This window comes from Streptomyces sp. (genome assembly GCF_019510245.1).
In the GTDB taxonomy this organism is placed as follows: domain Bacteria; phylum Actinomycetota; class Actinomycetes; order Streptomycetales; family Streptomycetaceae; genus Streptomyces.
This window is the reverse complement of record NZ_JAEKKT010000145.1, coordinates 1-57,671: the sequence shown is the minus strand read 5'-3', so window position 1 is coordinate 57,671 and position 57,671 is coordinate 1. Positions and strand designations below refer to the sequence as shown.

The 57,671-nt window shown below is 70.9% G+C and carries 42 protein-coding genes, 1 tRNA gene and 3 pseudogenes; 18 read left to right on the top strand and 28 right to left on the bottom strand.

Going from position 1 to position 57,671, the window contains the following annotated elements:
- Positions 1-34: 34 nt before the first annotated feature.
- From tmk to bldG, 8 genes are all read right to left on the bottom strand, one after another.
- Positions 35-3,310 carry a dTMP kinase gene (gene tmk / locus JF597_RS25160; RefSeq protein WP_293998976.1) on the bottom strand — a complete coding sequence of 1,092 codons (3,276 nt, stop codon included), beginning with the start codon at positions 3,308-3,310 and terminating at the stop codon, positions 35-37.
- A gap of 189 nt (positions 3,311-3,499) precedes the next feature.
- A complete protein-coding gene (topA, locus tag JF597_RS25155; protein ID WP_293998973.1) occupies positions 3,500-6,334 on the bottom strand; it encodes a type I DNA topoisomerase in 2,835 nt (944 codons plus the stop codon).
- Between the two features lie 256 nt (positions 6,335-6,590).
- The gene (locus JF597_RS25150) at positions 6,591-6,788 is read right to left on the bottom strand and encodes a hypothetical protein (protein ID WP_293998970.1); all 198 of its coding nucleotides are present in this window, start codon (positions 6,786-6,788) and stop codon (positions 6,591-6,593) included.
- A 317-nt stretch (positions 6,789-7,105) separates the two neighbouring features.
- Complete coding sequence (locus tag JF597_RS25145) at positions 7,106-8,635, bottom strand: class I SAM-dependent methyltransferase (RefSeq protein ID WP_293998967.1); 1,530 nt, start codon at positions 8,633-8,635, stop codon at positions 7,106-7,108.
- 203 nt (positions 8,636-8,838) lie between these two features.
- Positions 8,839-9,483, bottom strand: a complete 645-nt coding sequence (locus JF597_RS25140) for a small secreted protein (RefSeq protein ID WP_293998964.1) — start codon at positions 9,481-9,483, stop codon at positions 8,839-8,841.
- Between the two features lie 280 nt (positions 9,484-9,763).
- The gene (locus JF597_RS25135) at positions 9,764-12,175 is read right to left on the bottom strand and encodes a sodium-translocating pyrophosphatase (protein ID WP_293998961.1); all 2,412 of its coding nucleotides are present in this window, start codon (positions 12,173-12,175) and stop codon (positions 9,764-9,766) included.
- A gap of 349 nt (positions 12,176-12,524) precedes the next feature.
- The gene (locus JF597_RS25130; protein ID WP_293998958.1) at positions 12,525-12,959 is read right to left on the bottom strand and encodes an ATP-binding protein; all 435 of its coding nucleotides are present in this window, start codon (positions 12,957-12,959) and stop codon (positions 12,525-12,527) included.
- 249 nt (positions 12,960-13,208) lie between these two features.
- Entirely contained in the window at positions 13,209-13,550 is a 342-nt protein-coding gene (bldG, locus tag JF597_RS25125) for an anti-sigma factor antagonist BldG (RefSeq protein ID WP_010986038.1), read from the bottom strand.
- 162 nt (positions 13,551-13,712) lie between these two features.
- Here bldG and JF597_RS25120 point away from each other — a divergent pair, with 162 nt between their 5' ends.
- On the top strand, positions 13,713-16,085 hold the full coding sequence (locus JF597_RS25120) for a DEAD/DEAH box helicase (protein WP_293998904.1): 2,373 nt from the start codon (positions 13,713-13,715) through the stop codon (positions 16,083-16,085).
- A 76-nt stretch (positions 16,086-16,161) separates the two neighbouring features.
- On the opposite strand, the gene JF597_RS25115 is transcribed toward JF597_RS25120, so the two are convergent.
- The 7 genes from JF597_RS25115 to ssd form a co-directional block, all read right to left on the bottom strand.
- Positions 16,162-16,539 (bottom strand): Rv3654c family TadE-like protein, encoded by a 378-nt coding sequence (locus tag JF597_RS25115; protein ID WP_293998986.1) that lies wholly within the window; start codon positions 16,537-16,539, stop codon positions 16,162-16,164.
- Positions 16,540-16,568: 29 nt separating this feature from the next.
- Positions 16,569-16,883: a TadE family type IV pilus minor pilin gene (locus JF597_RS25110; RefSeq protein ID WP_293998902.1), complete on the bottom strand. Its 315-nt coding sequence runs from the start codon at positions 16,881-16,883 to the stop codon at positions 16,569-16,571.
- A gap of 28 nt (positions 16,884-16,911) precedes the next feature.
- Positions 16,912-17,100, bottom strand: a complete 189-nt coding sequence (locus JF597_RS25105; protein ID WP_293998900.1) for a DUF4244 domain-containing protein — start codon at positions 17,098-17,100, stop codon at positions 16,912-16,914.
- A gap of 85 nt (positions 17,101-17,185) precedes the next feature.
- Positions 17,186-17,974, bottom strand: a complete 789-nt coding sequence (locus tag JF597_RS25100) for a type II secretion system F family protein (RefSeq protein ID WP_293998896.1) — start codon at positions 17,972-17,974, stop codon at positions 17,186-17,188.
- Entirely contained in the window at positions 17,971-18,831 is an 861-nt protein-coding gene (locus JF597_RS25095; RefSeq protein ID WP_293998895.1) for a type II secretion system F family protein, read from the bottom strand. The genes JF597_RS25100 and JF597_RS25095 overlap by 4 nt, the downstream gene beginning before the upstream one ends.
- Positions 18,832-18,883: 52 nt before the next feature.
- Complete coding sequence (locus tag JF597_RS25090) at positions 18,884-20,065, bottom strand: TadA family conjugal transfer-associated ATPase (protein WP_293998892.1); 1,182 nt, start codon at positions 20,063-20,065, stop codon at positions 18,884-18,886.
- On the bottom strand, positions 20,062-21,162 hold the full coding sequence (gene ssd, locus JF597_RS25085) for a septum site-determining protein Ssd (protein ID WP_293998889.1): 1,101 nt from the start codon (positions 21,160-21,162) through the stop codon (positions 20,062-20,064). The genes JF597_RS25090 and ssd overlap by 4 nt, the downstream gene beginning before the upstream one ends.
- A 568-nt stretch (positions 21,163-21,730) precedes the next feature.
- Here ssd and JF597_RS25080 point away from each other — a divergent pair.
- Positions 21,731-22,567: an HAD family phosphatase gene (locus JF597_RS25080; RefSeq protein WP_293998886.1), complete on the top strand. Its 837-nt coding sequence runs from the start codon at positions 21,731-21,733 to the stop codon at positions 22,565-22,567.
- Positions 22,568-22,954: 387 nt separating this feature from the next.
- On the opposite strand, the gene JF597_RS25075 is transcribed toward JF597_RS25080, so the two are convergent.
- Positions 22,955-23,779: a Fic family protein gene (locus JF597_RS25075; RefSeq protein ID WP_293998883.1), complete on the bottom strand. Its 825-nt coding sequence runs from the start codon at positions 23,777-23,779 to the stop codon at positions 22,955-22,957.
- Between the two features lie 100 nt (positions 23,780-23,879).
- Here JF597_RS25075 and JF597_RS25070 point away from each other — a divergent pair, with 100 nt between their 5' ends.
- Complete coding sequence (locus tag JF597_RS25070; RefSeq protein WP_293998880.1) at positions 23,880-24,860, top strand: ATP-binding protein; 981 nt, start codon at positions 23,880-23,882, stop codon at positions 24,858-24,860.
- A gap of 25 nt (positions 24,861-24,885) precedes the next feature.
- Here JF597_RS25070 and JF597_RS25065 read toward each other — a convergent pair whose 3' ends face one another.
- The gene (locus JF597_RS25065) at positions 24,886-26,148 is read right to left on the bottom strand and encodes a hypothetical protein (protein ID WP_293998877.1); all 1,263 of its coding nucleotides are present in this window, start codon (positions 26,146-26,148) and stop codon (positions 24,886-24,888) included.
- A 353-nt stretch (positions 26,149-26,501) separates the two neighbouring features.
- Between JF597_RS25065 and JF597_RS25060 the strand changes: the two genes are divergently transcribed.
- From JF597_RS25060 to JF597_RS25035, 6 genes and pseudogenes are all read left to right on the top strand, one after another.
- Positions 26,502-28,841 (top strand): SulP family inorganic anion transporter, encoded by a 2,340-nt coding sequence (locus tag JF597_RS25060; protein WP_293998984.1) that lies wholly within the window; start codon positions 26,502-26,504, stop codon positions 28,839-28,841.
- Between the two features lie 238 nt (positions 28,842-29,079).
- Entirely contained in the window at positions 29,080-31,038 is a 1,959-nt protein-coding gene (gene acs, locus JF597_RS25055; RefSeq protein ID WP_293998874.1) for an acetate--CoA ligase, read from the top strand.
- A 194-nt stretch (positions 31,039-31,232) separates the two neighbouring features.
- Positions 31,233-32,685: pseudogene (nhaA, locus tag JF597_RS25050) on the top strand (Na+/H+ antiporter NhaA).
- Between the two features lie 89 nt (positions 32,686-32,774).
- On the top strand, positions 32,775-33,263 hold the full coding sequence (locus JF597_RS25045; RefSeq protein WP_293998868.1) for a phage holin family protein: 489 nt from the start codon (positions 32,775-32,777) through the stop codon (positions 33,261-33,263).
- A complete protein-coding gene (locus JF597_RS25040) occupies positions 33,260-34,180 on the top strand; it encodes an alpha/beta hydrolase (RefSeq protein ID WP_293998866.1) in 921 nt (306 codons plus the stop codon). The genes JF597_RS25045 and JF597_RS25040 overlap by 4 nt, the downstream gene beginning before the upstream one ends.
- 127 nt (positions 34,181-34,307) lie before the next feature.
- Positions 34,308-34,487 (top strand): hypothetical protein, encoded by a 180-nt coding sequence (locus JF597_RS25035; protein ID WP_293998863.1) that lies wholly within the window; start codon positions 34,308-34,310, stop codon positions 34,485-34,487.
- Between the two features lie 25 nt (positions 34,488-34,512).
- On the opposite strand, the gene JF597_RS25030 is transcribed toward JF597_RS25035, so the two are convergent.
- The 3 genes from JF597_RS25030 to nth all read right to left on the bottom strand — a co-directional run bounded on the left by JF597_RS25030 (position 34,513) and on the right by nth (position 37,595).
- Positions 34,513-35,712 carry a MarP family serine protease gene (locus tag JF597_RS25030; protein WP_293998860.1) on the bottom strand — a complete coding sequence of 400 codons (1,200 nt, stop codon included), beginning with the start codon at positions 35,710-35,712 and terminating at the stop codon, positions 34,513-34,515.
- Between the two features lie 13 nt (positions 35,713-35,725).
- On the bottom strand, positions 35,726-36,433 hold the full coding sequence (locus tag JF597_RS25025; protein WP_293998857.1) for a CoA pyrophosphatase: 708 nt from the start codon (positions 36,431-36,433) through the stop codon (positions 35,726-35,728).
- 97 nt (positions 36,434-36,530) lie between these two features.
- Entirely contained in the window at positions 36,531-37,595 is a 1,065-nt protein-coding gene (nth, locus tag JF597_RS25020; RefSeq protein ID WP_293998855.1) for an endonuclease III, read from the bottom strand.
- 342 nt (positions 37,596-37,937) lie between these two features.
- Between nth and JF597_RS25015 the strand changes: the two genes are divergently transcribed.
- Together JF597_RS25015 and JF597_RS25010 are read left to right on the top strand one after the other, a co-directional pair.
- Entirely contained in the window at positions 37,938-38,612 is a 675-nt protein-coding gene (locus JF597_RS25015; protein WP_018547939.1) for a Crp/Fnr family transcriptional regulator, read from the top strand.
- Between the two features lie 202 nt (positions 38,613-38,814).
- Positions 38,815-39,571, top strand: a pseudogene (locus tag JF597_RS25010) (nucleotidyltransferase).
- A gap of 13 nt (positions 39,572-39,584) precedes the next feature.
- On the opposite strand, the gene JF597_RS25005 reads toward JF597_RS25010, so the two are convergent.
- The 4 genes from JF597_RS25005 to JF597_RS24990 all read right to left on the bottom strand — a co-directional run bounded on the left by JF597_RS25005 (position 39,585) and on the right by JF597_RS24990 (position 42,098).
- Positions 39,585-40,427: an MBL fold metallo-hydrolase gene (locus tag JF597_RS25005; protein WP_293998845.1), complete on the bottom strand. Its 843-nt coding sequence runs from the start codon at positions 40,425-40,427 to the stop codon at positions 39,585-39,587.
- A gap of 2 nt (positions 40,428-40,429) precedes the next feature.
- Positions 40,430-41,305, bottom strand: coding sequence for an NUDIX hydrolase (locus JF597_RS25000; RefSeq protein WP_293998843.1), 876 nt, complete (start codon positions 41,303-41,305; stop codon positions 40,430-40,432).
- A gap of 173 nt (positions 41,306-41,478) precedes the next feature.
- Positions 41,479-41,943 (bottom strand): RidA family protein, encoded by a 465-nt coding sequence (locus tag JF597_RS24995; RefSeq protein ID WP_293998841.1) that lies wholly within the window; start codon positions 41,941-41,943, stop codon positions 41,479-41,481.
- Positions 41,943-42,098 (bottom strand): DUF4177 domain-containing protein, encoded by a 156-nt coding sequence (locus JF597_RS24990; RefSeq protein WP_181806301.1) that lies wholly within the window; start codon positions 42,096-42,098, stop codon positions 41,943-41,945. Before JF597_RS24990 ends, JF597_RS24995 begins: the two co-directional genes overlap by 1 nt.
- Before the next feature lie 107 nt (positions 42,099-42,205).
- On the opposite strand from JF597_RS24990, the gene JF597_RS24985 reads away from it, so the two are divergent.
- A complete protein-coding gene (locus tag JF597_RS24985; protein ID WP_293998836.1) occupies positions 42,206-43,183 on the top strand; it encodes an ArsA-related P-loop ATPase in 978 nt (325 codons plus the stop codon).
- Complete coding sequence (locus tag JF597_RS24980; protein ID WP_293998834.1) at positions 43,180-44,583, top strand: ArsA family ATPase; 1,404 nt, start codon at positions 43,180-43,182, stop codon at positions 44,581-44,583. The genes JF597_RS24985 and JF597_RS24980 overlap by 4 nt, the downstream gene beginning before the upstream one ends.
- A 22-nt stretch (positions 44,584-44,605) precedes the next feature.
- On the opposite strand, the gene wblA is transcribed toward JF597_RS24980, so the two are convergent.
- Positions 44,606-44,944 (bottom strand): transcriptional regulator WblA, encoded by a 339-nt coding sequence (gene wblA / locus JF597_RS24975; protein WP_132856581.1) that lies wholly within the window; start codon positions 44,942-44,944, stop codon positions 44,606-44,608.
- A gap of 538 nt (positions 44,945-45,482) precedes the next feature.
- On the opposite strand from wblA, the gene JF597_RS24970 reads away from it, so the two are divergent.
- Entirely contained in the window at positions 45,483-47,765 is a 2,283-nt protein-coding gene (locus JF597_RS24970; RefSeq protein ID WP_293998829.1) for a transglycosylase domain-containing protein, read from the top strand.
- An 84-nt stretch (positions 47,766-47,849) separates the two neighbouring features.
- Here JF597_RS24970 and JF597_RS24965 read toward each other — a convergent pair whose 3' ends face one another.
- Entirely contained in the window at positions 47,850-48,317 is a 468-nt protein-coding gene (locus JF597_RS24965; RefSeq protein ID WP_293998827.1) for a GatB/YqeY domain-containing protein, read from the bottom strand.
- A 103-nt stretch (positions 48,318-48,420) separates the two neighbouring features.
- Between JF597_RS24965 and JF597_RS24960 the strand changes: the two genes are divergently transcribed.
- From JF597_RS24960 to JF597_RS24950, 3 genes are all read left to right on the top strand, one after another.
- Positions 48,421-49,347 carry a metallophosphoesterase gene (locus JF597_RS24960; protein WP_293998824.1) on the top strand — a complete coding sequence of 309 codons (927 nt, stop codon included), beginning with the start codon at positions 48,421-48,423 and terminating at the stop codon, positions 49,345-49,347.
- 114 nt (positions 49,348-49,461) lie between these two features.
- Positions 49,462-50,223 (top strand): Pr6Pr family membrane protein, encoded by a 762-nt coding sequence (locus tag JF597_RS24955; RefSeq protein WP_293998821.1) that lies wholly within the window; start codon positions 49,462-49,464, stop codon positions 50,221-50,223.
- A 74-nt stretch (positions 50,224-50,297) separates the two neighbouring features.
- Positions 50,298-50,371: transfer RNA gene (locus tag JF597_RS24950), tRNA-Pro, on the top strand.
- A gap of 192 nt (positions 50,372-50,563) precedes the next feature.
- On the opposite strand, the gene JF597_RS24945 is transcribed toward JF597_RS24950, so the two are convergent.
- Entirely contained in the window at positions 50,564-54,931 is a 4,368-nt protein-coding gene (locus JF597_RS24945; RefSeq protein ID WP_293998818.1) for a hypothetical protein, read from the bottom strand.
- A 930-nt stretch (positions 54,932-55,861) separates the two neighbouring features.
- Here JF597_RS24945 and JF597_RS24940 point away from each other — a divergent pair.
- Positions 55,862-57,115 (top strand): hypothetical protein, encoded by a 1,254-nt coding sequence (locus tag JF597_RS24940; protein ID WP_293998815.1) that lies wholly within the window; start codon positions 55,862-55,864, stop codon positions 57,113-57,115.
- Here JF597_RS24940 and JF597_RS24935 read toward each other — a convergent pair.
- A pseudogene (locus tag JF597_RS24935) lies at positions 57,045-57,671 on the bottom strand (PE-PGRS family protein); the annotation flags it as partial. The gene JF597_RS24940 and the pseudogene JF597_RS24935 overlap by 71 nt on opposite strands.

Genomic DNA, 57,671 nt, shown 5'->3' with positions numbered 1-57,671 from the left:
CGCCCCCGCCGCACCCGAGCTTCCGGCCGCGCTGTCAGCCGCGCCGGCCGCGACCGCGGCGGCCCCGCTCGTCGTCGTACTCCGGCTCCTCGTAGGACCCCAGCAGTTCGTCCGCCAGCGACGGCAGGTCGTCCAGCGGGGTCTCCTCGGCCCAGTCGGGCCGGGGGCGCCGGCGCCGGGCCGGGCCGTCGGCGGCGTCCGCGTCGACCTGGGGCATCTCGCGGGTGCGGTCCTCGGAGCCGTCGGGGTTCGCGCCCGCCCGCTCGTCCCGGAAGAAGCCGGGCGGCATCCGGTCCGCCGGGGCGTCGGCGGGCACCGCGGCGTCGTCCCGCACGGGAGGCAGCACGGCGGTCTCGTCCGCCGCTCCCGGCGTCACCGGCGGCAGTACGGCCGTCTCGTCGGCCGCGCCCACGGGAGGCAGCACCGCCGTCTCGTCGGCGGCGCCCGGCCTCACCGGCGGCAAAACCGCCGTCTCGTCGGCCGCACCCGCAGGGGCCACCGGCGGCTGCGGCAGCTCCGCGGTCACCTCGGCGTCGGACTCCTGGGCCGCGGGCGCCTGCTCGTCCCGCACCGGGCGCAGCACCTTCGTCTCGTCGTCCCGGGTGTCCGGCTTCACCACCGGCGTCGGCATGGTCGTCGCCTCCGGTGTGACGCCGGGAGCCGCCGGCTGCCGTGCGGCGGACTGCTGGGCGGCCACGTCGGCCGCTGCCGCCGCCTCCGCCGCGGCGCGCCGGGCCTGCTCGGCCTTGAGCAGGGCCTCCTCGGCCTTACGCTGCTTCTCCAGGCGGCGTTCCTCGGCCTCGGCGCGCAGCCGGGCCTCCTCCTCGGCCTGCCGGCGGCGCTGTTCCTCCTCGGCCCTGCGGCGGGCCTCGGCCTCCGCGCGGGCCTTCTCCTCGGCGAGCAGCCGGGCCTGCTCCTCCTCGGCCCGCTTACGCGCTTCCTCGGCCCGCAGCCGGGCCTCCTCCGCCTGCCGTTCGGCCTCGCGGCGCTGCGCCTCCTCCAGCTCGCGGCGCTTGCGCTCCTCCTCCTCGGCACGGAGCTTGGCGAGCTGTTCCTGGCGCTCGCGCTCCAGGCGCTCCTCCTCGGCCTTGCGCGCGGCCTCTTCCTCGGCCTTGCGGCGGGCCTCCTCCTCGGCCTTCCTGCGCGCCTCCTCGGCGGCCTTGATCTCGGCCTCGGACAGCGGCAGCACGGTGTCGAGCCGGGCCCGGACGACCGTGGTGACCGACTCGGGCTCCTGACCCGCGTCGACAACGAGGTAGCGGCCCGGGTCGGAGGCGGCGAGGGTGAGGAAACCGGCCCGTACGCGCGCGTGGAACTCGGCGGGCTCGGACTCCAGCCGGTCGGGCGCCTCGGTGAACCGCTCACGGGCGGTCTCCGGGTCCACGTCCAGCAGGACGGTCAGGTGCGGGACGAGTCCGGCGGTCGCCCAGCGGTTGATGCGGGCGACCTCGGTCGGGGACAGGTCGCGGCCCGCGCCCTGGTAGGCGACGGAGGAGTCGATGTACCGGTCGGAGATGACGACCGCGCCGCGCTCCAGGGCGGGACGGACGACGGTGTCGACGTGCTCCGCTCGGTCGGCGGCGTAGAGCAGGGCCTCCGAACGGTGCGACAGGCCGGCGGACGAGACGTCGAGGAGGATCGAGCGCAGCCGCTTGCCGACCGGGGTGGCACCGGGCTCACGGGTGAGGACGACCTCGTGGCCCTTGGCGCGGATCCACTCGGCGAGGGCCTCGGCCTGGGTGGACTTGCCGGCGCCGTCACCGCCCTCCAGGGCGATGAAGAAGCCCTTGGCCGTGGGTGCCTGCGCCGGGTCGTCGCCGCCGAGCAGCGCGTCCCGCAGGTCGTGGCGCAGCGGTACGCCCGCGCGGTCGTCGACCTTGGCGAGCACCAGGGCGGCGACCGGCAGCAGCAGTGCGCCGACCAGCATCAGCGTGAACGCGGCGCCGCCGTGCGCGAAGACGAACTTGCCGTTCTCCAGGCGGTGCGGTCCGATCAGCGCGGCCACCAGGGGGGCGATCAGCGCGCCGAGCGCTATGGCGACGCGGACCACCGCGTGCAGGTGCTCGGTCGTCCGCGCCCGGCGGGAGTCCTCGGTCTCCTGGTCGAGCAGGGTGTGTCCGGTGTTGGCGGCCACACCCGCGCCGATGCCGGCCAGCGCGACGATCAGCAGGACGGTGGTGACGTCCGGGACCAGGCCCGCGGCGAGCAGCGCGATGCCGGTGAAGGCGATCGCCAGGAACAGCAGGCGGCGGCGGGAGAGCGTCGGGAGCAGCGCGGGTGCCGTGCGGATGCCGACGGCGACCCCGCCGGTCAGGGCGAGCACCAGCAGGCCGTAGAGCACCGGGCCGCCGTGCAGCTCCCTGGCGTGCAGAACGGATACGGCGACCGCGGCGGAGATCGCCCCGGCGACGGCGGCGCAGGCCAGCACCAGGAGCGGGATGGCGCCGGTGCGGCCGGTGTCGGTGCCGGCGGCGGTCCTGGGGCGGCGCAGGCCCTCCAGCGGCGACCGCGCGCGCGGGGTGCGGGTGCCGGGCACCTCCAGGTAGACCAGCACCGAGAGGGACGCGGCGAACAGGCCGGCGGCCACGTACGAGCCGAGGGCCGCCTGGTGCTGGGCGAACCAGGCGATGCCCGTGCCCAGCAGGTTGTTGACCAGCGACGCGACGACCAGGGCGGCGGCCGCGAGCGGGACCGCGAGGAACGTCGTCCGCAGCGAGAGGCGGCGCAGGGCGTCCAGGTGGTCGGGCAGCGGTCGTACCGTCGCACCCTCCAGGGGCGGGGCGGGCAGCAGCGCGGGGGCCGCGCTCTCCCGGCAGACGGTCCAGAAACGCTCGGCGACTCCGGTGACGAAGGCCGTCACCAGGACGAGCGTCAGGGCGTTCGCCGGGGTCCAGTCGATCCACAGGGGTGCGATGATCAGCAGAACCGTGCGCAGGCCGTCGGCTCCGACCATGGTCCAGCGGCGGTCGAGCGGGCCGTCCTGTGCGGTCAGCGCGGTGAGCGGGCCCAGCAGGACGGCGCCGAAGAGCAGGGTGGCGAGAACGCGCACCCCGAAGACGACCGTCACCGCCAGCGCCGCGCCGCGGTAGCCGCCGCCGAACGAACCCTGGGCCACGGCTGCCTGGAGCGTGAGCACGACAAGCACCAGCAACGCCAGGTTGTCGCCGATCCCGCTCACGAGCTGGGCGCTCCACAACCTCCTCAATTCGGGGCGGCGCAGCAGCGAGCGGACGGCGCGCTCGCGGGAATCCGCTACCAGCGCGTCGTCCGGATCTGTCTGGGGGGCCGTTGGCTGCTCGGCTCGCGTCATGCTTTCAGCCTATCGGCAGCCGCCGACAGACCGCGGCGGCCGTCCACAGGTGCGCACGCCCCGACACCAAGTTGATGCCGGGACGTGCACAATGCGAAGCCGATGTGAGGACCTGAGGGCTGCTCGGCCCTCCTGGGACGGCCGGCTCAGTCCCACCGGCCGGCTCTCAGCCCTCCGGGCGGTCGGCTCTCAGTCCTCCGCGGCCGTCTTGGCGGTCGTCGCCTTCTTGGCGGTCGTCTTCTTCGCGGCCGTCGTCGTCTTCTTGGCGGCGGTCTTCTTGGCCGCCGTCTTCTTCGCCGGCGTGGCCTTCTTGGCGGCCGCGGCCTTCTTCGCGGGCGCCTTCTTCGCCGTCTTCTTGGCGGGCGCCTTGGCCCGCTTCTCGGCGAGCAGCTCGTAGCCGCGCTCCGGGGTGATCGTCTCGACGCTGTCGCCGGAGCGCAGCGTCGCGTTGGTCTCCCCGTCGGTGACGTACGGTCCGAAGCGGCCGTCCTTGACCACGACCGGCTTCTCGCTGACCGGGTCGGTGCCCAGCTCCTTCAGCGGCGGCTTGGCGGCCGCCCGGCCGCGCTGCTTGGGCTGGGAGTAGATCTGCAGCGCTTCTTCGAGGGTGATCGTGAAGAGCTGGTCCTCGGAGGTGAGCGACCGCGAGTCCGTGCCCTTCTTCAGGTACGGCCCGTAGCGCCCGTTCTGCGCGGTGATCTCCTGGCCCTCGGCGTCGGCGCCGACGACGCGCGGCAGCGACATCAGCTTGAGCGCGTCCGCCAGCGTGACCGTGTCCAGGGACATGGTCTTGAAGAGCGAGGCCGTGCGCGGCTTGACCGCGTTCTTGCCGGTCTTCGGGGTGCCCTCGGGGAGCACCTCCGTGACGTACGGGCCGTAACGGCCGTCGCGGGCGATGATCTGGCGGCCGGTCTCCGGGTCGGCGCCCAGCTCGAAGTCGCCGCTCGGCTTGGCGAGCAGCTCCTCCGCGAGCTCGACGGAGAGCTCGTCGGGGGCCAGGTCCTCCGGCACGTCCGCGCGCTGGTGGCCCTCGGCGTCCTTCTCGCCGCGCTCGATGTACGGCCCGTAGCGGCCGACCCGCAGCACGATGCCGTTGCCCACCGGGAACGACGACACCTCGCGCGCGTCGATCGCGCCCAGGTCGGTCACCAGCTCCTTGAGGCCGCCGAGGTGGTCCCCGTCGCCGTTGCCGGCGTCGGCCGCGCCACCGGGGGCGGTGTCCTCGCCGCCCTCGCCGAAGTAGAAGCGCTTCAGCCACGGCACGGCCTGGGCCTGGCCGGCGGCGATGCGGTCGAGGTCGTCCTCCATCCGGGCGGTGAAGTCGTAGTCGACCAGTCGGCCGAAGTGCTTCTCCAGGAGGTTGACCACGGCGAAGGACAGGAAGGACGGCACGAGGGCCGTGCCCTTCTTGAAGACGTAGCCGCGGTCGAGGATGGTGCCGATGATCGACGCGTACGTCGACGGGCGGCCGATCTCGCGCTCCTCCAGCTCCTTGACCAGCGAGGCCTCGGTGTAGCGGGCCGGGGGCTTGGTGGCGTGCCCGTCGACCGTGATCTCCTCGGCGCTGAGCGCGTCGCCCTCGCTGACCTGGGGCAGCCGGCGCTCGCGGTCGTCCAGCTCGGCGTTGGGGTCGTCGGCGCCCTCGACGTAGGCCTTGAGGAAGCCGTGGAAGGTGATCGTCTTGCCGGAGGCGCTGAACTCGACGTCCCGGCCGTCGGCGGCGGTGCCGGCGATCTTCACCGTGACGCTGTTGCCGGTCGCGTCCTTCATCTGGGAGGCGACGGTCCGCTTCCAGATCAGCTCGTAGAGCCTGAACTGGTCGCCGGTCAGGCCGGTCTCGGCGGGCGTGCGGAAACGATCACCCGAGGGGCGGATCGCCTCGTGCGCCTCCTGCGCGTTCTTGACCTTCGCCGCGTACGTCCGCGGGGCCGAGGGCAGGTACTCGGCGCCGTACAGCTGCGTGACCTGGGCGCGGGCGGCCGCGATCGCGGTGTCGCTCAGCGTCGTGGAGTCCGTACGCATGTACGTGATGTAGCCGTTCTCGTACAGCTTCTGGGCCACCTGCATGGTGGCCTTCGCGCCGAAGCCGAGCTTGCGCGAGGCCTCCTGCTGCAGGGTCGTCGTACGGAACGGGGCGTAGGGCGAGCGGCGGTACGGCTTGGACTCGACCGAGCGGACCGAGAACCGGGTGTTCTCCAGGGCGGCGGCGAGCGCGCGGGCGTTCGCCTCGTCGAGGTGGAGGGTGTTCGCGGTCTTCAGCTGCCCGAGCGAGTCGAAGTCACGGCCCTGGGCGACGCGCTTGCCGTCGACGGCCTGGAGGCGGGCGACCAGCGACGACGGGTCGCTCGGGTCACCTGCCCGGCCGGTCCCGAAGGTGCCGGTCAGGTCCCAGTACTCGGCGGACCGGAACGCGATGCGCTCGCGCTCCCGCTCCACCACGAGCCGGGTCGCCACGGACTGGACACGGCCGGCCGACAGGCGCGGCATGACCTTCTTCCACAGGACCGGCGAGACCTCGTAGCCGTAGAGGCGGTCGAGGATGCGGCGGGTCTCCTGGGCGTCGACGAGCTTCTGGTTGAGCTGGCGCGGGTTGGCGACGGCGGCCCGGATCGCGTCCTTGGTGATCTCGTGGAAGACCATCCGCTTGACGGGGATCTTCGGCTTGAGGACCTCCTGGAGGTGCCAGGCGATGGCCTCGCCCTCGCGGTCCTCATCGGTGGCGAGGAAGAGCTCGTCGGACTCCTTGAGCAGGTCCTTGAGCTTCTTGACCTGCGCCCTCTTGTCGGCGTTGATCACGTAGATGGGCTGGAAGTCGTGCTCGACGTCCACGCCGAGGCGCCGTACCTCGCCGGTGTACTGCTCGGGCACCTCCGCGGCGCCGTTGGGAAGGTCACGGATGTGCCCGACGCTCGCTTCGACGACGTATCCGGGGCCCAGATAGCCCTTGATCGTCTTCGCCTTGGCAGGGGACTCGACGATGACGAGTCGGCGGCCGCCCTGTGCGGTCTCGCTGGTCGGGGACAACTTCGCTCTTCTCTCCGGTCGACGCTGGGGCCTCCCCAGGCCTTGCTCCCGGGGTCGCGGCACGGGCACGGATGCCCGCTCACTTGGTGACGCTGCGGAGTGTGACGGTACATCCCGCCCCCGTGTCAAACGGGAAAAGCTCACAACGGCCACTCGAACGGTAACCCGACTACCGCCATTCCTGCCGCCCGGAGTCCCCGGTCGCCCTTTCGGGCCCTGTCCGGAGCGTGATGCTCCGATTACCGGAGGGGCCCCCTCAGAGGCGGGTCAGGCAGTACGCACCGAGGGCCAGCGAGATCACCGCGGCGAGGCTCGCGAGGGTCACCGATGCGACCTGACTCACACCCTGGGCGACAGATTCGCCACGCCGGACCCGGACGCCGGTCCACACCAGCAGCGCGCTTCCGAACAGGGCGAACACCACGCCCGCGAAGATCGCCGGTCCGCTCTCCATGGCCCGCGCGCCCCTTCCCTGCCGCCCGTGACTGCCCAGCGCCCGGAGACTGGCACGCAGCAGCGGCGGGCGGGAGGCCGCCGGGCGAAATCGAGGTGAACGAGCGGCCGTAACCGCCTCGAACATGAGATCGACGGACGAGCCGCGGACCGGCGGCGGACCGGCGTCGAACCGGCGACGGACCGCGGGGCGAACGTTCCGGCCAGATTTTTCCGGCCTTTTTCCTCTCCCGGCGTGTCCCGCAGGCCCGGCCCCGGGTCGTCGCCCGGCCCGCCCGCGAGACGGCCGGGTGCCCGGCCGGCACGTCTTCCGCTCCGTCAGACCGCCGGCTCCAGGAACCCCTGCTCCACCAGCAGCCGGATCTGCGCGGGCGTGCGGTCGCGCAGCAACACCGGGTCCTCACCCGTCAGTTGTGCGATGGCGTCGAGAATCCGCCCCGCGCTCAGCGTGCCGTCGCACACCCCTGCGAACCCGGCCCCCACCGTGTCCACCTTGGTCGCGCGGCGCATCCCGCGGTGCTGGCGCAGCACCACGTGCTCCGGGTCCTCGGCGCCGGGCAGCCCGACCTGTTCCTGGACCACCTCGACGGCGAGCCTGAAGTGGCCTTCCAGAAGATCGGCGTCGTCGTGGTCACGGAGGTAGTCGAGGCGGTCGAAGTGCGCCCGGATCGTCTCGCCGAGCGGCTGTTCGATCGGATGCGGCCACTCCTCGACCGTGACCGAGGGCACGGCGGCGCCCGTCCTGCGCAGCGTGATCCAGCCGAATCCCACCCCCTTCACCTTGCGCGCCTCGAACTCGTCGAGCCACGCGTCGTACCGCGCCTGGTACTCCGCCGGGTCCCCGCGGTGGTCGCCGGAGTCCCTGAGCCACAACTCGGCGTACTGGTTGACGTCCTGCACCTCGCGCTGCACGATCCACGCGTCGCAGCCGCGCGGCACCCACGACCTGACCCTGTCCTGCCAGTCCTCCCCCGCGACGTGCTGCCAGTTGGCGAGGAACTGCGCGAACCCGCCCTCGTTCAGCCGCTCCCCGGCCTGTTGAACGAGCGAACGGCACAGATCGTCCCCGCTCATCCCGCCGTCCCGGTACGTCAGCCGGGCGCCCGGAGAGATCACGAACGGCGGGTTGGACACGATCAGGTCGTAGGTCTCCCCCTCCTTGACCGGCTCGAACAGGGAGCCCTCGCGCAGGTCGGCCGCCGGTGCGCCGGAGAGCGCCAGCGTGAGCGCCGTGATGTGCAGCGCGCGCGGGTTCAGGTCGGTCGCCGTCACGCGCGTGGCGTGCTGGGCGGCGTGCAGCGCCTGGATCCCGGAGCCGGTGCCGAGGTCCAGAGCGGCGGCGACGGGCGTGCGGACGGTGATGCCGGCGAGGGTCGTGGACGCGCCGCCGACCCCGAGGACGACTCCTTCGTGCCGCTGGCCGATGCCGCCCGCACCGCCGACGGCGCATCCGAGGTCGGAGACGATGAACCAGTCCTCGCCGTCGGGCCCGCCGTACGGCCGTACGTCCACGGTGGCCGCGACCTCGTCGCCGCCCACCCGGGTCAGCCAGCCGCTGTCCAGGAGGTCGTCGACGGGCAGGACGCCGGCCACGCGTGCGTGCGGCACGGGCTGCTGGAGGAGGAACAGCCGGACGAGCGTCTCCAGGGGCGTGTCCCCGCGGGTCGCCCGCAGCGCGGGCACCGTTTCGCTGCGGGCCAGAGCCGCGTAGGCGGGCGCGCCGAGCAGGTCGAGCAGGCCGTCGGCGGTGAAGGAGGAACCCAGCAGGGCGGTGCGCAGCCGGGCGGCGGCGTCGGGGCGGTCGGAGGCGGGCAGGGCGGCGAGGCCGGAGTCAGTCACGCCCTCCATTGTGGCCCGCGGCCGGGCCCGAACACGGGCTCAGCACACGGCCACGGGAACGGACTCCGCCCGGCGCACGGACCCCGCCCCGGCCCCGGCTTCGGCCCCCGAGGCCCGGCCCCGGCCCGCCCAGGCCCGGATCCGGCCCCGTCGAGGCTCGGGCCCGGCCCATCGAGGCTCGGCCCCAGCCTCATCGAGATTCAGCCCCGGCCTCAGCCCGCGGTCGACGAGGCCGACGACGCCGGAGCCGACGCCCCGGACGACGGCGCCGAAGAGACCTTCTTGCAGCTGGCCTGCTCGGCGATCGCGTCCTTGACCTCGCCCTGCTCCAGGGCGTTCAGCGCCGCGGTACCGCTCTTGCTCTGCGCCTCCAGCTGCGTCGTCTGGGAGGCGACGTCCTGCAGCCCGGAGGCGAACTTCGCCTGGTTCTTGGTGTCGAGCGCGTCGACCTTCTTCTTCAGGTCGGCGTAGGACGCGGAGAGGCTGTTGAGGGTCGTGACGACGTTCTGCTGGCGCTTGGCGCCGTCGTCCACCCCGGGGGGCGCGCCGGCGCTGCTGATGGCCGCGGCGAGCGCCTTGTAGCCGTCGGACATGTCCTGGAAGGCCTGGGAGTCGGTCTTCTGGATGGTCGCGGCCGAACTCGTCGTGTCCGAGGCGGTCGTGGAGATCGCCTCGTTCGCCGCCTTGATCTTCGCGTCCTGCGCCGGTACCGCGTCGCACACGGTCTTGGCCCAGGCGATCAGCTTCGGGTCGGGGCCCTTGTCGCCGCTGCTGCACCCGGACAGCGCCCCTGCCAGTACCGCACCGCCGGACAGTGCGGCCGCGAGCTTCTTGTTCACCGGATCGGTCCCTTCCATGGCTCTCGGCCCCCGGAATCTACACGGCGGACGGCCGCGACCCTCACGATCGGCACCTTTTAGTCCGTTTTTATGATGCTTTGCTCGGGGGAGAGAAGGCTCACGACGAAACGGCGCACACAGCATGCTTACCGCGTAAATCGGTCACAGGGTGCGAAGGCCGGGAGCCGTGCACGGGCCCGAGAACACGAAACGGGCGGATGGCGCGACAACACGCGCCATCCGCCCGCTCGTTGGCCGGGACCTCTCGCGAGCGCCCCGGTGGGCGTCGTAAGACCGCCTACGAGACCACCGCGGGATCGGCCGACTTGGCCACCCGTTCGGCACTGTCGTCGTCGTCGCCGACGGCGATGCCGCGCCGCTTGGAGACGTACACCGCTCCGACGATCACGAGGAGCGCGAGGACCGCGATCAGGATGCGGACACCGATGCTCTTGTCATGGCCGTAGGAGAACTTGATCACCGCGGGCGCGATGAGCAGCGAGACCAGGTTCATGACCTTGAGCAGCGGGTTGATCGCGGGGCCCGCGGTGTCCTTGAAGGGGTCGCCGACCGTGTCGCCGATGACCGTGGCGGCATGGGCCTCACTGCCCTTGCCGCCGTGGTGCCCGTCCTCGACGAGCTTCTTGGCGTTGTCCCAGGCACCACCGGAGTTGGCCAGGAAGACGGCCATCAGGGTGCCCGCGCCGATCGCGCCCGCGAGGTAGGAACCGAGGGCACCGACACCGAGGGTGAACCCGATGAAGATGGGCGCCATCACGGCGAGCAGTCCCGGCGTGGCCAGCTCGCGCAGGGCGTCCTTGGTGCAGATGTCGACGACCTTGCCGTACTCGGGCGTCTCCGTGTAGTCCATGATCCCGGGGTGCTCGCGGAACTGCCGCCGCACCTCGAAGACCACCGAACCCGCCGACCGCGACACGGCGTTGATGGCGAGTCCGGAGAAGAGGAAGACGACCGCCGCGCCGGCGATGAGGCCGACGAGGTTGTTGGGCTGCGAGATGTCCATGGACAGGGTCAACGGGGAGCCGGCGCCGCTCAGTTTCGCGCCCACGTCCTGCACGTTCGTGGTGATCGCGTCCCGGTACGACCCGAAGAGCGCCGACGCCGCGAGGACGGCGGTGGCGATGGCGATGCCCTTGGTGATGGCCTTGGTGGTGTTGCCGACGGCGTCCAGGTTGGTGAGCACCTGTGCGCCCGCGCCCTCGACGTCGCCGGACATCTCGGCGATGCCCTGGGCGTTGTCGGAGACCGGCCCGAAGGTGTCCATGGCGACGATCACGCCGACCGTGGTGAGCAGGCCGGTGCCGGCCAGCGCCACCGCGAACAGCGCGAGCATGATCGACGTACCGCCCAGCAGGAACGCGCCGTAGACGCCGAGACCGATCAGCAGAGCGGTGTAGACGGCCGATTCGAGACCGACCGAGATGCCGGCGAGGACCACGGTGGCCGGACCGGTCAGCGAGGTCTTTCCGATGTCCATGACCGGACGCCGGTTGGTCTCGGTGAAGTAGCCGGTCAGCTGCTGGATGACGGCCGCGAGCAGGATGCCGATGGCGACCGCGACGAGCGCGAGGATCCGCGGGTCGCCGTCCTTGGCCCGGATGGCCGCGTCACCGATCCCGTCGAGGTCGGAGTACTTCCCCGGCAGGTAGACGAAGACCGCGACCGCGACGAGCACGAGCGAGATCACCGCGGAGATGAAGAAGCCGCGGTTGATGGCGCTCATGCCGCTGCGGTCGCTGCGGCGCGGGGCGACCGCGAAGATGCCGACCATCGCGGTGAGCACACCGATGGCCGGTACCAGGAGCGGGAAGGCCAGTCCGGAGTCGCCGAAGGCCGCCTTGCCGAGGATCAGCGCGGCGACCAGGGTCACGGCGTACGACTCGAAGAGGTCGGCCGCCATGCCCGCGCAGTCGCCGACGTTGTCGCCCACGTTGTCGGCGATGGTCGCGGCATTGCGCGGGTCGTCCTCCGGAATGCCCTGTTCGACCTTTCCGACCAGGTCGGCGCCGACGTCGGCGGCCTTGGTGAAGATGCCGCCGCCGACACGCATGAACATGGCGATCAGGGCGGCACCGAGGCCGAAGCCTTCGAGCACCTTCGGCGCGTCGGCCGCGTACACCAGCACCACGCAGGAGGCGCCGAGCAGGCCGAGCCCCACCGTGAACATGCCGACGACGCCGCCCGTGCGGAAAGCGATCTTCATGGCTTTGTGCGAGACGGCGGTGAGATCCTTTTCCGGTTCGCCTTCCGCCGGGGTGGCCTCCCGGGCCGCCGCGGCCACGCGCACATTGCTGCGCACGGCGAGCCACATGCCGATATAACCGGTGGTCGCCGAGAAGGCCGCGCCGATCAGGAAGAAGATCGATCGGCCGGCGCGCTGATTCCAGTCGTCCGCGGGCAGCAGCAGGAGCAGGAAGAACACCACGACGGCGAATACGCCGAGGGTGCGCAACTGCCGGCCCAGATAGGCGTTGGCGCCTTCCTGGACCGCCGCCGCGATCTTCTTCATGCTGTCGGTGCCCTCGCCCGCCGCGAGCACCTGGCGTACCAGGATCCAGGCGACCACGAGCGCGGCCAGCGCCACGGCGGCGATGACCGCCACCAGGACCCGGTTGTCGTCGGTCAGGACTGCGGCTGCGAGAGTTGTGGGGTGGTGGCCCACCTGATGAGGGGTAGAAAGCCCCGCCATTCGTCCTCCTTGACGCTTGGGCTGAGCTCAAGATGTGGACGGATTCTAGGTACCCGCGAGTGATCTAAACAGGGGACGGTAAACGGAATTAGCCTTCTCGCGCTCTTCAGCAAATGATCGAGAGGACGCCGGGGAACCCGAAAGCGGTAATGCCCCAAAAGCATTGACGACGGCGTTTACTTGATCGAATTATGGCCCGATTGATCGTGAATGAATTCACTAAACCCATAGCAAGAGATCACTGTACGACCGGCCGTGGGCGACGCGGGGCCGCGGACGTGCGGACATGCCGAAGGGCCCCGCTCAGGGGGCCCTTCGGCACACGTACAGGGTGACGCGTGGGTGACTCTCAGGTGAGCGCGACTCCGGGCGGGGTCGTCGGCCAGGTCATGCGGATCAGCCCGCCGTGCTCCCCTGCCGTGACCTCCACGTCGTCCACGAGGCCACTGATGACCGCGAGCCCCATCTCGTCCTCCTCGGCCTCCACGTCCGCGTCCGCCGCGCCACCGGATGCCCGGTCGCCGGGAACGGAATGGGGTGCCTCGTCGCCGACCTCGATGGAGAACTGTTTCTCCTCCTCCGTCAGCGCCACCCGCACCGGCTCGGTGATGCCGGCGGCCTGGTGCAGACCCACAGCACGGGAACAGGCCTCGCCGACGGCCAGCCGGACCTCGTCCAGGACGGCCTCGTCCACTCCGGCCCTGCGAGCCACCGCCGCCGCCACCAGCCGGGCGGTGCGGACGTGCTCGGGCAGCGCGCTGAAGCGGAGTTCAACGGTGGCCATACGTCCCCCTCGGAACTACGGGCGTGCGGTGGGGGGCCGGGCCGCCGAAGAACCCGGAGCCCCCCGATGAATTGCTTCCGCCGCGGGCACTGCGGCCCGAGCACGGCTGCCGGAACGGGCACGCGGGCCCGAACGGGCGGGGGTCGGCACGGACGTCCGTACGGCGCATGGCGCGTACGGGCCCGTGCCGAGGGCCGGCCGGACGGCACGGACCGATCGGCGGTCCGTGGTACGTCGGCCGGCCCGGGGTCAGTCGGTGGCCGCCACCGCTTCCTCGACCGAGGTGTGGATCGGGAACACCTTGGTGAGGCCGGTGATACGGAAGATCTTCAGAATGCGCTCCTGGTTGCACACCAAGCGCAGCGAGCCCTCGTGGGCACGCACCCGCTTCAGGCCGCCGACCAGCACGCCGAGCCCGGTGGAGTCGAGGAAGTCCACGCCCTCCATGTCGACGACGAGGTGGAAATTCCCGTCGTTCACCAGCTCGACCAGCTGCTCGCGCAGCTTGGGCGCGGTATATACGTCGATTTCGCCACCGACCTCGACGACCGTACGATCGCCGACTGTACGAGTCGACAGGGACAGGTCCACGGATCCTCCAGCACCTTGCTATCGAGCGGTCGCCCCTCGGGACACCTCGGCTTGCGGCCCCCGGGACGGTTCGCCAGCCGCAATGGCATTCAATCACTTACGGCAGGCGTGCACGACGCCTTGGCCCCATTGTCCGTCATGCCAGTGACACACTCGGTCCCGATGGCCATAAATCACCGATCCGATCGACCGCCGGTTCCGGCCGTGTCCGGCTTCTCTCCGGGCACGGTCCTGGACCGGCTCGCCTCCGGGCCGAGCCGGGCTTCGCGCATCACTCATACGGAGCACTTGCCCCCGCGTGCGGGTCGGCATGCCGTCTGGCCTGACCGGATTCGTTCGGAGGTCGTCGCGGCCGTGCAGGAGTGCGGCATCGAGCATCCCTGGGAGCACCAGGCGCTGGCCGCCGAGCACGCCCTGGACGGCGACTCGGTGGTGGTGGCCACCGGCACCGCCTCCGGCAAGTCCCTGGCCTACCTCGTACCGGTCCTGTCCACCCTGCTGGAGGGCTCCGAGGCCGCCAACGGCCGCGGCGCAACCGCCCTCTACCTGGCGCCCACCAAGGCGCTGGCGGCCGACCAGTGCCGTGCCGTGAAGGAACTTTCACAACCGCTGGGAAACTCGGTGCGCCCCGCGGTGTACGACGGCGACACCCCGTACGAGGAACGGGAGTGGATCCGCCAGTACGCCAACTACGTGCTCACCAACCCCGACATGCTGCATCGCGGGATCCTGCCCGGGCACGCCCGCTGGTCCGCCTTCCTGAAGTCGCTGAAGTACGTCGTCGTGGACGAGTGCCACACCTACCGGGGCGTCTTCGGCTCGCACGTCGCCCAGGTGCTGCGCCGGCTGCGCCGCCTGTGCGCCCGCTACGGCGCCTCCCCGGTCTTCCTGCTGGCCTCCGCGACCGCCGCCGAGCCGGCCGTGGCCGCCGGCCGCCTCACCGGCCTGCCGGTCGTGGAGATCGCCGACGACGCATCCCCACGCGGCGAGCTGGTCTTCGCCCTCTGGGAGCCGCCGCTGACCGAGCTGCACGGCGAGAAGGGCGCCCCGGTCCGCCGCACCGCGACCGCCGAGACCGCCGACCTGCTGACCGACCTCGCCGTGCAGGGCGTGCGCTCGGTCGCCTTCGTGCGGTCCAGACGCGGCGCGGAGCTGATCTCCGTCATCACCCAGGAACGGCTGGCCGAGGTGGACCGTTCCCTGGCCCGGCGTGTCGCGGCCTACCGCGGCGGCTACCTCCCCGAGGAGCGGCGCGCCCTGGAACGCGCGCTGCACTCCGGGGAGCTCCTCGGACTTGCCGCCACAACGGCCCTGGAGCTGGGTGTGGACGTCTCCGGGCTGGACGCCGTACTGATCGCCGGATACCCCGGTACGAGGGCTTCTGTGTGGCAGCAGGCGGGTCGCGCCGGGCGCACCGGGCAGGGTGCCCTCGCGGTCCTGGTCGCCCGCGACGACCCGCTGGACACCTTCCTCGTCCATCATCCCGAGGCCCTGTTCGACCAACCGGTGGAATCGACCGTCCTCGACCCCGACAACCCGTACGTCCTCGCCCCGCACCTGTGCGCCGCCGCGGCCGAGATCCCGCTCACCGACGACGACCTCGCCCTCTTCGGCCCCGCCTGCAAGGAACTGCTGCCGCAGCTGGAGGCCGCGAAGCTGCTGCGCCGCCGGACGAAGGCCTGGCACTGGACCCGCCGGGAGCGGGCCGCCGACCTGACCGACATCCGTGGCGAGGGCGGCCGCCCGGTGCAGGTCGTCGAGGCGGGCACGGGACGCCTGCTCGGCACGGTGGACGCGAGCGCCGCCCACTCCACGGTCCACGAGGGCGCGGTCCACCTCCACCAGGGCCGCACCTACCTCGTCCGCTCCCTCGACCTGGAGGACTCGGTGGCCCTGGTCGAGCAGGCCGAGCCGCCGTACTCCACGGTCGCCCGCGACACCACGGCCATCTCCGTCCTGGAGACCGACACCGAGATCCCCTGGGGCGACGGCCGCCTCTGCTACGGCTCCGTCGAGGTCACCAACCAGGTGGTCTCCTTCCTGCGCCGCCGGCTCATCACCGGCGAGGTACTGGGCGAGACGAAGCTCGACCTCCCTCCGCGTACGCTGCGCACCCGCGCGGTCTGGTGGACCGTCACCGAGGACCAGCTCGACGAGGCCCGGATCGCCCCCGAGATCCTCGGCGGCGCCCTGCACGCCGCCGAGCACGCCTCCATCGGTCTGCTCCCGCTCTTCGCGACCTGCGACCGCTGGGACATCGGCGGCGTCTCGATCCCGCTGCATCCCGACACGCTCCTGCCGACCGTCTTCGTCTACGACGGCCACCCCGGCGGCGCCGGCTTCGCGGGACGCGCCTTCCACACGGCCCGCACGTGGCTGACGGCGACGCGGGAGGCGATCGCCGCGTGCGAGTGCGAGGCCGGGTGCCCGTCCTGCATCCAGTCGCCCAAGTGCGGCAACGGGAACGAGCCGTTGCACAAGCGGGGGGCGGTGCGACTCCTCACGGTGCTGCTGAAAGGGGCGCCGACGGGGTAGTCGTTCGGCTGCGGGCCGGTGGGGGCTGGTCGCGCAGTCCCGAGCCCCTTTGGGACGCGTTGTCGGGGGCGCGTTGTCAGGGGCGCGTCGTAGCGGGGCCGGCTCTGGCTCGGACCTCTGCCGCGAACGGGTCCCCGCCCGAGACCGCCGAGACATCCGAGACGTCCCCGACGATCACGCACCGCGTCAGCCGCGCACCCTGCGCCCGTGCCACCCGGTCGGCCCGGGCGCAGGCCGCCGCCGTCCCCTCGGCCCAGTGGTCGGCCGCGGCGAGCGCGGCCATGTCGGCACCACCGGCGGCGCGATGCCGGACGACCACGGCGTGCCCCAGCCCCAGTACCACCCCGAACACCACGCACAGCACGGCGATCGCACCGACGTTCCAGACTGTGGCGGACCCCCGGTCCGGCGCTCCACGGGGGCGTGGGGACCTGCGCGACCAGCCCCGACGCACCGGCAGCCGAACGACCGGCCGTTGCCCCCTCACGGCCCCTCCGCCAAGGCGACCGCCGACTCCCGTACCTCGAACGGCAACGCGCCCAGCACCGGCGGCCTCGCCACCACCGTCACCCGCACCTCGTCGCCCTCGCGGCCCACCGTCACCGTCGCTCCGTCCGGCGCCGCCTCCTTCGTCACCGCGATCACAGCGTCCTCGGCGTCCTGCCGCGCCGCGGCCCGCGCCCCGGTGCGGGCGGCGTCCACGCACCGGATCTGGGCGGCCACCACGAGCAGCCCCCACACCAGCGCCATCGTGAACGCCACCAGCACCGGCAGCACCACGGCCGCCTCCGCGGTCACGAACCCCCGGTCCGCCCCGCTCCCCCGCTCACATCCGCGCACTGAGGGCTCGTTTCACGATGGCCTGGAGCTCCGCGCTGACCTGCCCGCTCGTCACCACCGCGTAGAGGACCGCCGCGAACCCGACGGCGGCGATGATCCCCATCGCGTACTCGGAGGTGACCATTCCGGCGTCCCGGCGTGCCAGCTTCCACATCTTCCAGAACATCTCGCGCATTTCGATCTCCTTTGATTTGCTTGATTTGCTTGATTCGCCCGTTTTCGACTTCAGTTCCTGTCCGCGGCCCCGCTGTCGCGGCCCCTCATCCACCACCCCCTCGCAGCACCCCGCCCGCGAGACCGATCACCACGGGCAGCACCCCGACCGCGATGAACGCAGGCAGGAAGCACAGCCCCACCGGCGCCGAGATCAGCACGGCTGCCCGCCGCGCCCGCGCGGTCGCGCTCCTCGCCCACTCGGCCCGGGCGTCCGAGGCGAGCCGGGCGACGGGCGCGGCCGCCGGCATCCCCGACTCGTCGGCGCGCTCCAGCAGCCGGGCCAGGGCGGCGGCCCCCGGCAGTCCAGCCAACCGCCGCCAGCAGGCTGCCGGTTCGCCGCCCAGCCGCACCTCCGCCGCGCCCCGTGCCAGCCCCTCCCCGACGGGTCCGCCGAGCGCCTCTCCGACGGCCTGGGCGGCGACCACCGGACTGGCCCCGGCGGCGATGCAGGCCGCCAGGAGGTCGGCTGCGAGCGGGAGTTGGCGCGCGGCCTCGGCAGCCTCCGCCTCGGCCGTCCGGTCTGCGTCGGCCGCCCCGCTCCGCCACCGCCACAGCCCCACCGCGGCGCCCACCCCGAGCAGCACCCCGACGACCCCGCCGACCAGCACCCAGCCGCCGCAGACCACCCCGACGACCGGCAGCCACCTGCGGACGGCACCGCCGACGGCGGAGTGCCTCTGCGCTTGCTCCAGCCTCTCCAGGCCGAGCAGTTCGGCCAGCCTGCGCCGGGCCAGGCGCCCGCGCCGGGCCCGCTCCAGCCGCCATGTCGGCCAGCCCAGGGCCGCCACCACCGCGACCGTCGCCCCCAGCCTGTGGACGACCTCCGCGCTCACGCCGCCTCAGCTCCCCGCACGATGCGGACCGCCCACCACATCCCGGCGCCCTCGAACGCCGCCCCGACGGCCAGGCAGCCCAGGCCGGCTCCGGTGTGCAGCAGCACCCGCAGCGGGTCGGCGCCCATGGCCGAGCCGAGCAGGAGGCCGAGGGCGGGCAGCGCCGCGAGCATCACCGCGGTGGCCCGGGCGCCCGACAACTGGGCCCGCAGATCGGAGCGTTGGTCGCGTTCGGCGCGCAGGGCGGCGTCCAGGCGGTCGAGACCGGCCGCGAGCCCGGCGCCCTGGTCGACCGCCACCCGCCAGCAGGCCGCGAGCCCCAGCAGGCCGTCGGCGCCGGGCTGCCGCGCCGCCAGCGCCAGCGCAGCCGGCACGTCCCCGCCGAAGCGCGCCGCCGCGACCACGGCCGGCTGGGCCTCACCGAGCCCGCCGGAGTCCCGTGCGGCCCGCAGCAGCGCCTCGCCCGGCTGCCGTCCCGCACGCACCTCACCGGCGAGCGCCCCGCACAGCGCGATCACCGCATCGGCGCGCTCCTGCCCGGTCCGCCGCGCCTGGCGGGCCAGCCGCACCCGGCGCAGCACCGGCACCCCGGCCGCCCCCGCGAGGACCGGAAGGACCGAGGCGGCAAGGAGCGCGAGCGCGACACCGACGACCAGGGCCCACCACTCACCCCGCCAACGGCCGCCCAGTTGCCGCAGTTCCCCGAGCGCACGCTCCCAGGAAGGCGGCCCGGTGGTCACCACCCCGCCGCCGGCCAGCAGCAGCCGTGCCCGCCGTACCTCCCGGTGCCGCTCGGCCAGCAGCCAGGCCATGACGCCGCCGCACACCACGACGGCACCGAACGTCGTCTCACCCATCACACGCTTCCCTTCCAAGTCATGGATCACTGAAGTCACTTCAGGCCGGAGCTCACGGCTCGCCCACGTCACCGCGCAGCAGCCCCCGCAGCCGCTCCCACCCCTGCTCCCGGGCGAAGGCGGCCGCGTCCCAGCGCAGCGCCGGGACCGTTCGCACCAGCCCGGAGGAGTCCCGCTCCAGGACGTGCACCTCGGCGATCCGCCGCCGGCCCCCGCGGTCCCGTACGAGGTGCAGCACCACCGACAGGGCGGCAGCGAGCTGGCTGTGCAGGGCGGCCCGGTCGAGCCCGGCCGCCGTACCGAGGGCCTCCAGCCGGGCCGGCACGTCCGCGGCCGCGTTGGCGTGCACGGTGCCGCAGCCGCCCTCGTGGCCGGTGTTGAGCGCGGCCAGCAGATGGACCACCTCGGGCCCGCGGACCTCGCCGACGACGAGCCGGTCGGGCCGCATCCGCAGGGCCTGCCGGACCAGGTCCTCCAAGGTGACGAGACCGGCGCCCTCCTGGTTGGCGGGTCTGGTCTCGAGCCAGACGACGTGCGGGTGTTCGGGCCTGAGCTCCGCCGAGTCCTCGGCGAGCACGATCCGCTCGCCCTGGCCGACGAGGCCGAGCAGGGCACTCAGGAGGGTCGTCTTGCCGGTGCCCGTGCCGCCGCTGACCAGGAAGGACAGCCGGGCCGCCATGAGGGCCCGCAGGATGCGGTCGCCGCCCGGGGGCACCGTCCCGGCCGCGACCAGTTCGTCGAGGGTGAACGCCCGCGGGCGGACCACCCTCAGGGACAGGCAGGTGCAGCCGACGGCCACCGGCGGCAGGACCGCGTGCAGACGGGTGCCGTCGGGCAGCCGGGCGTCCGCCCAGGGCCGTGCGTCGTCCAGGCGCCGGCCCGCCACCGCGGCCAGCCGCTGCGCGAGGCGCCGGACCGCCGCCGCGTCCCCGAAGGCGACGGGGGTGAGTTCCAGGCCGCCGCCGCGGTCCACCCAGACCCGGTCCGGGGCGGTCACCAGGACGTCGGTGACCGTGGGGTCGGCGAGCAGCGGCTCCAGGGGGCCACTGCCGACCAGTTCGGAGCGCAGCCGCTCGGCCGCGCCGAGGACTTCGGCGTCGCCGAGGACCCGCCCCTGGGCACGCAGCGCCTGTGCAACCCGTGCGGGTGTCGGTTCGGCGCCGCTCTCGGCGAGCCAGCGCCGTACTCCGTCGAGCAGGGCCGGGCCGTCCGCGCCCGCGGTGCCGGGCCTCATGCGACACCGCCGACCTCGACCAGCGTGCGCTCCCAGAAGCCCTTGCAGAAGCGGGCCAGCGGTCCGCGTGCGACGGAGCCCGGCGGTTTCCGGTCGGGGCGGGACAGGCCTGGTTCGGCCGGTACCTCGCCGGCCAGCGGCAGGCCGAGCAGCCGGGCCACCTCGCGGTCGTCCAGTCCCGGCGCGTACGGGCCGCGTACCGCCACCCTGAGGTCGCGCACGACCATGCCGACGGTGGCCGCCACCCGTCCGGCCGCAGCGACGGCGCGCAGTTCGGCGGGGACCACCAGGACGGCGAGGTCGAGCTGGGTGAGGACCTCGGCGACCTCGTCGTCCAGGCGGCGCGGCAGGTCGACGACGACGGTGCCGCCGCGCCTCCGGGCGGCGGCGAGCACCGCGCGGACGGCGGGCGGCGGAATCGCCACGCAGTCGCCGCGGTCCCAGCTGAGGATCCGCAGCGAGTGCAACTCGGGCAGGGACTCCTCCAGGGCGCCGCTGCCGAGCCGGCCGCGCGAGGCGGCGAAGGCGGGCCAGCGCAGCCCCTCGGCGGTCTCACCGCCGAGGAGTACGTCGATTCCGCCGCCCAGCGGATCCGCGTCCACGAGCAGGGTGCGCAGTCCCTCCCGCGCGGAGGTGACGGCGAGCGCGCAGGCCAGCGTGGAGGCGCCGGCCCCGCCCCGGCCGCCGATGACGCCGACGGTGAGGGCCGGGCGGCCCACACCCTCGACGACGTCGGCGATCCGGTCCACGAGCCACTGCTCGCCGTCGGGCAGCATCAGGACGTGGTCCGCACCGATCTCCACGGCCCGTTTCCACACGTCGGGGTCGTCCTGGTCGAGGCCCACCAGCACCACCCCGCGTCGGCGGGCGGCCCCGCGCACCCGTCGTGCGGCGTCGTCGCCGACCAGGACGAGCGGGGCTGACTCCCAGCCGCCGCCGCGTTCCGGCGGACCGTGGTGGACCTCCGGTTTGGCGCCGGCCGCCGCGCACAGGCGCAGCAGGTCGTCGAGGAGTTCGGCGTCCTCGGTGACGATCATCGGGCGTCCTGGCCGTCCCGAGGCGGCGGACGGCGGGTCCTGGGTGACAGTTCCGGCCACGTGAGCTTCCCCCTTGGCTGCGTGCTCCCGCATGGCCCCTGCGGCCACGCGATTCCCAAACGTGTGAAGAACCGGCAAGCGGCTCCATATGCACGGCCGACAGAAACCGGCCATTGGCGCCCGAAAACGGAACCGGCCATGAACTCGCCGCCGCCGGAGCGCGCTGGAATCACGGTGCAGCGAACCCGGAAATCGTGTGGATCTTGGTCCAAAACTGTGGACAACCCGGTGGTTGTGAATATCGCCGTCACCCATACCGGTCGGGCCCGTTCCGAGGCCTGTGCGGCTTCCACAGTGCAGCGATACCGTTACGGAGTGTGACGGATCATGGGCATGCGAAAGGGGCGGCCGCAGCCGCCCGACCGAGGCCTCGCGGCCCGCGAAAGAGGAGGAAAACCCGTCCGGACATGCGACGACCCCCACCGGGGGGGAGAGTGGGGGTCGTCTCCACGGCCGACTCGGGGGGGGAGGAGTCGGACCGGGTTAGCACGGTCGCGAACGATCCGTGACTTCCATGGTGTACCCGAGAGCCCTCTCAGGCAAACCCACGCGCCCCACCTTACGCCGAATGGTGGGCGCCTATGCTCGGGGCGTGGAAAGCCACTCCTTGCCCCGCACAGCAGCCTTCTTTGACCTGGACAAGACGGTCATTGCGAAGTCGAGCACGCTCACCTTCAGCAAGTCGTTCTACCAAGGCGGTCTGATCAACCGCAGGGCGGCGCTGCGCAACGCGTACTCCCAGTTCGTGTTCCTGGTCGGCGGTATGGACCACGACCAGATGGAGCGCACGCGCGCATACCTGTCCGGTCTCGTCCGTGGCTGGAATGTCCAGCAGGTCAAGGAGATCGTCGCCGAGACCCTGCACGACCTGATCGACCCGATCATCTACGACGAGGCCGCCTCCCTCATCGAGGAGCACCACAGGGCCGGCCGGGACGTCGTCATCGTCTCCACCTCGGGCGCCGAGGTGGTCGAGCCGATCGGCGAACTCCTCGGCGCCGACCGGGTGGTGGCCACCCGCATGGTGGTCGGCGGCGACGGCTGCTACACGGGCGAGGTGGAGTACTACGCCTACGGGCCGACCAAGGCCGAGGCCGTCCGGGAGCTGGCCGCCTCCGAGGGCTACGACCTCGACCGCTGCTACGCCTACAGCGACTCGGCGACCGACGTACCGATGCTCCAGGCGGTCGGGCATCCGCATGCCGTGAACCCGGACCGCGCGCTGCGCCGCGAGGCCGTCGCCCGCGGGTGGCCGATCCTGAACTTCAACCGGCCGGTACGGCTCAAGCAGCGGTTCTCCGCACCCCCGCGCCCGGCCCTGGTCGCCGCGGCGGCCATAGGAGCGGCGGCCGCCACCGCCGGCCTGGTCTGGTACGCGAGCCGGCGCCGGAGCACGGTCGCCTGAACCGGCCGCCCCACCCTCATTCACCCGTTCGGCCCATCCGGCGCCCCTTTGGTGCGCCTTTGACCCATAAGTAAAGAACTGCAGGCAGGACTTCCGCTTGCTCCAGGCTTGCAGTACAAAGGGGTTAGCGGCCCGCGAGACCAAAGGACATCCGCGAGGATCACCTTTAAAACGCATTTGGCCCCACGGACCCAGCATGAACACCGGGCACCCACGCGACGTCGACCCGTCGATTACGGGCCAGCCGCACCAGGTGACGGGCAAAGTACCCGACCTGATGGGCGACACATCGAGGACGCTTGGTAACCGGGTGAGCATGCCAGCGGCGGTACGAGCACTCGTACCGCCGCAACCCTTTCCGGGCCCCGCTCCCCCTCCGCCCGGGCTCTACGCCGCCCCGCGCTGCAGCGCCTCGCAGACCGCCGTCGACTCGCGCACGCCGAGTTCGACCGCGCGTCCGCAGTGCGCGATCCAGGCCGCCATTCCTTCCGGCGTGCCGGAGACGTAGCCGTCCAGCGCCGCCAGATAGGAGGCACGGCCCAGTTCGGCGTGGCCGACCTCCGCAGGGCAGACCGCCTTGGGGTCGAGGCCGCTGCCGATCAGCACGATCCGCTCGGCCGCGCGGGCGACCAGCCCGTTGCACGAGGTGAAGGGCCGCAGCGCGAGCAGCTCGCCGTGCACCACGGCGGCCGTCACCAGCGCCGGCGCCTCGCTCCCCGCGACGATCAGTTCGGAGAGCCCCTCCAGGCGCCCCGACACCTCGTCCGCGTCCGGCAGCGCCAGTTCCACCAGCGGCTCGTCGACGCCCTCACCGGCCCGGCGCGGCCTGCCGACCTCGTCGTCGCCCGTCGCGGCCGCCACCAGATGCAGCCGGGCCAGAACCCGCAGCGGCGACTGCCGCCAGATCGACAGCAGCTGGCCCGCCTCCGCGGTCAGCCTGAGGGCCGCGCCGACCACGCGCGCGTCGTCGTCCACACCGAAGTCGGAGCGCCGCCGCACCTCCTCCAGCGCCCAGTCGGCACCGGAGAGCGCGGCGCTGCCCCGGGCGGCCCGCAGCGCAGCCTCCGAGGTGACGGCGTTGCTGCGGCGCCGCATGACCCGGTGCCCGTAGACCCGGTCCACGGCCTTGCGCACGGACTCCACGGACTCGGCCACCCCGGGCAGCGAGCCCAGGGCCGCGAGCGGATCGGCGGTCGCACCTGTCGTACTCATGAGTACGACAGTACGCACCCCGCCCTTGGGCTCCACGAAGGAGTGGTCTTCTTCACTCCATGTGCCACGCAAAGCTACTGAACGACTACTCTTCGTGAACATGAAAATTGCTTTCGTCGGAAAGGGCGGCAGCGGCAAGACCACGCTCTCCTCCCTGTTCATCCGCCATCTCGCGGCCGCCGGCGCGCCGGTCGTCGCCGTCGACGCCGACATCAACCAGCATCTCGGCCCCGCGCTCGGCCTCGACGAGACGGAGGCGGTGGCACTGCCCGCGATGGGCGAGCGGCTCTCCCTGATCAAGGACTACCTGCGCGGCCACAACCCGCGCATCGCCTCCGCCGCGACGATGATCAAGACCACCCCGCCCGGCGAGGGTTCGCGGCTGGTCCGGGTGCGGGAGCCCAACCCGGTGTACGACGCCTGCGCGCGGCCGGTGGAACTCGACGGCGGCGCCGTCCGTTTGATGGTCACCGGGCCCTTCACGGACGCCGACCTGGGGGTCTCCTGCTACCACTCCAAGACGGGAGCGGTGGAGCTGTTCCTGAACCACCTCGTCGACGGCCCCGACGAGTACGTCGTGGTGGACATGACCGCGGGCTCGGACTCCTTCGCCTCCGGCATGTTCACCCGCTTCGACATCACGTTCCTCGTCGCCGAGCCGACCCGGAAGGGGGTCTCCGTCTACCGCCAGTACAAGGAGTACGCCCGCGACTTCGGCGTCGTCCTGAAGGTCGTCGGCAACAAGGTGCAGGGGCAGGAGGACATCGACTTCCTGCGCTCGGAGGTCGGGGACGACCTGCTGGTCACGGTCGGGCACTCGGACTGGGTGCGCGCCATGGAGAAGGGCCGCCCGCCCCGGTTCGAGCTCCTGGAGAACCCCAACTCCCGCGCCCTGCGGGCCCTCAAGGTCGCCACCGACGCGACGTACGAGCTGCGGGACTGGGAGCGCTACACCCGGCAGATGGTCCACTTCCACCTGAAGAACGCCCTGTCGTGGGGCAACGAGCGCACCGGGGCCGACCTGGCGGCGCAGATCGACCCCGGCTTCGTGCTCGGCGAGGGGGTGGCCGCCCCCGCCTGACGGGCGGCCGGCCCCTGTCCCGCGCCTACTGCTTGACGGCCGGCGCCCCGGGCACCCCCTTCGGTGCCGGGGCGGGACGCCCGGACAGGAATGACTCCCAGCCCTGCCGGGGGGCCTCGCCCACGTTCAGGGTGCGCAGCCTCGCCAGGACCTGCGGGTCCTGGGCGTCCAGCCAGTCGGCCAGCTGATGGAAGGAGACACAGCGCACGTCGGGCTTGTTGCAGACGTTCTGGACGACGTCGTCGATGGCCCGCATGTAGGTGCCGCCGTTCCAGGACTCGAAGTGGTTGCCGATGACGAGCGGTGCGCGGTTGCCGTTGTAGGCGCGGTTGAAGCCCTGGAGCAGTCCGTCGCGCATCTGGTCGCCCCAGTAGTCGTACTTGTCGGGGTCACCCTGGGTGGACGTGCCGGACTGGTTGACCATGAAGTTGTAGTCCATGGTCAGCTGTTCGTAGGAGTGGCCGGGGAAGGGGACGAGCTGCATCGACAGATCCCACACCCCTTCCCTCTTCTTGGGCCAGACCTGGTCGTTGACACCGCTGGTGTCGTAGCGGAAACCCAGCTGGCTCGCCGCCTTCACGAAGTTCTTCTGGCCCTCCAGGCAGGGGGTGCGGGCGCCGATGAGCTCCTTGTCGTAGTCGAAGGGCAGTGGTGCGGCGTCCTTCATCCCGGTGTTGGTCTTCCAGGTCTTCACGAACTGCTTGGCCTGCGCGATCTCGCTCTTCCACTCGGCCACCGACCACTCGCCGACCCCGCCGTCGGTGCCGCAGAAGTGCCCGTTGAAGTGGGTGCCGATCTCGTTGCCCTCCAGCCAGGCCAGCCGTAGCTGCTTGACGGTGTCGGCGATGCCCTGCTCGTCGTTGAAGCCGATCTCGGAGCTGCCGGGCGAGTGCTGCGGGGGCCGGTAGAGGTCACGCTTCTCCTCGGGCAGCATGTAGACGCCGCTGAGGAAGAACGTCATGTTCGCGTGGTTCTCCTTGGCAACCTTGCGGAAGTGCGAGAACAGCTTCTGGCTGTCCTCGCCGGAGCCGTCCCAGGAGAACACCACGAACTGCGGAGGCTTCTCACCGGGCTTGAGCCGCTCGGGCCGGGGCAGATGCGGCTGGGCCCCGGTGTACGCGGTGGACCCGTCGCCGATCAGACGGACCACGCTCTGGGGCGCCGGCGCTCCCTTCTTCGGTCCGGACGCCCCTTGCTCGGAATGCGTACCGGTCGCGCAACCGGCGACCGACGCGGCACAGGCCGCGGCGGCCACGGCACCGACCGCAATCCTCTGGGTGGCGGCCAATTCCGCTCACCTTCTTCCTTCTCTCGGCTAACGCCGATGACGGCGTTTCATGGCGATGTGCCGGGTATCTGCCGACAGCGCGACCAAGATCGCATAGGACCGAGAGAGGGATTAATACGACAAGCCGATGAACTGCTCACTTCACCCATGGAGGTGAAGAGGTGCCCCATTTGCGCAATAAATCCATGCCTGATCTTTACCATCCATTACGATTCGTTTACTGAACGTTGATTCATCCCGCCCAGATCCGCGACCGCGCTGCCCCGGAGGAGACGGGAAACATGTCATCAGCCTGCGTACCCACCCACCCCGAGAGCCTCGGCCTCGCCCGAACCGCAACTCCCCCCGGCATCATGGGTGCTGACCGCCCGGACCCCCCTTTCACGCCCCTGCGTCGCCGCCCGCCCCTCGCGGGCGCCGACCTGTCCGCGTCCGTCGCGGTGTTCCTGATCGCCCTCCCGCTCTCCCTCGGCATCGCCCTCGCCACCGGCGCCCCGCTCCAGGCCGGCCTGGTGGCGGCGGCCGTCGGCGGACTGGTCGCCGGACGGCTCGGCGGCTGCCCGCTCCAGGTCAGCGGCCCCGCGGCCGGACTCACCGTGGTCACCGCCGACCTGATCCACCGGTACGGCTGGCGGGCCACCTGCGGCATCACCGTCCTCGCCGGACTGGCCCAACTGGGCCTGAGCTGCCTGCGCGTGGCCCGCACCGCGCTCGCCGTCAGCCCGGCGGTGGTGCACGGCATGCTCGCCGGCATCGGCGTCACCATCGCCGTCGCCCAGCTGCACATCGTCCTCGGCGGCACCCCGGAGAGCTCGGTCCTCGCCAATGTTTTGGCGCTGCCCGCCCAGTTGGCGAACCTGCACCCGGCCGCCGTGGCGATGAGCGCCCTGACCCTGGCCCTGCTGCTGGGCTGGCCCCGGATCCCGGGCAGAGCGGGCCGTCTGCTGGGCACGGTCCCGGCCGCCCTGGTCGCCGTCGCCGGTGCCACCGCGACCGCCTCGCTCACCGGGCTCGCCCTGCCCCGGGTCGACCTGCCGTCCTGGAGCAGCCATGCCCTGGCGGGGCTGCCCGAAGGACCGGTGCTGGGCATCGTCGCCGCCGTGCTCACCACCACGCTGGTGTGCAGCGTGCAGTCGCTGCTGGGCGCGGTCGCCGTGGACAAGCTGGTGGCAGGCCGCACCGGGCCCCAGTCCCGGCTCGGCCGCTCCGACCTGGACCGGGAGCTGCTCGGTCAGGGCGCGGCCAACGTCGTGTCGGGCGCGCTCGGCGGGCTGCCGGTCGCGGGCGTGGCGGTGCGCAGTTCGGCGAACGTGAAATGCGGTGCCGTGAGCCGGAACTCCACGATGCTGCACGGCGTTTTCGTAGTAGTCGCCGCGCTGCTGATGGTCCCGGTCCTGGATCTCATCCCGCTCGCCTCGCTCGCCGCCCTGGTGATGGCCGTCGGCATCCAGATGGTGTCCCTGCACCACATCCGCACGGTGACCCGCCACCGCGAAGTGCTGGTCTACGTGGTCACCACCCTCGGGGTGGTTCTCCTCGGTGTCCTGGAGGGCGTGGTCCTCGGGGTCTGCGTGGCCGTCGCCCTCGCCCTGCACCGCCTCGCCCGCACCCACATCACCCACGAAGAGAAGGGAGGAGTCCATCACGTACACGTAAGAGGGCAGCTGACGTTCCTCGCGGTGCCCCGGCTCAGCAGGGTCCTGCATCTCGTACCCCGAGGCGCCCGCGCCGTCGTGGAGCTGCACGGCTCATTCATGGACCACGCGGCGTACGAGTCACTGCAGGACTGGCGCCGGGCCCTCACCGCCCAGGGCGGCTCCGCCGAACTGACCGGCTGCCGCGCGGGCGTCCGCTCGCCGGAGTACGGCCACGCACCGGAGCACGGCCACGCACCGGAGCACAGCCACGCACCGGAGCACAGCCACGCACCGGAGCACAGCCGCCGCCCCGGGCCGCATGTGGGCCACCGCGGCGGTCCCAGGCGCCGGCCCGGGAGACCGGCCGGCGCGGGTCACGAACTCGCCCGCGGGATCAGCGCGTTCCAGCGCGACACCGCGCCCCTGGTGCGGGAGGAGCTGGCCCGGCTGGCGCGCGAGGGGCAGCGGCCGTCGCAGCTCTTCCTGACCTGCGCCGACTCCCGGCTCGTCACCTCGATGATCACCTCCAGTGGTCCGGGTGACCTGTTCGTCGTCCGCAACGTAGGCAACCTGGTCCCTCTTCCGGGTGAGGAGAACGGCGACGACTCGGTGGCGGCCGCGATCGAGTACGCGGTGGACGTGCTGAAGGTGCGGTCCATCACGGTGTGCGGACACTCCGGATGCGGGGCGATGCAGGCGCTGCTCGGCTCCGGGAACGGGGGTACGGCGACCCCGCTCGGGCGGTGGCTGCGGCACGGGCTGCCGAGCCTGGCGAGGGTGGCCGACGAGGGCGGGGCGGGGACCCGGCTGGCCGGGCGGCCGGCGGCGGACACGGTGGAGCGGCTGTGTCTGACCAACGTGGTCCAACAGTTGGAGCACCTGCGGGCGCACGACTCGGTGGCCCGGGCGCTGGCGGCGGGCGCGCTGGAGCTGCACGGGATGTACTTCCACGTCGGCGAGGCGCAGGCGTACCTGCTGAGCGAAGGCGGTGCGGACGGAGAGGCAGGGGTGTTCCAGGGGGTACCCGGTACGGAGGAGCTGCCGAGCCCGGCGTGAGCGGGAGGACGGCCGGGCCTGCCGACGCCGCACGGGCAGGCACCGGCGGGTCCGGCATGTCACGGTGCGCCGGGGACTGGCAGGCTCGGCGTGCCCGACCGCGGCACCCCCGCCGCACCCCGCCTCGCCGCACCCTGATAGGTCTAAACCAATTATTCGGCGGCCCTTGTCACCGAGGCCCCAGGTCTGATGAGCTGTGGCCTGGGACACAACGGACACCCTTCGAAAGGGAGATGTCGTGAGCAACGAAAGCCTGGCCAACCTCTTGAGGGAGGAGCGACGCTTCGCGCCGCCCGCTGACCTGGCCGAGAACGCCAACGTCACGGCCGAGGCGTACGAACAGGCCAAGGCTGACAGGCTCGGCTTCTGGGCCGAGCAGGCCCGTCGGCTGACCTGGGCCAAGGAGCCGACGGAGACGCTGGACTGGTCGAACCCGCCGTTCGCCAAGTGGTTCAAGGACGGCGAGCTCAACGTCGCGTACAACTGCGTGGACCGGCACGTGGAGGCCGGGCACGGCGACCGGGTCGCCATCCACTTCGAGGGTGAGCCCGGCGACAGCCGCGCGATCACCTACGCCGAGCTGAAGGACGAGGTCTCCAAGGCGGCCAACGCCCTGCTGGAGCTCGGGGTTCAGAAGGGCGACCGGGTCGCGGTCTACATGCCGATGATCCCGGAGACGGCGATCGCGATGCTCGCCTGCGCCCGGATCGGCGCCGCGCACTCCGTGGTCTTCGGCGGCTTCTCGGCGGACGCGCTGGCCACCCGTATCCAGGACGCGGACGCCAGGGTCGTCATCACCTCCGACGGCGGCTACCGGCGCGGCAAGCCGTCCGCGCTCAAGCCGGCCGTGGACGAGGCGGTCGGCAAGGCGGGCAACGTCGAGCACGTGCTGGTCGTGCGCCGCACCGGCCAGGAAGTGGCCTGGGACGCCTCGCGGGACATCTGGTGGGACGAGATCGTCGAGCGGCAGTCCGCCGAGCACACGCCGGAGGCCTTCGACGCCGAGCACCCGCTCTTCATCCTCTACACGTCCGGTACGACGGGTAAGCCGAAGGGCATCCTGCACACCTCGGGCGGCTACCTCACCCAGGCGTCGTACACGCACTGGGCGGTGTTCGACCTCAAGCCGGAGACGGACGTCTACTGGTGCACGGCCGACGTCGGCTGGGTGACCGGCCACTCGTACATCGTGTACGGGCCGCTGGCCAACGGCGCGACCCAGGTGATGTACGAGGGCACCCCGGACACCCCGCACCAGGGACGGTTCTGGGAGATCGTGCAGAAGTACGGGGTGACGATCCTGTACACGGCACCCACCGCGATCCGCACGTTCATGAAGTGGGGCGACGACATCCCCGCGAAGTTCGACCTGAGCAGCCTGCGGGTGCTCGGCTCGGTCGGTGAGCCGATCAACCCCGAGGCGTGGATCTGGTACCGCAAGCACATCGGTGCCGACCGGACGCCGATCGTGGACACCTGGTGGCAGACCGAGACCGGCGCGATGATGATCTCGCCGCTGCCGGGCGTCACCGCGACCAAGCCCGGCTCCGCGCAGACCCCGCTGCCCGGCATCTCGGCGACGGTCGTCGACGACGAGGCGAACGAGGTGCCGAACGGCGGTGGCGGCTACCTGGTGCTGACCGAGCCGTGGCCGTCGATGCTGCGCACGATCTGGGGCGACGACCAGCGGTTCCTGGACACGTACTGGTCGCGGTTCGAGGGCAAGTACTTCGCCGGTGACGGTGCGAAGAAGGACGACGACGGCGACATCTGGCTGCTCGGCCGGGTGGACGACGTCATGCTCGTCTCCGGGCACAACATCTCGACGACCGAGGTGGAGTCGGCGCTGGTCTCCCACCCGTCGGTCGCCGAGGCGGCCGTGGTCGGCGCGGCGGACGAGACGACCGGGCAGGCGATCGTCGCCTTCGTGATCCTGCGCGGCACGGCGAACGCCGAGGACGAGAACCTCGTCGCCGACCTGCGCAACCACGTCGGTGCGACGCTCGGCCCGATCGCCAAGCCCAAGCGGGTCCTGCCGGTGGCGGAGCTGCCGAAGACCCGCTCCGGCAAGATCATGCGCCGGCTGCTGCGCGACGTCGCGGAGAACCGGCAGCTCGGCGACGTCACGACCCTGACCGACTCGACGGTCATGGACCTCATCCAGGCGAAGCTGCCCGCGGCGCCCAGCGAGGACTGACCCCGACCGGCACGGCCCTGCGAGGGCGCCCGGCGCGAAACGCGCCGGGCGCCCTTTTTGCACCTACCGTGAAACTCACCTGGAAACTCCCGCCACACCTTAGGTAAACTAAGCAAAGCAGCGTTGAGCCAAAGGTGTGCCGGGAAGTCTGGTCGGCAAGTAGCCCTGTCCTGCCCACCGACCGGAGGTTCCCCGTGTCCGCGCCCCGCACCGCCCCCGTCCGGAAGGTCCTCGGGCGGCTCTCGCTGCCCGAGCGGACCGTCGTGGCGGACGCTCTGCGGACCGAGACCGTCGGCGGTGTGCTGTTGCTCGCCGCCGCGACGGCCGCGCTGGTCTGGGCGAACATACCCGCGCTCCGTCACGGCTACGAGAGCGTCGCCGACTTCCACTTCGGCCCCGGGCCCCTCGGCCTGAACCTCTCCGTCGCCCACTGGGCCGCCGACGGCCTGCTGGCCGTCTTCTTCTTCGTCGCCGGCATCGAACTCAAGCGGGAGCTGGTGGCGGGCGACCTGAGGGACCCGAAGGCGGCCGTCCTCCCGGTGGTCGCCGCGCTGTGCGGGATGGCCGTGCCGGCGCTCGTCTACGCCCTCACCAACCTCACCGGTGGCGGCTCCATGCAGGGCTGGGCGGTGCCCACGGCCACCGACATCGCCTTCGCACTGGCCGTGCTGGCGGTGATCGGCACCTCGCTGCCGGGCGCCCTGCGCGCCTTCCTGCTCACCCTGGCGGTTGTCGACGACCTGTTCGCCATCCTGATCATCGCGGTCTTCTTCACCGAGCGGATCGACTTCGCCGCGCTCGGCGGCGCGGTCCTCGGCCTCGCCGTCTTCTGGCTGCTGCTGCGCAGGGGCGTGCGCGGCTGGTACGTGTACGTCCCGCTCGCGGTCGTGATCTGGGCGCTGATGTACAACAGCGGCGTGCACGCGACCATCGCCGGTGTCGCCATGGGCCTGATGCTGCGCTGCACCACCCGCGAGGGTGAGCAGCACTCCCCCGGTGAGCACGTCGAGCATCTGGTGCGGCCGTTGTCGGCGGGACTGGCCGTGCCCCTGTTCGCGCTCTTCAGCGCCGGTGTGAAGGTGTCCGGAGGGGCGCTCGGCGACGTCTTCACCAAGCCGGAGACGCTCGGGGTCGTCCTCGGCCTGGTCGTCGGGAAGGCGGCCGGGATATTCGGCGGGACCTGGCTGACCGCCCGTTTCACCCGGGCCTCGCTCAGCGAGGACCTCGAATGGGCGGACGTCTTCGCGGTGGCCTCGCTGGCCGGCATCGGCTTCACGGTCTCGCTGCTCATGGGCGAACTCGCCTTCGCCGGCGACGCCGTGCTCACCGACGAGGTCAAGGCCTCCGTCCTTTGCGGCTCGCTCATCGCGGCCCTGTGCTCCACGGTGCTGCTGAAGATACGCAACACCCGCTACCGCAGGCTCGTCGAGGCCGAGGAGCGGGACGACGACCTCGACGGCATCCCGGACGTCTACGAGCAGGACGACCCGGCGTACCACCTGCGGATGGCGGAGATCTATGAACGCAAGGCCGCCGAACACCGCAGGATCGCGGCGGAGAAAACCGCGTCCTAGAGGGCCGGCGGAAGGGGACGCGCTTGCCGAAGTGCCGGGCGGGGCAGGCGCGCAGGGCGACCGTCCGGCATGATCTGACGAGACGGTACAAAAGGACCGGCTCAAACAGGCCGGTACCGAGGGACCGTGCAGACGACGACGAAGACGCAGAGGGAGACCGCGATGAGCGCACCCGACGGCAGCCCGGTCGGTGCCGAACGCAGCATCGGCCAGCTGTTCGCCTCGGCCACGGCCGAGATGTCGGCGCTGGTGCACGACGAGATCGCGCTGGCCAAGGCCCAGCTGAAGCAGGACGTCAAGCGGGGTGCGACGAGCGGCGGCGCGTTCTCGGCGGCCGGGGTGCTGCTGCTGTTCTCCCTGCCGATGCTCAACTTCGCCCTGGCGTACGGCATTCGGACCTGGAGCCACTGGAATCTCGCGATCTGCTTCCTGCTCTCCTTCGCGGCGAACGTCCTGGTGGCCGTCGCCCTCGCGCTGGTCGGCGTGGTCTTCGCGAAGAAGGCCAAGAAGAGCCAGGGCCCGCAGAAGGTGGCCGCGTCCATGAAGGAGACGGCGGGCGTGCTGCAGAACGCCAAGCCGCATCCGCGCCCGGAGCTCCCCCGGGACGACGTGCGCGCCATCGAGGCCGCTGTGGGACGCTCGTCGTCATGACGGACCCCGCTCCCTCGGCCGTACGGCTGGAGGGCCCCTGGACGCACCGGGACGTCGCCGCGAACGGCGCCCGCTTCCACATCGCCGAGCTCGGCGACGGACCGCTGGTCATGCTGGTGCACGGCTTCCCGCAGTTCTGGTGGGCCTGGCGGCACCAGCTGGTCGCGCTCGCCGACGCCGGCTTCCGGGCCGTCGCCATGGACCTGCGGGGCGTCGGCGGCAGCGACCGCACCCCGCGCGGCTACGACCCGGCCAACCTCGCGCTCGACATCACCGGCGTGATCCGTTCCCTCGGTGAGCCGGACGCCGCGCTGGTAGGCCACGACCTGGGCGGCTACCTGGCGTGGACGGCGGCCGCGATGCGCCCCAAGCTGGTACGACGGCTCGCGGTGGTGTCCATGCCGCACCCGCGGCGCTGGCGCTCGGCGATGCTCCGGGACCGCCGGCAGACCGCTGCCGCCTCCTACATCTGGGGCTTCCAGCGGCCCTGGATCCCCGAACGGCAGCTCACCGCCGACGACGGCGCGCTGGTCGCCCGGCTGATCCGGGACTGGTCCGGCCCGCGGCTGCCGGACGACGAGGCCGTGGAGACGTACCAGCGGGCCATGTGCATCCCGTCCACCGCGCACTGCTCGATCGAGCCGTACCGATGGCTGGTGCGCTCCCTGGCCCGCCCGGACGGCATCCAGTTCAACCGCAGGATGAAGCGCCCGGTGCGCGTCCCGACTCTGCATCTGCACGGCTCCCTGGACCCGGTCACCCGCACCCGCAGCGCGGCCGGCTCCGGCGAGTACGTCGAGGCGCCGTACCGCTGGCGGCTGTTCGACGGGCTCGGGCATTTCCCTCATGAGGAGGACCCGGTCGCGTTCTCCGCCGAACTGGTCAACTGGCTGAAAGATTCCGAGCCCGATCGGTGACCGCGCCGATGCGCCCGGTATCCGGATCTGCACACCTGTTCTACGAACGGCCACATGCCCGGCGCATAGGCCGATTGGGGGGCGCGCGGGAGGTTATCGACCTTGGGGCAGGGGCAGACGTCGGGGTATGGGCTGGACGCACGACTACAGTGACGCACCCCGCAACCGCCGTACGACAGGCGGCCCGAACCCCTACCGAGGGGGCGCCCCGCAACTGCCGGGCACGGACCTCCGGGTGGGGATCCCGCACATCCTGCGCCGCCGGGCCCGCTGGGTCTCGGTACGTCTGCGCCACACCCGCGGCTGACCCCCTCGGGCCCCCGCACGGGCCTCTAGAGGGCGCAGCTGTCGGTGCCCACCTGCTGGCTCGCGGTCCGGCCCCGGGCGATGTCCGCCTGGATCTCGTCGGCCGTGAGGGCGTACCCGGTGTCGGCGTCGTCCAGTGACTTCGCGAAGACCACCCCGTACACCCTGCCCTGGGGCGTGAGCAGCGGGCCGCCGGAGTTGCCCTGGCGGACGGTCGCGTACAGCGAGTAGACGTCGCGGCGGACGGTGCCGCGGTGGTAGATGTCCGGTCCGTTGGCCGTGATCCGGCCGCGCACCCGGGCGGGCCGGACGTCGTACGACCCGTTCTCCGGGAACCCGGCGACGATCGCGCTGTCGGTCGTCGCCGCGTCCTTGGCGGAGAACTGGAGCACCCTGGCCCGCAGGTTCGGCACGTCCAGCACGGCGATGTCGCGCTGCCAGTCGTAGAGGACGACCTTGGCGTCGTACTTGCGGCCCTCGCCGCCGATCTGGACGGTGGGCTCGTCGACGCCGCCGACCACGTGCGCGTTGGTCATCACGCGGCGGTCGGCGAAGACGAAGCCGGTGCCCTCCAGGATCTTGCCGCAGCTCTGCGCGGTGCCCGTCACCTTGACGATGGACTGCTTGGCGTTGGTCGCCACCGCGCTGTTCGCGAGGGCCGGGTCGGGCGGCGAGACGTCGGTGATCGGTTCGTGGGCGAAGGGGCTGAAGACCTGCGGGAACCCGTTCTGCGCGAGGACCGTGGAGAAGTCCGCGAACCAGGTGTCGGCCTGTTTGGGCAGCGCTCTGGACACCCCGAGCAGCACCTTGGAGTTGCGCACCTCCTTGCCAAGGGTCGGCAGGGTGGTGCCCGCGAGGGCGGAGCCGATCAGCCAGGCGACCAGCAGCATCGCCACCACGTTGACCAGCGCGCCGCCGGTGGCGTCCAGGGCGCGGGCCGGGGACCAGGTGATGTACCGGCGCAGCTTGTTGCCCAGGTGGGTGGTCAGGGCCTGGCCGACGGAGGCGCAGACGATGACGACGACCACGGCGACGACCGCGGCGGTGGTGCCCACCTCGGCGTTGTCGGTCACCGCGTCCCAGATCACCGGCAGGACGTAGACGGCGGCGAGTCCGCCGCCCAGGAAGCCGATCACCGACAGGATGCCGACGACGAACCCCTGGCGGTAGCCGACGATCGCGAACCACACGGCGGCGACCAGCAACAGGATGTCCAGCACATTCACGGTGGACACCCTGTCATGACCGCCAGTCGAGCGGGACCAGCTTCTCGCGGTCCCAGGAGCGCTCCCATCCCGCATAGTGCAGCAGTCGGTCGATCACCCCGGCCGTGAACCCCCACACGAGGGTCGATTCGACCAGGAATGCCGGGCCTCGGTGGCCGCTGGGGTGCACGGCGGTGGCCCGGTTGGCCGGATTCGTGAGATCCGCCACGGGGACCGTGAAGACCCGCGCCGTCTCGTTCGGATCCACCACGCCCACCGGTGTCGGCTCGCGCCACCAGCCCAGCACCGGGGTGACGACGAACTTGCTCACCGGGATGTACAGGCTGGGCAGCACCCCGACCAGCTGGACCCCGGCCGGATCCAGCCCGGTCTCCTCCTCGGCCTCGCGGAGGGCGGCCCGCAGCGGCCCGTCGGCCTTCGGGTCGCCGTCCTCGGGGTCGAGGGCGCCACCGGGGAAGGACGGCTGCCCGGCGTGCGAGCGCAGCGAACCGGCCCGCTCCATCAGCAGCAGCTCGGGCCCCTGCTTCCCCTCCCCGAACAGGATCAGCACGGCCGACTGCCGCCCCGCCCCGTTCTCCGGCGGCAGGAAGCGGCTCAGCTGGAGCGGCTGGACCGTCTCGGCGGCCCGCACCACCGGGTCCAGCCACTCGGGCAGGCCCTCCTTGCTGAGTGCCACGTCCCCGCGCGGACCGCCCGTCTGCGCCCTGCTGCTGTGTGTCACGGCATCCCCCGTCCCGCCCTGCTCCCCCGTCCTGCCCGTTCCAACGCCCGAAGTCTCCTTGATCGTTCCGTTCTCCGTCCCTGAGAGGGCCCCTGGGTCATGTCCCCGATACGGCGCCCAGCGGCGGCGCCGGCCGACCGCCCGCGTCCAGGTAGGCCTGCGGCGGCTTGAGCCGCTGGCCGGGGAAGCCGCCCTTCTCGTACTTGAGCAGCTTCTTCGCCTTCTCCGGGTCGGTCTCGCCCTCGCCGTAGGCCGGGCAGAGCGGGGCGATGGGGCAGACCCCGCAGGCGGGCTTGCGGGCATGGCACATGCGGCGGCCGTGCCAGATCACGTGGTGCGAGAGGTCGGTCCAGTCGCTCTTGGGGAACAGCGCGCCGACGGCCGCCTCGATCTTGTCGGGGTCGGTCTCCGCGGTCCACCGCCACCGCCGGACCAGGCGCTGGAAGTGCGTGTCAACGGTGATGCCGGGGCGCCCGAAGGCGTTGCCGAGCACGACGAACGCGGTCTTGCGGCCGACGCCGGGCAGCTTGACGAGGTCTTCGAGCCGCCCCGGCACCTCACCGCCGAACTGCTCGACCAGCCCCTTGGAGAGCCCTATCACCGACTTGGTCTTGGCCCGGAAGAACCCGCACGGCCGCAGGATCTCCTCGACCTCCTCCGGGTTGGCGGCGGCCAGGTCCTCGGGGGTGGGGTACTTCGCGAACAGCGTCGGGGTGGTCTGGTTGACCCTGAGGTCGGTGGTCTGAGCGGAGAGCACCGTGGCGACCAGGAGCTGGAAGGGGTTCTCGAAGTCCAGCTCGGGGTGGGCGTAGGGGTAGACCTCGGCGAGCTCGCGGTTGATCCGGCGGGCCCGGCGGACGAGGGCGGTCGGCGACTCGGGCTTCCCGGCCGGCTGCGGCCGCTCGGCGGCAGCCTTCTCGACGGCCGCCTTCTTGGACGCGGCCTTCTCGACGGCCGCCTTCTTGGCCGCGGCCTTCTCGGAGGCAGCCTTCTCGGAGGCAGCCTTCTCGGAGGCAGCCTTCTCGGCGACGGCCTTCTCGGAGGCAGCCTTCTTGGCGACGGCCTTCTCGGAGGCGGCCTTCTTGGACGCCGGCTTCTGCGCCGCCGTCTTCTTCACGGCAGCCTTCTTCACGGCAGCCTGCTTCGCCGCGGCCTTCTTCACGGCTTTCGCCGCTCCTGTCGCCTTTTTCGGTTCACCGGAGGCGGTATCGGACCCTTGTTCGCCCACAGCGGAATCACCTCGTACAACCACCCGCCCAGCCCCCTTGGCCTGTGCTCTCACCGGCGATTTGGACACCCGGCCAGCCTAAAGCCCGGCACCGACATCCGCCCCGGACCCGGAAGATCAGCCCCCGATTGGACCCCTGCCGCTTACCCGGGCACACCTGTGCGGCATCCTTGTGACAGATCACACTGTTTGGACGGTCCGGCAAAATGGGGAACACGGTCCCCTGGTACCAAGGGGGAGCAAGATCCCCTGAGCAGGTCGACAAGGAGAGAACTCGTGGACGACGTTCTGCGGCGCAACCCGCTCTTCGCGGCGCTCGATGACGAGCAGTCCGCGGAGCTGCGTGCCTCCATGAGTGAGGTGACCCTCGCGCGTGGCGACTCCCTGTTCCACGAGGGCGACCCGGGTGACCGGCTGTACGTCGTCACCGAGGGCAAGGTCAAGCTCCACCGCACCTCCCCCGACGGCCGCGAGAACATGCTCGCCGTGGTCGGCCCCGGCGAGCTGATCGGCGAGCTGTCGCTGTTCGACCCGGGCCCGCGCACCGCGACCGCGACCGCGCTGACCGAGGTCAAGCTGCTGGGCCTCGGCCACGGCGACCTCCAGCCCTGGCTGAACGCCCGCCCCGAGGTGGCCACCGCCCTCCTGCGTGCCGTCGCCCGCCGGCTGCGCAAGACCAACGACGCCATGTCCGACCTGGTCTTCTCCGACGTGCCGGGCCGGGTCGCGCGCGCCCTGCTGGACCTCTCCCGCCGCTTCGGCGTGCAGTCCGAGGAGGGCATCCACGTCGTCCACGACCTCACCCAGGAAGAGCTGGCCCAGCTGGTCGGCGCGTCCCGCGAGACCGTGAACAAGGCGCTGGCGGACTTCGCCCAGCGCGGCTGGCTGCGGCTGGAGGCGCGGGCCGTGATCCTGCTGGACGTCGAGCGTCTGGCGAAGCGGTCCCGGTAGGCGCCGTCCCCGGGGGCGCCGCCCCCGGACCCCCGTTCGTCGGCCTGCGGCCTCGTCCCCGATCGCCGGGCGGGTCCGAATGTGGTTGGTCCATGCCTGGAACTGTCCCGTCCAGAGGTCTCGACCCCCTGGGCTTCTCCCCCGCCCTCGGCTTCGCTCGGGCGGGAGGGGCCCCCGTTCGCGCGAGGGCTCGCACGCGCGTGTGCCGCGCGTCTTCCGCCCTGTGGTCGCCGCCGCCCGCGACCGGCTCCTGGACGTCTTCGGGGCGCGGCTGGACAGTGCCTACCTGTACGGCTCGATCCCGTCGATCCCGCGCGGCCGGCCACAGCGACCTGGACCTCGTGGCCGTTCTGCACGCGGAGCCGTCCGGCGCCGACCGGGACGCGGCCCGCGCCCTCGGTGAGGCCGTCGACAAGGAGTTCCCGCAGATCGACGGGGTCGGAACCCTGCTCTACTCCCGCGCACGGGTGCTCAGCGAGCTGGAGCGGTACGACATCGGCTGGTTCGTGGCCTGCCAGTGCACCCCGCTGCTCGGCGAGGACCTCGCCGAGTTCCTGCCCCGCTACCGCCCCGACTCGCTGCTCGCCCGTGAGACCAACGGCGACCTGGCCCGGTCGCTGCCGCGCTGGGGCGAGCGGATCGCGACCGCGGACGACACCGAGACGGCCCTGCGGCCCCTGGTGCGCTTCATGTCACGGCACCTGGTCCGTACCGGCTTCACCCTCGTCATGCCCCGCTGGAACGGCTGGACCAGCGACCTGCGGGAGATGGCCGAGGCGTTCGCCGGCTACTACCCCGAGCGGGCCGAGCAGCTGCGCCGCGCGGCCGAGTCGGGGTACGAGCCGGTCGGCGACCGTGCGGTGCTGCGGTCGTATGTGGACGACCTGGGACCGTGGCTCGCCGCCGAGTACACGCGCGTGCACGGCGTGAAGGCGCCCCGGCCGGAGGGCTGGGACTAGGCCGGATCGGGCGCTAGATCTCGGACTGGATCAGTCCGTGCTCGGTCAGGTAGTCCAGCTGGGCGCGTACCGACAGTTCCGCCGCGGGCCACAGGGAGCGGTCCACGTCGGCGTAGACGTGGGCGACGACCTCGGCGGGGCTGAGGTGGCCGTTCTCGACGGCCGTCTCGACCTGCGCCAGCCGGTGGGCGCGGTGGGCGAGGTAGAACTCGACGGCGCCCTGGGCGTCCTCCAGGACCGGTCCGTGGCCCGGCAGGACGGTGTGGACGCCGTCGTCGACCGTGAGTGAGCGCAGCCGCCGCAGCGAGTCCAGGTAGTCGCCCAGACGGCCGTCCGGGTGCGCCACGACCGTCGTACCGCGCCCCAGGATGGTGTCACCCGTCAGGACCGCGCGGTCGGCCGGGAGGTGGAAGCACAGGGAGTCCGCGGTGTGGCCCGGCGTCGGTACGACCCGCAGCTCCAGCCCGCCGGTCGTGATCACGTCACCAGCGGCCAGGCCCTCGTCGCCGAGCCGTAGCGCCGGATCGAGGGCACGCACGCGCGTGCCGGTCAGCTCCGCGAACCGTCCGGCGCCCTCCGCGTGGTCCGGGTGGCCGTGGGTGAGGAGGGTGAGCGCGACGCGCTTGCCGGCCTTCTCGGCGGTGTCGACGACGTTCTGGAGGTGGCCGTCGTCCAGCGGGCCCGGGTCGATCACCACGGCCAGGTCGGAGTCGGGCTCGGCGACGATCCAGGTGTTGGTGCCGTCCAGGGTCATCGCGGAGGCGTTGGGCGCCAGCACGTTGACGGCCCGCGCGGTGGCGGGCCCCGGGAGGACTCCGCCGCGCGGCTGGCCGGGCAGGGCTGCTGCGTCCGTCATGGTCAGGCTCCACCGGTCGTCAGGTCGGTCGGTATGTGCTTGGTGAACTCGTCGTGGCCCGGCCAGGTCAGGACGATCTCGCCGCCCGCCAGCCGGGCGCGGGCCAGCACCGGGGTCATGTCCCGCGCGGCCGCCGCCGCGAGCGTCTCGGCGGCCGTCGCGTACGGCACGAGCTGGCGCAGGGTGGCGATGGTGGGCGGCATCATCAGCAGCTCACCCTTGTCGTAGCCGGCGGCGGCCTCCGCCGGGCGGATCCACACCGTGCGGTCGGCCTCGGTGGAGGCGTTGCGGGTGCGCTGGCCGGCGGGCAGGGCGGCGACGAAGAACCAGGTGTCGTAGCGGCGGCTCTCGAACTCCGGGGTGATCCAGCGCGTCCAGGCGCCCAGCAGGTCCGAGCGCAGCACCAGGCCCCGCCGGTCGAGGAACTCGGCGAAGGACAGGTCACGGGCGACCAGGGCGGCGCGGTCGGCCTCCCAGTCGTCCCCGGTGGTGTCGCCGACGACGGCGTCCGGGGCCGGTCCGGCGAGCAGGACACCCGCCTCCTCGTACGTCTCCCGGACGGCCGCGCAGACGATCGCCTGGGCGCCCGCCTCGTCGGCGCCGAGCCGGTCGGCCCACCACGCGCGCGTGGGGCCCGCCCAGCGGACCTGGTGGTCGTCGTCGCGCGGGTCGACACCGCCGCCCGGATACGCGTACGCGCCTCCGGCGAAGGCCATGGAGGCGCGTCTGCGCAGCATGTGGACGGCGGGACCGTCCGGGGTGTCCTTCAGGAGCAGCACGGTGGCCGCACGCTTCGGTGCCACCGGCACGAGGGTGCCCTCCGCGTGTGCGCGGATCCGGTCCGGCCACTCGGGGGGATACCACTGTCCATCGGCCATTACCGGAGGCTATCCCGTAGGGAGCGAATGTTCGAGGGGGCTTCGGCGGGCCACGGCGCCACGGCTGAGGCCGTGGCGGGTGACGGTGGCGACGGCTGTGGCCGTGGCGGTGACCACGGCAGTGGCCATGCCCGTGGCTGCGGCTGCGGCCGTGCCCGTGGCTGTCGCCGTGGCTACGGCTCCAGCTCGACCTGGATCTCGACCTCGACCGGCGCGTCCAGCGGCAGCACCGCGACGCCCACCGCGCTGCGCGCGTGCACGCCCTTGTCGCCGAGGACCTCGCCGAGCAGCTCGCTGGCGCCGTTGATCACGCCCGGCTGCCCGGTGAAGTCGGCCGCGGAGGCGACGAAGCCGACGACCTTCACCACGCGCGCGACGCGGTCCAGGTCACCGGCGACGGACTTCACGGCCGCCAGGGCGTTCAGCGCGCAGATGCGGGCCAGCTCCTTGGCCTCCTCCGCGGTGACCTCGGCGCCCACCTTGCCGGTGACCGGAAGCTTGCCCTCCACCATCGGCAGCTGGCCGGAGGTGTAGACGTAGGCACCGGACCGCACGGCCGGCTGGTAGGCGGCGAGCGGCGGGACGACCGCCGGCAGCGTGAGACCGAGTTCGGCCAGTTTGGCCTCTACGGCGCTCATCACGGCTTCTCCCGCTTCAGGTAGGCCACGAGCTGCTCGGGGTTGGGCCCGGGCACCACCTGGACGAGCTCCCAGCCGTCCTCGCCCCAGGTGTCCAGAATCTGCTTCGTGGCATGGACGAGCAGCGGCACGGTTGCGTATTCCCACTTGGTCATGTGGCCGACTGTATCCGCTGTGACGGACGGGACACGTGGCCCTCCGCACGCACGGTTGTCCACAGCCTCCCGCGTGAGTTTCCGGCCGACTGGTTAGTCTCGAAGATGTGAGCAGGCTCCAGGTCGTCAGCGGCAAGGGCGGGACCGGAAAGACGACGGTCGCCGCCGCACTCGCGCTGGCCCTCGCGACCGAGGGGAAGCGGACGCTTCTCGTGGAGGTCGAGGGCCGGCAGGGCATCGCCCAGCTCTTCGAGACGGAGGCGTTGCCCTACGAAGAGAGGAAGATCGCCGTAGCGCCGGGGGGCGGTGAGGTCTACGCGCTCGCCATCGATCCCGAACTGGCCCTTCTGGACTACCTCCAGATGTTCTACAAGCTCGGCGGGGCGGGGCGGGCGCTGAAGAAGCTCGGTGCGATCGACTTCGCCACCACCGTCGCGCCCGGTCTCAGGGACGTGCTCCTGACCGGCAAGGCGTGCGAGGCGGTGCGCAGGAAGGACAAGGCCGGGCGGTTCATCTACGACTACGTCGTCATGGACGCCCCGCCGACCGGCCGCATCACCCGCTTCCTGAACGTCAACGACGAGGTGGCCGGGCTGGCCAAGATCGGCCCGATACACAATCAGGCGCAGGCCGTGATGCGGGTGCTGAAGTCCAAGGAGACGGCCGTGCACATGGTCACGCTGCTGGAAGAGATGCCGGTCCAGGAGACCGCCGACGGCATCGCGGAACTGCGGGCCGCGCGGCTGCCGGTGGGCCGGGTCATCGTGAACATGGTCCGGCCGGAGGTGTTGGACGCCGCCGATCTGGAACTCGTACGGACCGTGCCGCGCACCGCCGTGGCGCAGACGCTGTCGGCGGCCGGGCTGGGCGGGGCGCGGCGCGGCGGGAAGGCCGAGCAGCTGGTGGACCCGCTGCTCACGCAGGCCGCCGAGTACGCCGAACGGTACGCGCTGGAGCACGAGCAGCGCGCGGTCCTCACCGAGCTGGACCTGGAGCGGCACGAACTGCCGTTGCTCGCCGAGGGGATGGACCTGGCGGGCCTGTACGAACTCGCCCGCGAACTGCGGAAACAGGGGATGTCATGACTCCGGACCCGGCCGAGGCGCAGGACGACGCCCGTCGCCTGTCGCCCACGCCCGCGCTCGACGTCGATCCGCTGCTCGACGACCCGGAGACCCGGATCGTGGTGTGCTGCGGCTCGGGCGGCGTCGGGAAGACCACCACCGCGGCGGCCCTGGGCCTGCGGGCGGCCGAGCGCGGCCGCAAGGTCGTGGTGCTGACGATCGACCCGGCCAAGCGGCTCGCCCAGTCCATGGGCATCGACTCGCTGGACAACGTGCCGCGCAGGGTGAAGGGCACCGAGGGCCCCGGCGAACTGCACGCCATGATGCTCGACATGAAGCGCACCTTCGACGAGGTCGTGGAGGCGCACGCGGACGCCGAGCGGGCGGCCGCCATCCTGGCCAACCCCTTCTACCAGTCGCTCTCGGCCGGCTTCGCGGGCACGCAGGAGTACATGGCGATGGAGAAGCTGGGCCAGCTGCGGGCCCGGGACGAGTGGGACCTGATCGTGGTCGACACCCCGCCCTCCCGCTCCGCCCTGGACTTCCTGGACGCGCCGAAGCGGCTCGGCTCCTTCCTGGACGGCCGGCTGATCCGCCTGCTGACGGCGCCCGCCAAGCTCGGCGGCCGCGCGGGCATGGCCTTCCTGAACGTCGGCATGTCGATGATGACCGGCACGCTCGGCAAGCTGCTCGGCGGGCAGCTGCTGAAGGACGTACAGACGTTCGTGGCGGCGATGGACACGACGTTCGGCGGGTTCCGCACACGCGCGGACGCGACGTACAAGCTGCTTCAGGCACCCGGTACGGCGTTCCTGGTGGTGGCGGCTCCCGAGCGGGACGCGCTGCGCGAGGCCGCGTACTTCGTGGAGCGGCTGGCCGCGGAGGACATGCCGCTGGTCGGTCTGGTCCTCAACCGGGTCCACGGCAGCGGCGCCGGCCGGCTGTCGGCCGAGCGTGCGCTCGCCGCCGCGGAAAATCTTGAGGAGCCCCGCATTGTGGATCAGGGGGGCGGGAAAGCTGGACTTCGTAACTCTCCCGACACGTACGGCAGTTCTGAATCACCCGCGCCCGCGCCGTCCGAGTCCCGGCCCGACGAATCCCCCTCGTCAGGACCCACGGACAAGACTGCAGACAAGACGGCAGACACGACAGCGGACACCACTGCGGACTCGACCGGCGAATCCCCCTCGTCAGAGAGTCCGGACCGCACCGTCGACCAGCTCACCGCAGGCCTGCTGAGGCTGCACGCCGAGCGCATGCAGCTGCTCTCCCGCGAGCAGCGCACACGTGACCGCTTCACCGCGCGCCACCCCGAGGTGGCCGTGGTGGAAGTGGCCGCGTTGCCCGGCGACGTGCACGACCTCACGGGGCTGCGGGACATCGGTGACCGGCTCGCGGCCGGCCGGCCGGAGTTGCCGTAGACCTGTCGTAGACCCGTCCGGTCTAGCTCACGGCCGCGTAGTTCTCGTACACCTCGTCGCTGTCGAGGGGGACGATCCCGGTCCCCCGCTCGTACTCCGAGCGCGCTGTCTCCAGGAGCCTGCGCCAGGAGGTCACGGTGGGGCGCCTGCGCAGCAGTGCGCGACGCTCCCGCTCCGTCATGCCTCCCCACACGCCGAACTCGACGCGGTTGTCCAGCGCATCGGCCAGGCATTCCGTGCGTACCGGACATCCGGTGCACACCGCCTTGGCCCTGTTCTGCGCTGCTCCCTGAACGAACAGTTCATCCGGATCGGTAGTGCGGCAGGCAGCCTGCGCACTCCAGTCGGTTACCCAGCCCATACCGGCGCCGTCCTCTCCCGAATCGAGGCTCCCCCACGGCGGCAGCGGCATATTCACCGCCGCCAGTTGAGGACGTTACGGAAGGTGGGCACAGCGCAACACCCCCTTCGGGCCCAATCTTGAATGGCCCGAACGGACTATGGGTAAGCGGCAGATCACCCGCGGGAGTGAGCTGGCGACATGCGTGATGATCGCGGCAAAACCGGACAGCTGTGGCGCGTCACAACGGACGCCGAGTGACACACGAGGCGGATTCGGACACGCCATCAACACCTCACCCGAAAAAAAGTGGGCAGGTTCCGGAACGATTCGGGGTCGCCGGACGTATTGATACGTGGCCGCACTGCTGTGACAGTTGAGAGCAGCTTAGGCCAAGGCCTGTACGCGTGTCCGGCGAATGGCAAGGTAGACCGTTCATGTCGTCGTGCCGTCGGCCAGGGCGGCCCGGGCTGCCCTCTATGTCACGATCCGGCACTTGAACATCCCGAGAGCAGCCCGCTCTCCCGGAATGCTCATCCCTACGGATTAGGCTGCCCCCATGCCAAAGAAGCGCTCGGGCGGTGGTCTGTCGACCACGCAGCAGGCCGCCAAGTTCCTCGGTGTCAGTGTGCTCGCGGGGGCCGTGATGGCGGGCATCGCGCTGCCCGCGGCCGGGGCCCTGGGCCTCGCGGCCAAGGGTTCGGTCCAGGGCTTCGACGAGATCCCGGCCAACCTGAAGAGCCCTCAGCTCAGCCAGCGCACCAGGATCCTCGACAGCAAGGGCAACCAGATCGCCCAGGTCTACTCCCGTGACCGCACGGTGGTGGAGCTCAAGGACATCTCGCCCTACATGCAGAAGGCGATCGTCGCGATCGAGGACTCGCGCTACTACCAGCACGGCGCCATCGACCTGAAGGGCGTGCTGCGCGCGCTGAACAAGAACGCGCAGAGCGGCGGGGTCGCCCAGGGCGCGTCCACGCTCACCCAGCAGCTGGTGAAGAACTACTTCATCGAGGAGGCCGGCGACGACCCCACCAAGGTCGCCGAGGCCACCCAGCAGACCCTCGGCCGCAAGGTCAAGGAGCTGAAGTACGCGATCCAGCTGGAGGAGAAGCTCGGCAAGAAGAAGATCCTCGAGAACTACCTGAACATCACCTTCTTCGGCGAGCAGGCCTATGGCATCGAGGCCGCCTCCCAGCGCTACTTCTCCCAGCACGCCAAGGACCTCAACCTCCAGCAGTCCGCCCTGCTGGCCGGCATCGTCCAGTCGCCCAGCCGTTACGACCCGGTCAACGACGAGGCCGAGGCCACCAAGCGGCGCAACGTCGTGCTCGAACGCATGGCCCAGCTCGGCGACATCTCCCAGGCGGAGGCCGACAAGGCCAAGGAGGCTCCGCTCGGCCTGCACGTCACCCAGCCCAAGAACGGCTGCATCACCGCCTCCAAGGGCGCCGGGTTCTTCTGCAAGTACGTCGAGAACGTGTTCCTCACCGACCCGGTCTTCGGCAAGACCCGCGAGGCGCGCGCCAAGCTCTGGAACCAGGGCGGCCTGACCATCCGTACGACGCTGGACCCGCAGGCCCAGGACTCGGTGCAGAGCTCGATCAAGGACCACGTCTACAAGTCGGACTCGGTCGCGGCCGCCGCCACCCTGGTGGAGCCCGGCAGCGGCAAGATCCTGGCGATGGGCCAGTCGAAGCCGTACGGCTACAACAAGAACGAGACCGAGTACAACTTCTCGGTCGACCGGGACTACGGCGGCTCCAACTACGGCTTCCCTACGGGTTCGACGTTCAAGCCGTTCGTGGCCGCGGCCGCCATCGAGGGCGGCAAGCCGGCGACGCAGGAGTACTCGTCGCCGTACAAGATGAACTACCCGAGCCCCGTGCAGCAGTGCGACGGCAAGCAGTGGGTCAACACGACGGGCGAGGAGGTCGAGAACGAGAACGAGTCCGAGGTCGGGCCGTACCAGATGAAGAAGGCGATGGCGAAGTCCATCAACACCTACTTCGTCCAGCTGATCTCCGACATCGGCCTGTGCCCGGTGGTCAAGATGACCGACTCGCTCCACGTCCACCAGGGCGACGGCTCGAAGCTCCCGCAGACCCCGGCCATCGCCCTCGGCGCGATCGGCCTCTCCCCGCTGACCATGGCGAGCGCGTACGCCGCCTTCGCCGACCGGGGCATGTACTGCACGCCGGTCGCGATCGAGTCGATCACCCAGAAGGTCGGCAACGAGCAGAAGTCCATTCCCGTCCCCAAGTCGACCTGCTCGCGCGCGATGAGCGAGAAGACCGCGGACACGATCAACACCCTGCTGCGCGGCGTGATCGACTCCGGTACCGGTCAGCAGGCCGGCCTGGACGACCGGGAGAGCGCGGGCAAGACGGGTACGACGGACTCCCGCAAGAACGCCTGGTTCGTCGGCTACACGCCCAACCTCGCGGGCGCGGTCTGGGTGGGCAGCGCCAAGCAGAACATCGAGATGACCAACATCACCATCGGCGGCGTCTACCACTCCGAGGTCTTCGGCGCCGACACCCCGGGCCCGATCTGGAAGGACGCCATGACGGGCGCCCTGGAGGGCAAGCAGTCCGAGGACTTCAACCTCGTCGACATCCCGGACGAGAAGGACAACAACCGGGGCCATGGGAACGACAACGGCGGCAACGACAACGGCGGCAACGACAACGGCGGCCTGATCGGCGGTCTCATCGGCGGCACCGACGGCGGCACGACGGACGGCGGCACCAACCCGACCCCGACCTTCTCCCTCCCCGACGGCTTCATCCAGGGGAACACGAACGGGGGCCGCAACGGGAACGGCGGCAACCGCGGCTGACCTCCTCCCGCTCCGGCCAGGTACGACGGTGGGCCCCACCTCTCGGAAGAGGTGGGGCCCACCGTCGTACCGCCTGCCGCTCTCTCAGCCCTGGAGCCGCTTCTTCACCGCGGCGGCGACACGGCCGCCCTCGGCCAGGCCGGCCACCTTCGGGTTCACGATCTTCATCACGGCGCCCATGGCCCGCGGCCCCTCGGCGCCCGCCGCCCTGGCCTCCTCGACGGCCTGGGCGACGATGCCCTCCAGCTCCTCGTCGCTCAGCTGCTTCGGCAGGTAACCGGCGAGGACCTCGCCCTCCGCCTTCTCCCGCTCGGCGCTCTCGGCACGGCCGCCCTGGGTGAAGGCCTCGGCCGCCTCCCGGCGCTTCTTCGCCTCCTTGGCGATCACCTTGAGCACCTCGTCGTCGGAGAGCTCACGCTTCTCCTTGCCCGCGACCTCTTCGTTGGTGATCGCGGCGAGCGTCATCCGGAGCGTGGCCGAGCGGAGCTCGTCGCGTCCCTTGATCGCGGCGTTGAGGTCGTCCTGCAGCTTCGACTTGAGCTTGGTGGTCATGGCACCGATTGTCGCAGGTGCCGCCCGCCCGACGCCCGCCGATTTACCCGCCTCACGTACCGGCCGGTCTCTGAGCGCCCGCTCGGTCTGAGACGATGGCCATATGCGCGCTCGATACGGAGTACCCCTGGGAATCGCGGCGTTCGGCGCCGCGGGTGTGTTGTACGCGGCCGGCTTCGAGGCCCGTTCCTTCCGCCTGCGCCGGGTGACGGTCCCGGTCCTCCCGCCGGGGATGCGCCCGCTGCGCGTGCTCCAGGTCTCCGACATCCACATGGTGAGCGGCCAGCGCAAGAAGCAGCGCTGGCTGCAGTCGCTGGCGGGCCTGCGCCCGGACTTCGTGATCAACACGGGCGACAACCTGTCCGACCCGGAGGGCATCCCCGAGGTCCTGGACGCGCTGGGCCCCCTGATGGAGTTCCCGGGCGCGTACGTCTTCGGCTCCAACGACTACTACGGCCCCAAGCCCCGCAACCCCGCCCGCTACTTGCTGGAGAAGGTGAGCGGCAAGCACGGCCTGAACGGCAACCCGCCGGTCGTCGGCGCGATCCACCTCGACTGGGAGGAGCTGCGGGACGGCTTCGACGGGGCGGGCTGGCTGAACCTGACGAACACGAGGGGCACCCTGAAGATCGAGGGCGTCTCGGTGGAGCTGACGGGACTGGACGACCCGCACATCAAGCGCGACCGCTATCCGCAGGTGGCGGGCGGGCCGTCCGGTACGGCGGACTTCTCGATGGGCGTCGTGCACGCCCCCTACCTGCGCGTCCTGGACTCCTTCACGGCGGACAACTATCCCCTGATCCTGGCCGGCCACACCCACGGCGGCCAGCTCTGCGTCCCGTTCTACGGCGCCCTGGTCACCAACTGCGACCTGGACGCGGACCGCGTGAAGGGCCTGTCCACGCACACGGCCGAGGGCCGCACGTCCTACCTGCACGTCTCCGCGGGCTGCGGCACGAACCGCTATACCCCGGTCCGCTTCGCCTGCCCACCGGAGGCGACGCTGCTGACGCTGGTGGGGCGCGAGTAACAGAGGACACGACCTCGGGCCCCCTCCCGCGCGGGGCGGCCCCCGAGGCCCGCCATAACCCACCCGGCCTAGACCAGCATGCCGTACATGCCCCTTTCTCCCTAATTTGAGGGCATGACGACTCCTCCGATACCCAGGGACATCCCCGACCTCCCCGCGGTCCCGGGCACGCCCGTGCTCATGCCCGGGTACGTTCCGGCGACGGCGGTGGTCGCCCCCGTCCGCCGCCCCGCGACCGCGGTGTTCCGGCTCCTGACGGCCGTGCTGGCGTCGGCGGGCGTGGCGCTGGAACTGCTGCTCGGCAGTCCGGACCGGATCCTGAGCTACTTCGGAGTCCAGGCGGCGGTACTCCTGACCCTGGTGAGCCTCGCCTCGGCCCGCCGGGCCTGGCAGGCGGGCCGCCCCCTGCCCTCGTTCCTGACCGGCGCGGCACTCCTCTACGCCGTGGTCTCGTCCCTGGTCTACCACCTGCTCCTGGGCCACACGACTCCCCCGTTCTCGATGACGGGCTCGACGCACCTGCCGGTGGCCTGGCACGGCCAGTGGCTGGCCCTGCAGCTCCTCTACACGGCGGCCCCCGCGGCAGCCCTCGTGGACTGGCTCCTCCTCACCGCCCCGGGCCGCCTCCACCTCCGCCAGACGCCGGCGTGGATGCTCTACCCGCTGGCCTACCTGACCTTCACCCTCGTCCGGGCGGAGCTGGTCCTCCCCGGCACGCCGGGCCGCTACCTCTATCCCTTCCTGGACGCCGAGCAGCACAGCTACCGCGCCACCCTCGCCAACGCCCTCCTGCTGGGCCTCGCCTGCTACGCCCTGGCAGTCCTCCTGGTAGCCCTGGACCACACCCGCCCGAACCCGGTCGGCCGCCGCCCCTAAACCGGATTTCGTCTCCAGCCACCGGTGGGCTAAAGTAAACGACGTCGCCGCGACAAGCAGCACCGCAGCGACACCGGGGTGTAGCGCAGCTTGGCAGCGCGCTTCGTTCGGGACGAAGAGGTCGTGGGTTCAAATCCCGCCACCCCGACGCTGAAGTACCAGGTCAGGGGCCTGATCCAGTTGATGGATCAGGCCCCTGAGTGGTTTCTGAGGCCACTTTGGGAGCCGTTTGGGAGCCGACTTCATGTCCTGGCTCCCAAACCGCTCCCATCACCCTGTCGCCAAGCCTGCTCGTTCATGCACCAAGGGTGGCGGGCCTCCAGTGATCACGGGGCAGCTCTCACACGCTGGCATCCGGCCATTGCCACACCGCCGCGTCGGCATCCGCGTCACGTACGCCCTTCAGCTTCACGTCGGCCATGGTTTCGACCTCGAAGAAGCGCAACGGATCGGTGATAATCCGCAGCATCGGGGTCCCCCTGCCCTCTTCCAGGTTCGAGGCGATGACGAGCGAGTAGTTGCTTCCCTCTGCCAGCGCACGTGTGAGTTCCGCGCTAGTGAGTGAGACGTCGGCCGGCTCTGCCCCACCATGAGCCTTGATCTCGTAGAAATGGCCTGTTGAGTCGACGGCGTCTGCCCCCAGCCGTTGAAGACCTCGCTGGTCTTCCAACGTCCGCCCGCTCAGGTCAAGGATTCCGGCAAGCAATGCCAGGACGGTCTTCTCCTTATCCCGGTCCTGGTATCCGAGCAGGCCGGAGTACTCGCTGGGTGCGGCTCCGCCCTGACGCGGTTGCGGCAGCGAGGCGACGCGCCGGCTTCTAACGGAGGGCGCAGAGCGCCGCTGCGGCGAGGAACCGGTTCGGGTGCTCTGAGGGGTACGCGCCTGTAGTTCGGTCAAGGGGAGCAGCCTGCGAGCCGGAGGAGGGGCAGGCTGGGACCCCACGCCGGAAGGTGTGGGACTCGCGGGAGGAACAGGCACCGACCGAGGCGACTGAACTCCTTTTGGTGGCTTTACCTGGCCGCTCGCCTGGGTCGGCACCGAGGGACTTGCGGGCCGCGACAATTCCCGCTCCTGCAACTGCGAAGCCAAACGCTCGCGTTCCTCGTGATCTTGTTGGCCGGACGGGACGAGCGGAGTGAGGGGAGCGTCCTGCGGCCAGTCCTCCTCCCAGAGATCGCGCCAACGGTGGCCGACGTGGGCGCGCTCCGCTGCGAAGAGGGAGGCCACAGCCAACCCACCTCCTCGGGCGGTTCTCAGCGCCCCGGGACTATCGACGAAGAGCGCCTTAGCTTCCCGATCGACATGCGCGTCGACCGGGATCTCGATCACCTCATCATCCTCGTTTGGGTTCAGGCGGATCCGCAGTCCTGGCAAGACCCGTACCTCAAGCTCCGTCAGCCAGGCCCAGTCCGTGAAAGCCTCAGCGGCAGCTGGCTCATCCCGAACGAGAGTGTCCTGCAAGCTGGTCACGGCCCGTCGAAAGTCCTCGGTCAGCTGCTGATCAGAACGGCCACTGTCCGGGGCAACGACACAGGCAACCGCTGTCTCCAGCTTGTGCACCTTGAGGACACCCAACAGACCGGTGAATTGCTGGAGATCTCCGCCCGGCTGCCAAACATGTAGGTGCTCGCCGAGCGTACGCACGATGGCGGGGTGGTCTACCGCGTAGACGGGCCGTTCCTGCGTCCAGCCTCGGGTGGTGCGCAGCGGCAACCAGCGCAGCTTGGACCGCAAGCCAGGAGAGATAGGACCCCCAGCCGAAGTGACGGTGTCGGCGAGGGACCTCAGTGCCTCCAGCATTACGCGCTGTTGGTCCGCCTGGAGCTGGGTGCCGGACTGCGCGATCTCCTTCAGCACATCAGCAAGATCCTCAGGTCTCGGCTCTTCGATCCAGAGAGCTTCCCAGAGCGGGTTCAACTCAGGGTCAGGGATGGTGAAGGGCCGGAAGCCGCGCAGGATTGTCGGGCCACGGAAGCAGGCGGCCGCCCTCTGCCATCCCTGGTCGGTGAGCACGAAGTCGGTGCCGTTGAAGGCATCCCGAACCCTCTTTCGCAGCTCACTGCGAGACGTGCCCGCCGCCTCATGCCTCAGCCGGCCTGCCAGAGCCTGATAGACGAGATAGACCTCGGCTTTGAGACGGTCGTCCACCGAGCCGAGTGCCATGGAGCGCTTCCGAAGTTCCCGCAATCTATTGATCAACTGAGGAACGTCGGGGTCTCCATTCACCCCGAGAACCGCCAAGACATCGATCCGAATGGACGTGTTCTCCTGGATCGCAGGGTGCAGATATCCCGGGTCGTCATGGCCGTAGAGCGCCTGCGAGTCGCGCGTGGACAAGTGCACCTGCGCTGGAGTGCATAGTTTGCCGCTGGTGTCCTCCAGCCAGGCAGTCTCCCGGAGCCGCCAGATCCACAGGGCCGCCGTCTGCCCGCGCGGGATCCATCGGTAGTTCGCCTCCGCCGCCTGTACGTCCGCGTGTTCGGAGGAGGTGACCATGCCGGGCCTACCAAGCGTCTGCAACAGGGCCGCCGTACGACGCCTGCGTTCCTGCGGGTTCTGCTCGGAGATGATGTGCTGTACCACAACGTCCAGGTCCGGACTTAGGCGGTCGTCCAGCGTGTAGTCCGCGCTCAAGCGGCGTAGCTCCCTCGTGCGCGCTGCCGGGGACAGCCAGCAGCCGCGTGAGAGACCGATGCGGGAGTCCGCCTCGTACTCCTTGGTTTCCCGGCCCGGCTGAAGCTCCTTAAGCCGAGGTGTGTCCGCGACCCCTAGGAGGCGCAAGAAGGCCGTACGGCTCAGCCCACACTGCCCTTGCGACAGCAGAGTGCGTGTATAGGAGCGCTGCACCCACTTGATGCCGGGAGTCTTTCCCGCGGCGATGGCGAAACGATCTCCGTCGGTGCTCTCCAGCACTTGGGGAAGATAAGCGTACGCGGGCGGCACCTTGCAGGGCATTTCGTTGCCGTCGGAGTCGTACTCGTATCCGTCGAGGAGTATGGCCCTTCCGATCCCGGGACCGAGTCGCTCCCGCACCTTCTTCGACACTTCACCCAGGGCCGCCTGGATAGATACGAGTTGCTCGACTCCGCATCCCGTATCACCTCCGATTCGTCTGCCAAGGCGGCCCATCCGTTCGATTCGGCTCAGTACGGCCGCGGTGTCGTCGCGCCGTACGAGACAGCCCTGTTTCCGCAGCCAGTCGAGGACACGTCGGGCCCACGGCGAGTTCTCCGCGTAGTCGGCATGGAGGTTCACGACGATGCCCAGCGCGTCCAGCGGGTTGCTGCTGCGCGGTTCGGCGTCCTGGGGCTCCGCGAACGCGACGCCCGGCGCCGTCGGCCACAGACGCCGGCCGTCGGCGTCGACGACACACGGACGATTGTCCAGCAAGAAGTCGAGATGCTCCTCGATGGCAACCGCTGCGAGATGGATGGTCTGCCCGATGTCGTACTCGATGTCGTCGAGTGAGATGAGCGCGTCCCTCACCCGCACCTCATTGGCGAGTTCTGCGGTGCCTTCGCAGCGCCAATCCGTCAGGACCTCACGCCACTGGTGGGCACTGTCGCGGGCACGTCGTGGAAAGGTACTTGGCAGCCCGGCCAGCCGGGCGATGTCCTCATCATCCAGCACACCCGACAGCTGTGGCTCCTCAACGGCGAGCGCCGAGATTAGCTTCGTGGTCCCGTCCGGGCAGGGGAGGGAGATTTGGGAGGCCAAGCAGGTGCGGGAACGGTCGACCAACGCTGCACGGATACTGTCCGGAAGCCGGGTGGGTGATGATGGGTCGGAGGGCGAAGGCAACGGAACGAGGTGCCAAGCCGAAGGTTCGACCTCGCTCAGTACGTCGAGGGCGGCAGCGGCCCAGAGGTCCGCGACGAGCGGGACGAGGTCCGCGTTCCATCGGCTGGCAGCGAATCCTTCACGGCTGACGACGGGGTCGAACTGGGCGTGCACTCGAGCTGGGGCTCTCAACTCGGCCACTGGTAGCCCAGCGTGCACACTCCCCAGTTCCGGTCCGTGCACCGGCAGCGCGACGGCGACCGGCATGGAGGCTCCCACCGCCTTGTGCCGACGTGTACTCGTGCCGTGCGGTGCGACGTGGGCGTCGTAGACCCGCCACAGTGCCCCATTGGTCGTCCGGGCTTCACGGACCCGGACCTCCGCTTCCTCACCGTCGATGCGGAGCTTTCGCCGGTCGATCTCTGCCCAACTCAGCTTAAGCATCACCGACGGCGTCTCGTCGTCGTCCCCCTGCTCACTTGAACAGTCGCTGAGGGCTTCGACCTGCCTCACGTGGCGGAGGAAGAGCAGGGAGCTGTCGTTCCACGTCTCGAACCACTCGAAGAGCTCCGAGGCGGACAGAGCGTCGGGCGGCAGAGGGATTCGGAAGACCGTCCATTCGGGCCCCACAAGTTGCTCCGGCACCACCAACGGCTCCACAGACCGAATCGACAGGTCGGCGAACCGCACGTGGAAGGGGTGACAGTGCACCTCCCAGGTGGTCGCCAAGGCGCGCAAGGTAGCCAGCCCGATTCCGAATCGCCCCGTCGCCTCCGCATCGGAGCTCTTGCCGCTGAGCCACGGCAGGCCGAGCAGCAAGATGTCAGCCAGTCGCACGCCCTTGCCATCATGGGCAATCAACAACTCTTCGGGGCGCCAGATGAATCGGACTTGGGAAGCGCCCGTGTCATCAGCGTTCTGCACCATCTCGGACAGGACTTGCAGCCGGTCCGATGAGAGAGTTTCGGCGCCCCTCTGCCCTCCCTCGGCCATCAGCCGGAAGACGCCGGGCCCATTCTGAAGGCCCTCATCGAGACCCGCATCCCCTCCCCATGGCCATTTTCAAGAGCGCCCCCGCGCCCGGCCAAAGCCTCGGGGCAATTGGTGCACGACCTGGCTATGACCGGCGAAATTGCGCCAAAGGCTGCTATCGCAGACCGCCGAGTCAACGTCGAGCGACGAGGCAGGCTGTACGCCGCAGTCCACCGAAGCACACAGCCAACAGCTCACGTCGCAACCGGTGAACGACCGGAATCACCTGGTCCCGGGGCTCGATTGTCAGACCGAGGTGCTAGGGGCAGCGGACACTGACATTCGTCCCCATTGAACTCGTGACCCCCCATGTCGATCCGGAGATGGTCAACAGGCGCCTCGTAGAGGCGATGGCAGGGCGCACAGTCGGCAGCTCGGTCCGAACTGGATGCCCCTCGACACGACTGGCACCGTCGAGGGCGGGTGAATAGCCCTGTACGGCTTGTGCCGAAGTGCCCCCAGAAGGTACGACGATCGCCATGCACCCTTGGTCTCCGTTAAATGACCGGCAGCTCGCACTTCTCACCCGCATCGGGGATGGAGCCGACCCTGTCACGTCGGACAGCCCCGAGCTCGCTCTCACCGAAGCAGGATGGGAAATGGCAGGCGGAGATCACCGACGCGGGACGCTTCTACCTGGAACACGGCCATCACCCGGACCGGCCGGAACCAGCTCAGCGCAAGCAGCGGTCAACAGGTTCCGGCCAACCGGCACGACCGGCCCCTCCGCCGCAGAAGCAAGACACAGCCCCGTCCACGACGAAGACGGCGTCGAAGCGCGCCCCCAAGGCCCCCCAGCCGTCGCCGGCAGAAATCGGAGCCGCCTTGATCGCGGAGGTGCAGCAGGCTGGGCGGTTCCTCCGGATCCCGAACCCCAGCGACGAGGAGCGAGCCCGCTACCGCAGGGCGTTCGACGCGGCCCGGCAGTGTGCCCCCGAGGGATTCAGCCTGAAGTACAGCGGGCGGGCGAAGGGGGACTTCTTCCTCGGCCTGCTCCGGGTGACCGGCGAGGACGAGACCGAGTGGAACCGGATCCGGCTGGCGCGCAGCCGTGTGATCACCGATGTCGAGGACGTGATCGCCGCAGTCAGCGCGGACCACAGCGCCTTCGAGATCTCGGAAGAGGTCCTCCCCCGGGTGCTCTCGCTGCTCCGGCTCCTCGCCGAGGAAGCCCTCGCACGCCACGGCGAGATCGCGGTGTCGAAGAAGCGCAGGCAGCCGAGGCCGCTGCTCACTGTCCATGGCAGGACGTACGAGGTCGGCTTCCGTGAACGGCAGAAGCCGGTCCGGTACGTCCCCAAGCAGCCGGGCCGCCGTACGTACGACTGGCAGCGTGTCACCCCAGCCCAGAAGTTCGAGCCGTCCGGCGAGCTGGAGCTGCTGGTCAGCCAGCAGTCGGGCTACAGCTACGGCTGGAGGAAGGAATGGGCTGACACGGCCAAGAAGCCATTGGAGGAGCAGGTCGGTTCAGTCTTCCGGGCGTTGAAGGCGCGTGCGGAGGAGCAGGAGCGGGCTCGGCTGGAACGTGAGGCGGAACAACAGCGCCTGCGAGAGGAGCGGGAGCGTCAGGAGGCCGAGCGCCGGCGCCTGGAAGCGGAGCGAGAGGAGAGCGAGCGGCGGGAGTGGGAGGCCGCCGTCAGCGTGGCTTCGATCAAGGCGGTTCACGCGGTACGGGCCGACCGCTTCGGCACGGCCCTTGAGCAGTGGCAGGCCGCAGGGGAGATCCGGATGTTCTGCGCCGCTCTGGATGAAGCCACCGCGACGTCGGAAGACGCCCTCGAAGCCGAGAGGCTGCGAGAGTGGTCGGCTTGGGGGAAGGCGGAGGCCGACCGGCTCGACCCCACCCTCAGCGGCAAGGGCTTGGCTTCTCTCAACTTCCATGCGGAGCCGACGGGAGATCAATTGCGGCCGTTCCTTGACGGCTGGCACCCACACCGACCGGAGAAGGAGACGAAGCCCCCTACTCAGCCGGCACAGCCCAAGGCGGAGCCAGATCCGTGGCGCGGTCTCATCGACGCACGTCAGGATCAAGGCTGGAGATATGGACGCCCAGGTCGCGCTCAATGGTGGAGGCGATGACGCCGTGGCCGCGGTCGCGTAGGGCCTTGACCGCCTTCTCGACCAACTCCCCGAGCCGGATGACCTCGGCGCGCAGCGCAACCAACTCGTCGTAGCGGTCAGCCTTGTCCTGGCCACACCACGCTCGGACGGTTCGAAGGACTGCCGCCTCCGCGTCCAACTTGCGCTCGTCACGCCGGCTGTAGGAGTACCAGGAGGACTGGGCACGCTCCTGCTCGATGTCCTGCTGCTTGCGGTCTACCTCCGGAAGGATCTCGTCGGCGAGGCGGCGGGCCACATGGGGCGGGCGATGCGCTCGGTGACGGGCCACCCGGCCAGGCACATTCCGCGGTGGTTCTCGAACACCATGATGTCGCCGCGTAGTTCGGCGGCCTCCATGCCGATGAGCGGTGCAGTCTCGTCGAGGCTGCCCAGCTCCAGAACGCCTGCGTCCGCCACCGTTCGGCGCAGTCGCAACCTGTTCTTCGGGCGAACGAATCCGAGGATCATGCGGGCGGCCTCGAATTCCGTGCTACCTCGGACATGGCGCGAGGACTCCACCAGTGTCAACTCCGCC

Coding starts and splice junctions, on each gene's coding strand:
- JF597_RS25120 (WP_293998904.1), top strand. CDS start 13,713: ATGGCCATAAATCACCGATCCGATCGACCGCCGGTTCCGGCCGTGTCC.
- JF597_RS24990 (WP_181806301.1), bottom strand. CDS start 42,098: ATGACCAAGTGGGAATACGCAACCGTGCCGCTGCTCGTCCATGCCACG.
- JF597_RS24960 (WP_293998824.1), top strand. CDS start 48,421: ATGCGCGCTCGATACGGAGTACCCCTGGGAATCGCGGCGTTCGGCGCC.
- JF597_RS25130 (WP_293998958.1), bottom strand. CDS start 12,959: ATGGCCACCGTTGAACTCCGCTTCAGCGCGCTGCCCGAGCACGTCCGC.
- JF597_RS24980 (WP_293998834.1), top strand. CDS start 43,180: ATGACTCCGGACCCGGCCGAGGCGCAGGACGACGCCCGTCGCCTGTCG.
- JF597_RS25070 (WP_293998880.1), top strand. CDS start 23,880: ATGAAAATTGCTTTCGTCGGAAAGGGCGGCAGCGGCAAGACCACGCTC.
- JF597_RS25075 (WP_293998883.1), bottom strand. CDS start 23,779: ATGAGTACGACAGGTGCGACCGCCGATCCGCTCGCGGCCCTGGGCTCG.
- JF597_RS25150 (WP_293998970.1), bottom strand. CDS start 6,788: ATGGAGAGCGGACCGGCGATCTTCGCGGGCGTGGTGTTCGCCCTGTTC.
- JF597_RS25005 (WP_293998845.1), bottom strand. CDS start 40,427: ATGACGGACGCAGCAGCCCTGCCCGGCCAGCCGCGCGGCGGAGTCCTC.
- JF597_RS24995 (WP_293998841.1), bottom strand. CDS start 41,943: ATGAGCGCCGTAGAGGCCAAACTGGCCGAACTCGGTCTCACGCTGCCG.
- JF597_RS24955 (WP_293998821.1), top strand. CDS start 49,462: ATGACGACTCCTCCGATACCCAGGGACATCCCCGACCTCCCCGCGGTC.
- JF597_RS25045 (WP_293998868.1), top strand. CDS start 32,775: ATGAGCGCACCCGACGGCAGCCCGGTCGGTGCCGAACGCAGCATCGGC.
- JF597_RS25060 (WP_293998984.1), top strand. CDS start 26,502: ATGGGTGCTGACCGCCCGGACCCCCCTTTCACGCCCCTGCGTCGCCGC.
- JF597_RS24945 (WP_293998818.1), bottom strand. CDS start 54,931: ATGGTGCAGAACGCTGATGACACGGGCGCTTCCCAAGTCCGATTCATC.
- tmk (WP_293998976.1), bottom strand. CDS start 3,310: ATGACGCGAGCCGAGCAGCCAACGGCCCCCCAGACAGATCCGGACGAC.
- JF597_RS25080 (WP_293998886.1), top strand. CDS start 21,731: ATGGTGGGCGCCTATGCTCGGGGCGTGGAAAGCCACTCCTTGCCCCGC.
- JF597_RS25035 (WP_293998863.1), top strand. CDS start 34,308: ATGGGCTGGACGCACGACTACAGTGACGCACCCCGCAACCGCCGTACG.
- JF597_RS25140 (WP_293998964.1), bottom strand. CDS start 9,483: ATGGAAGGGACCGATCCGGTGAACAAGAAGCTCGCGGCCGCACTGTCC.
- JF597_RS25105 (WP_293998900.1), bottom strand. CDS start 17,100: ATGCGCGAGATGTTCTGGAAGATGTGGAAGCTGGCACGCCGGGACGCC.
- JF597_RS25095 (WP_293998895.1), bottom strand. CDS start 18,831: ATGGGTGAGACGACGTTCGGTGCCGTCGTGGTGTGCGGCGGCGTCATG.
- JF597_RS25145 (WP_293998967.1), bottom strand. CDS start 8,635: ATGGAGGGCGTGACTGACTCCGGCCTCGCCGCCCTGCCCGCCTCCGAC.
- JF597_RS25135 (WP_293998961.1), bottom strand. CDS start 12,175: ATGGCGGGGCTTTCTACCCCTCATCAGGTGGGCCACCACCCCACAACT.
- JF597_RS25040 (WP_293998866.1), top strand. CDS start 33,260: ATGACGGACCCCGCTCCCTCGGCCGTACGGCTGGAGGGCCCCTGGACG.
- JF597_RS25090 (WP_293998892.1), bottom strand. CDS start 20,065: ATGAGGCCCGGCACCGCGGGCGCGGACGGCCCGGCCCTGCTCGACGGA.
- JF597_RS24970 (WP_293998829.1), top strand. CDS start 45,483: ATGCCAAAGAAGCGCTCGGGCGGTGGTCTGTCGACCACGCAGCAGGCC.
- JF597_RS24965 (WP_293998827.1), bottom strand. CDS start 48,317: ATGACCACCAAGCTCAAGTCGAAGCTGCAGGACGACCTCAACGCCGCG.
- wblA (WP_132856581.1), bottom strand. CDS start 44,944: ATGGGCTGGGTAACCGACTGGAGTGCGCAGGCTGCCTGCCGCACTACC.
- JF597_RS25000 (WP_293998843.1), bottom strand. CDS start 41,305: ATGGCCGATGGACAGTGGTATCCCCCCGAGTGGCCGGACCGGATCCGC.